The 56,778-nt window shown below is 41.4% G+C and carries 64 protein-coding genes (2 of these 64 running past the window's edge); 47 read left to right on the plus strand and 17 right to left on the minus strand.

Annotation, left to right across the window (positions count from 1 at the left end; translation table 11 throughout):
• From rpsJ to rplQ, 28 genes are all read left to right on the plus strand, one after another.
• Nucleotides 1-282, plus strand: the 3' portion of a protein-coding gene (gene rpsJ, locus AC2INI_RS01005) for a 30S ribosomal protein S10 (RefSeq protein WP_005417222.1). 30 nt of this gene lie to the left of the window's left edge; 282 of the gene's 312 nt are visible here — the last part of the coding sequence; its start codon lies beyond the left edge, outside the window; its stop codon occupies nt 280-282.
• A 12-nt stretch (nt 283-294) separates the two neighbouring features.
• On the plus strand, nt 295-924 hold the full coding sequence (gene rplC / locus AC2INI_RS01010) for a 50S ribosomal protein L3 (RefSeq protein ID WP_122032862.1): 630 nt from the start codon (nt 295-297) through the stop codon (nt 922-924).
• Between the two features lie 17 nt (nt 925-941).
• Nucleotides 942-1,544: a 50S ribosomal protein L4 gene (rplD, locus tag AC2INI_RS01015; RefSeq protein WP_012549151.1), complete on the plus strand. Its 603-nt coding sequence runs from the start codon at nt 942-944 to the stop codon at nt 1,542-1,544.
• The gene (rplW, locus tag AC2INI_RS01020) at nt 1,541-1,843 is read left to right on the plus strand and encodes a 50S ribosomal protein L23 (protein ID WP_045103052.1); all 303 of its coding nucleotides are present in this window, start codon (nt 1,541-1,543) and stop codon (nt 1,841-1,843) included. Before rplD ends, rplW begins: the two co-directional genes overlap by 4 nt.
• A 15-nt stretch (nt 1,844-1,858) precedes the next feature.
• On the plus strand, nt 1,859-2,683 hold the full coding sequence (gene rplB / locus AC2INI_RS01025; RefSeq protein ID WP_122032863.1) for a 50S ribosomal protein L2: 825 nt from the start codon (nt 1,859-1,861) through the stop codon (nt 2,681-2,683).
• Between the two features lie 19 nt (nt 2,684-2,702).
• A complete protein-coding gene (rpsS, locus tag AC2INI_RS01030) occupies nt 2,703-2,981 on the plus strand; it encodes a 30S ribosomal protein S19 (protein WP_012549154.1) in 279 nt (92 codons plus the stop codon).
• A gap of 10 nt (nt 2,982-2,991) precedes the next feature.
• Entirely contained in the window at nt 2,992-3,324 is a 333-nt protein-coding gene (rplV, locus tag AC2INI_RS01035) for a 50S ribosomal protein L22 (protein ID WP_045103050.1), read from the plus strand.
• A gap of 19 nt (nt 3,325-3,343) precedes the next feature.
• Nucleotides 3,344-4,042, plus strand: a complete 699-nt coding sequence (gene rpsC, locus AC2INI_RS01040; protein ID WP_065592270.1) for a 30S ribosomal protein S3 — start codon at nt 3,344-3,346, stop codon at nt 4,040-4,042.
• An 11-nt stretch (nt 4,043-4,053) separates the two neighbouring features.
• The gene (gene rplP, locus AC2INI_RS01045; protein ID WP_045103048.1) at nt 4,054-4,464 is read left to right on the plus strand and encodes a 50S ribosomal protein L16; all 411 of its coding nucleotides are present in this window, start codon (nt 4,054-4,056) and stop codon (nt 4,462-4,464) included.
• Complete coding sequence (rpmC, locus tag AC2INI_RS01050) at nt 4,464-4,655, plus strand: 50S ribosomal protein L29 (RefSeq protein WP_005417238.1); 192 nt, start codon at nt 4,464-4,466, stop codon at nt 4,653-4,655. Before rplP ends, rpmC begins: the two co-directional genes overlap by 1 nt.
• Nucleotides 4,655-4,909, plus strand: a complete 255-nt coding sequence (gene rpsQ, locus AC2INI_RS01055; RefSeq protein ID WP_105056813.1) for a 30S ribosomal protein S17 — start codon at nt 4,655-4,657, stop codon at nt 4,907-4,909. The genes rpmC and rpsQ overlap by 1 nt, the downstream gene beginning before the upstream one ends.
• Nucleotides 4,910-5,079: 170 nt before the next feature.
• Complete coding sequence (rplN, locus tag AC2INI_RS01060; RefSeq protein ID WP_012549159.1) at nt 5,080-5,451, plus strand: 50S ribosomal protein L14; 372 nt, start codon at nt 5,080-5,082, stop codon at nt 5,449-5,451.
• 11 nt (nt 5,452-5,462) lie between these two features.
• Nucleotides 5,463-5,780, plus strand: coding sequence for a 50S ribosomal protein L24 (rplX, locus tag AC2INI_RS01065; RefSeq protein WP_122032864.1), 318 nt, complete (start codon nt 5,463-5,465; stop codon nt 5,778-5,780).
• Between the two features lie 23 nt (nt 5,781-5,803).
• The gene (gene rplE / locus AC2INI_RS01070; protein ID WP_045103044.1) at nt 5,804-6,343 is read left to right on the plus strand and encodes a 50S ribosomal protein L5; all 540 of its coding nucleotides are present in this window, start codon (nt 5,804-5,806) and stop codon (nt 6,341-6,343) included.
• Between the two features lie 17 nt (nt 6,344-6,360).
• A complete protein-coding gene (rpsN, locus tag AC2INI_RS01075; RefSeq protein WP_045103043.1) occupies nt 6,361-6,666 on the plus strand; it encodes a 30S ribosomal protein S14 in 306 nt (101 codons plus the stop codon).
• Between the two features lie 29 nt (nt 6,667-6,695).
• A complete protein-coding gene (gene rpsH / locus AC2INI_RS01080; RefSeq protein WP_045103042.1) occupies nt 6,696-7,088 on the plus strand; it encodes a 30S ribosomal protein S8 in 393 nt (130 codons plus the stop codon).
• Between the two features lie 12 nt (nt 7,089-7,100).
• On the plus strand, nt 7,101-7,634 hold the full coding sequence (rplF, locus tag AC2INI_RS01085; protein WP_122032865.1) for a 50S ribosomal protein L6: 534 nt from the start codon (nt 7,101-7,103) through the stop codon (nt 7,632-7,634).
• 9 nt (nt 7,635-7,643) lie between these two features.
• Complete coding sequence (gene rplR, locus AC2INI_RS01090; protein ID WP_122032866.1) at nt 7,644-7,997, plus strand: 50S ribosomal protein L18; 354 nt, start codon at nt 7,644-7,646, stop codon at nt 7,995-7,997.
• Nucleotides 7,998-8,011: 14 nt separating this feature from the next.
• Complete coding sequence (gene rpsE / locus AC2INI_RS01095) at nt 8,012-8,512, plus strand: 30S ribosomal protein S5 (protein ID WP_045103039.1); 501 nt, start codon at nt 8,012-8,014, stop codon at nt 8,510-8,512.
• A 5-nt stretch (nt 8,513-8,517) separates the two neighbouring features.
• Entirely contained in the window at nt 8,518-8,697 is a 180-nt protein-coding gene (gene rpmD / locus AC2INI_RS01100) for a 50S ribosomal protein L30 (protein WP_122032867.1), read from the plus strand.
• 6 nt (nt 8,698-8,703) lie between these two features.
• The gene (gene rplO, locus AC2INI_RS01105; RefSeq protein ID WP_122032868.1) at nt 8,704-9,138 is read left to right on the plus strand and encodes a 50S ribosomal protein L15; all 435 of its coding nucleotides are present in this window, start codon (nt 8,704-8,706) and stop codon (nt 9,136-9,138) included.
• A gap of 20 nt (nt 9,139-9,158) precedes the next feature.
• Nucleotides 9,159-10,490, plus strand: coding sequence for a preprotein translocase subunit SecY (secY, locus tag AC2INI_RS01110; RefSeq protein ID WP_122032869.1), 1,332 nt, complete (start codon nt 9,159-9,161; stop codon nt 10,488-10,490).
• Between the two features lie 27 nt (nt 10,491-10,517).
• Complete coding sequence (gene rpmJ / locus AC2INI_RS01115; protein ID WP_044583162.1) at nt 10,518-10,631, plus strand: 50S ribosomal protein L36; 114 nt, start codon at nt 10,518-10,520, stop codon at nt 10,629-10,631.
• 150 nt (nt 10,632-10,781) lie between these two features.
• Nucleotides 10,782-11,138 carry a 30S ribosomal protein S13 gene (gene rpsM, locus AC2INI_RS01120; protein WP_122032870.1) on the plus strand — a complete coding sequence of 119 codons (357 nt, stop codon included), beginning with the start codon at nt 10,782-10,784 and terminating at the stop codon, nt 11,136-11,138.
• A 21-nt stretch (nt 11,139-11,159) separates the two neighbouring features.
• Nucleotides 11,160-11,549: a 30S ribosomal protein S11 gene (gene rpsK, locus AC2INI_RS01125; RefSeq protein ID WP_005303517.1), complete on the plus strand. Its 390-nt coding sequence runs from the start codon at nt 11,160-11,162 to the stop codon at nt 11,547-11,549.
• Between the two features lie 31 nt (nt 11,550-11,580).
• Nucleotides 11,581-12,201 (plus strand): 30S ribosomal protein S4, encoded by a 621-nt coding sequence (rpsD, locus tag AC2INI_RS01130; protein WP_045103035.1) that lies wholly within the window; start codon nt 11,581-11,583, stop codon nt 12,199-12,201.
• Between the two features lie 23 nt (nt 12,202-12,224).
• Nucleotides 12,225-13,214, plus strand: a complete 990-nt coding sequence (locus AC2INI_RS01135; protein WP_122032871.1) for a DNA-directed RNA polymerase subunit alpha — start codon at nt 12,225-12,227, stop codon at nt 13,212-13,214.
• A gap of 36 nt (nt 13,215-13,250) precedes the next feature.
• A complete protein-coding gene (gene rplQ, locus AC2INI_RS01140; RefSeq protein WP_012549173.1) occupies nt 13,251-13,631 on the plus strand; it encodes a 50S ribosomal protein L17 in 381 nt (126 codons plus the stop codon).
• A gap of 111 nt (nt 13,632-13,742) precedes the next feature.
• Here rplQ and fbp read toward each other — a convergent pair whose 3' ends face one another.
• Nucleotides 13,743-14,753 (minus strand): class 1 fructose-bisphosphatase, encoded by a 1,011-nt coding sequence (fbp, locus tag AC2INI_RS01145; protein ID WP_486305162.1) that lies wholly within the window; start codon nt 14,751-14,753, stop codon nt 13,743-13,745.
• A 183-nt stretch (nt 14,754-14,936) separates the two neighbouring features.
• Here fbp and mpl point away from each other — a divergent pair, with 183 nt between their 5' ends.
• The 7 genes from mpl to AC2INI_RS01180 all read left to right on the plus strand — a co-directional run bounded on the left by mpl (nt 14,937) and on the right by AC2INI_RS01180 (nt 24,377).
• Nucleotides 14,937-16,289 carry a UDP-N-acetylmuramate:L-alanyl-gamma-D-glutamyl-meso-diaminopimelate ligase gene (gene mpl, locus AC2INI_RS01150; protein ID WP_486305163.1) on the plus strand — a complete coding sequence of 451 codons (1,353 nt, stop codon included), beginning with the start codon at nt 14,937-14,939 and terminating at the stop codon, nt 16,287-16,289.
• A complete protein-coding gene (locus AC2INI_RS01155) occupies nt 16,290-16,910 on the plus strand; it encodes a flavin prenyltransferase UbiX (RefSeq protein WP_486305164.1) in 621 nt (206 codons plus the stop codon).
• A gap of 254 nt (nt 16,911-17,164) precedes the next feature.
• The gene (thiB, locus tag AC2INI_RS01160; protein WP_486305165.1) at nt 17,165-18,187 is read left to right on the plus strand and encodes a thiamine ABC transporter substrate binding subunit; all 1,023 of its coding nucleotides are present in this window, start codon (nt 17,165-17,167) and stop codon (nt 18,185-18,187) included.
• A 43-nt stretch (nt 18,188-18,230) separates the two neighbouring features.
• A complete protein-coding gene (thiP, locus tag AC2INI_RS01165; protein WP_486305166.1) occupies nt 18,231-19,844 on the plus strand; it encodes a thiamine/thiamine pyrophosphate ABC transporter permease ThiP in 1,614 nt (537 codons plus the stop codon).
• Entirely contained in the window at nt 19,844-20,548 is a 705-nt protein-coding gene (gene thiQ / locus AC2INI_RS01170; protein ID WP_486305167.1) for a thiamine ABC transporter ATP-binding protein, read from the plus strand. The genes thiP and thiQ overlap by 1 nt, the downstream gene beginning before the upstream one ends.
• A 182-nt stretch (nt 20,549-20,730) precedes the next feature.
• Complete coding sequence (rapA, locus tag AC2INI_RS01175) at nt 20,731-23,640, plus strand: RNA polymerase-associated protein RapA (RefSeq protein ID WP_486305168.1); 2,910 nt, start codon at nt 20,731-20,733, stop codon at nt 23,638-23,640.
• A gap of 2 nt (nt 23,641-23,642) precedes the next feature.
• Nucleotides 23,643-24,377, plus strand: a complete 735-nt coding sequence (locus tag AC2INI_RS01180) for a pseudouridine synthase (protein WP_486305169.1) — start codon at nt 23,643-23,645, stop codon at nt 24,375-24,377.
• Nucleotides 24,378-24,462: 85 nt separating this feature from the next.
• Here the strand turns inward: AC2INI_RS01180 and AC2INI_RS01185 are convergent, their stop codons facing one another.
• The 4 genes from AC2INI_RS01185 to argR all read right to left on the minus strand — a co-directional run bounded on the left by AC2INI_RS01185 (nt 24,463) and on the right by argR (nt 29,555).
• Nucleotides 24,463-24,900: a universal stress protein gene (locus tag AC2INI_RS01185; RefSeq protein ID WP_122032880.1), complete on the minus strand. Its 438-nt coding sequence runs from the start codon at nt 24,898-24,900 to the stop codon at nt 24,463-24,465.
• 54 nt (nt 24,901-24,954) lie between these two features.
• Complete coding sequence (locus AC2INI_RS01190) at nt 24,955-27,534, minus strand: TRAP transporter permease (protein ID WP_486305170.1); 2,580 nt, start codon at nt 27,532-27,534, stop codon at nt 24,955-24,957.
• 230 nt (nt 27,535-27,764) lie between these two features.
• Entirely contained in the window at nt 27,765-28,739 is a 975-nt protein-coding gene (locus AC2INI_RS01195; RefSeq protein ID WP_486305171.1) for a TAXI family TRAP transporter solute-binding subunit, read from the minus strand.
• A 345-nt stretch (nt 28,740-29,084) separates the two neighbouring features.
• Nucleotides 29,085-29,555, minus strand: coding sequence for a transcriptional regulator ArgR (gene argR, locus AC2INI_RS01200; protein ID WP_122032883.1), 471 nt, complete (start codon nt 29,553-29,555; stop codon nt 29,085-29,087).
• Nucleotides 29,556-29,888: 333 nt separating this feature from the next.
• Between argR and mdh the strand changes: the two genes are divergently transcribed.
• Complete coding sequence (mdh, locus tag AC2INI_RS01205) at nt 29,889-30,824, plus strand: malate dehydrogenase (protein ID WP_045103021.1); 936 nt, start codon at nt 29,889-29,891, stop codon at nt 30,822-30,824.
• Nucleotides 30,825-31,068: 244 nt separating this feature from the next.
• Here mdh and ispB read toward each other — a convergent pair whose 3' ends face one another.
• Nucleotides 31,069-32,040 carry an octaprenyl diphosphate synthase gene (gene ispB, locus AC2INI_RS01210; protein WP_486305172.1) on the minus strand — a complete coding sequence of 324 codons (972 nt, stop codon included), beginning with the start codon at nt 32,038-32,040 and terminating at the stop codon, nt 31,069-31,071.
• A 276-nt stretch (nt 32,041-32,316) separates the two neighbouring features.
• Between ispB and rplU the strand changes: the two genes are divergently transcribed.
• The 6 genes from rplU (at nt 32,317) to folA (ending at nt 36,208) form a co-directional block, all read left to right on the plus strand.
• Nucleotides 32,317-32,628: a 50S ribosomal protein L21 gene (rplU, locus tag AC2INI_RS01215; protein ID WP_122032885.1), complete on the plus strand. Its 312-nt coding sequence runs from the start codon at nt 32,317-32,319 to the stop codon at nt 32,626-32,628.
• A 17-nt stretch (nt 32,629-32,645) separates the two neighbouring features.
• The gene (rpmA, locus tag AC2INI_RS01220) at nt 32,646-32,903 is read left to right on the plus strand and encodes a 50S ribosomal protein L27 (protein WP_012549189.1); all 258 of its coding nucleotides are present in this window, start codon (nt 32,646-32,648) and stop codon (nt 32,901-32,903) included.
• A gap of 209 nt (nt 32,904-33,112) precedes the next feature.
• Nucleotides 33,113-34,288: an Obg family GTPase CgtA gene (gene cgtA / locus AC2INI_RS01225; RefSeq protein ID WP_122032886.1), complete on the plus strand. Its 1,176-nt coding sequence runs from the start codon at nt 33,113-33,115 to the stop codon at nt 34,286-34,288.
• A 124-nt stretch (nt 34,289-34,412) separates the two neighbouring features.
• Nucleotides 34,413-35,180, plus strand: a complete 768-nt coding sequence (locus tag AC2INI_RS01230; protein ID WP_486305173.1) for a threonine/serine exporter family protein — start codon at nt 34,413-34,415, stop codon at nt 35,178-35,180.
• A 31-nt stretch (nt 35,181-35,211) separates the two neighbouring features.
• Nucleotides 35,212-35,703, plus strand: coding sequence for a threonine/serine exporter family protein (locus AC2INI_RS01235; protein ID WP_122032888.1), 492 nt, complete (start codon nt 35,212-35,214; stop codon nt 35,701-35,703).
• Between the two features lie 25 nt (nt 35,704-35,728).
• The gene (folA, locus tag AC2INI_RS01240; RefSeq protein ID WP_486305174.1) at nt 35,729-36,208 is read left to right on the plus strand and encodes a type 3 dihydrofolate reductase; all 480 of its coding nucleotides are present in this window, start codon (nt 35,729-35,731) and stop codon (nt 36,206-36,208) included.
• Nucleotides 36,209-36,422: 214 nt separating this feature from the next.
• Here folA and apaH read toward each other — a convergent pair whose 3' ends face one another.
• The 5 genes from apaH to lptD form a co-directional block, all read right to left on the minus strand.
• Nucleotides 36,423-37,247, minus strand: coding sequence for a bis(5'-nucleosyl)-tetraphosphatase (symmetrical) ApaH (apaH, locus tag AC2INI_RS01245; protein WP_486305175.1), 825 nt, complete (start codon nt 37,245-37,247; stop codon nt 36,423-36,425).
• Between the two features lie 111 nt (nt 37,248-37,358).
• Nucleotides 37,359-38,192 carry a 16S rRNA (adenine(1518)-N(6)/adenine(1519)-N(6))-dimethyltransferase RsmA gene (gene rsmA / locus AC2INI_RS01250; RefSeq protein WP_045103013.1) on the minus strand — a complete coding sequence of 278 codons (834 nt, stop codon included), beginning with the start codon at nt 38,190-38,192 and terminating at the stop codon, nt 37,359-37,361.
• Nucleotides 38,189-39,178 carry a 4-hydroxythreonine-4-phosphate dehydrogenase PdxA gene (gene pdxA / locus AC2INI_RS01255; protein WP_486305176.1) on the minus strand — a complete coding sequence of 330 codons (990 nt, stop codon included), beginning with the start codon at nt 39,176-39,178 and terminating at the stop codon, nt 38,189-38,191. Before pdxA ends, rsmA begins: the two co-directional genes overlap by 4 nt.
• Entirely contained in the window at nt 39,171-40,484 is a 1,314-nt protein-coding gene (gene surA, locus AC2INI_RS01260) for a peptidylprolyl isomerase SurA (RefSeq protein WP_122032891.1), read from the minus strand. Before surA ends, pdxA begins: the two co-directional genes overlap by 8 nt.
• Before the next feature lie 68 nt (nt 40,485-40,552).
• A complete protein-coding gene (lptD, locus tag AC2INI_RS01265) occupies nt 40,553-42,934 on the minus strand; it encodes an LPS assembly protein LptD (RefSeq protein ID WP_486305177.1) in 2,382 nt (793 codons plus the stop codon).
• Between the two features lie 207 nt (nt 42,935-43,141).
• Between lptD and djlA the strand changes: the two genes are divergently transcribed.
• Nucleotides 43,142-43,984 (plus strand): co-chaperone DjlA, encoded by an 843-nt coding sequence (djlA, locus tag AC2INI_RS01270; RefSeq protein ID WP_122032893.1) that lies wholly within the window; start codon nt 43,142-43,144, stop codon nt 43,982-43,984.
• A gap of 9 nt (nt 43,985-43,993) precedes the next feature.
• Here djlA and AC2INI_RS01275 read toward each other — a convergent pair whose 3' ends face one another.
• The 5 genes from AC2INI_RS01275 to leuA all read right to left on the minus strand — a co-directional run bounded on the left by AC2INI_RS01275 (nt 43,994) and on the right by leuA (nt 49,701).
• Nucleotides 43,994-44,773, minus strand: coding sequence for a DUF547 domain-containing protein (locus AC2INI_RS01275; protein WP_486305178.1), 780 nt, complete (start codon nt 44,771-44,773; stop codon nt 43,994-43,996).
• Between the two features lie 160 nt (nt 44,774-44,933).
• Nucleotides 44,934-45,536: a 3-isopropylmalate dehydratase small subunit gene (gene leuD, locus AC2INI_RS01280; protein WP_486305179.1), complete on the minus strand. Its 603-nt coding sequence runs from the start codon at nt 45,534-45,536 to the stop codon at nt 44,934-44,936.
• 11 nt (nt 45,537-45,547) lie between these two features.
• Complete coding sequence (leuC, locus tag AC2INI_RS01285; RefSeq protein WP_122032896.1) at nt 45,548-46,963, minus strand: 3-isopropylmalate dehydratase large subunit; 1,416 nt, start codon at nt 46,961-46,963, stop codon at nt 45,548-45,550.
• A gap of 15 nt (nt 46,964-46,978) precedes the next feature.
• Nucleotides 46,979-48,070, minus strand: a complete 1,092-nt coding sequence (gene leuB, locus AC2INI_RS01290) for a 3-isopropylmalate dehydrogenase (protein ID WP_486305180.1) — start codon at nt 48,068-48,070, stop codon at nt 46,979-46,981.
• Between the two features lie 83 nt (nt 48,071-48,153).
• A complete protein-coding gene (gene leuA / locus AC2INI_RS01295; RefSeq protein ID WP_486305181.1) occupies nt 48,154-49,701 on the minus strand; it encodes a 2-isopropylmalate synthase in 1,548 nt (515 codons plus the stop codon).
• Between the two features lie 480 nt (nt 49,702-50,181).
• Here leuA and AC2INI_RS01300 point away from each other — a divergent pair, with 480 nt between their 5' ends.
• From AC2INI_RS01300 to AC2INI_RS01310, 3 genes are read left to right on the plus strand one after another with little or no spacing between them, the layout of a single operon-like run.
• Nucleotides 50,182-50,829: a TetR/AcrR family transcriptional regulator gene (locus AC2INI_RS01300; protein ID WP_486305182.1), complete on the plus strand. Its 648-nt coding sequence runs from the start codon at nt 50,182-50,184 to the stop codon at nt 50,827-50,829.
• Nucleotides 50,816-52,129, plus strand: coding sequence for an efflux RND transporter periplasmic adaptor subunit (locus AC2INI_RS01305; RefSeq protein WP_486305183.1), 1,314 nt, complete (start codon nt 50,816-50,818; stop codon nt 52,127-52,129). The genes AC2INI_RS01300 and AC2INI_RS01305 overlap by 14 nt, the downstream gene beginning before the upstream one ends.
• Nucleotides 52,126-55,230, plus strand: coding sequence for an efflux RND transporter permease subunit (locus AC2INI_RS01310; RefSeq protein ID WP_486305184.1), 3,105 nt, complete (start codon nt 52,126-52,128; stop codon nt 55,228-55,230). The genes AC2INI_RS01305 and AC2INI_RS01310 overlap by 4 nt, the downstream gene beginning before the upstream one ends.
• Before the next feature lie 16 nt (nt 55,231-55,246).
• Here the strand turns inward: AC2INI_RS01310 and AC2INI_RS01315 are convergent, their stop codons facing one another.
• Entirely contained in the window at nt 55,247-56,011 is a 765-nt protein-coding gene (locus tag AC2INI_RS01315; protein WP_486305185.1) for a DUF481 domain-containing protein, read from the minus strand.
• 181 nt (nt 56,012-56,192) lie between these two features.
• Here AC2INI_RS01315 and AC2INI_RS01320 point away from each other — a divergent pair, with 181 nt between their 5' ends.
• Nucleotides 56,193-56,778: the 5' end (the start) of a replicative DNA helicase gene (locus AC2INI_RS01320; protein WP_122032901.1), read on the plus strand. It continues 812 nt past the right edge of the window; the window shows 586 of its 1,398 coding nt (coding positions 1-586); its start codon is at nt 56,193-56,195; its stop codon lies off the right edge, out of view.

The following is a 56,778-nucleotide window of genomic DNA, read 5'->3' on the forward strand; positions in this document are numbered from 1 at the left end:
AAAGCTTTCGATTACAAACTAATCGATCAGTCTACAGCGGAAATCGTTGAAACAGCTAAGCGCACTGGCGCTCAGGTTCGTGGTCCTATTCCACTACCTACTCGTAAAGAGCGTTTTACTGTTCTTACTTCTCCTCACGTTAACAAAGACGCACGTGACCAGTACGAAATTCGTACTCACAAGCGTTTAATCGACATTGTTGAGCCAACAGATAAAACTGTTGACGCACTAATGCGTTTAGACCTTGCTGCTGGCGTTGATGTTCAAATTAGCCTAGGTTAAGGGGAGATTATTATGATTGGTCTAGTCGGTCGTAAAGTGGGCATGACCCGCATCTTTACCGAAGAAGGCGTTTCTATCCCAGTAACTGTTGTTGAAGTTGAAGTTAACCGTGTTTCACAAGTGAAAACTACTGAAACTGACGGCTACAACGCAATCCAAGTTACTTGTGGTTCTAAGAAAGCTAACCGCGTATCTAAGCCTGAAGCTGGTCACTTTGCGAAAGCAGGTGTTGAAGCAGGTCGCGGTCTTTGGGAATTCCGTTTAGAAAACGGTGAAGAATTCGCAGTTGGCGCTGAGCTAAGTGTTGAAATCTTTAACGAAATCAAAAAAGTAGACGTTACTGGTACATCTAAAGGTAAGGGTTTCCAAGGCGCTGTTAAGCGTTGGAACTTCGCTACTCAAGATATGACTCACGGTAACTCTTTGTCTCACCGTGCTCCGGGTTCAATTGGCCAATGTCAAACTCCAGGTCGCGTATTTAAAGGCAAAAAAATGGCAGGTCACATGGGTGCTGAGCGTTGTACTACTCAAAACCTAGAGATCGTACGTGTTGACGCTGAGCGCAATCTGCTTCTTATTAAAGGTGCAGTACCAGGCTCAACAGGTGGCAACGTGATCGTTAAACCAGCTGTTAAAGCATAACGTCTTAGGAGTATGTAATGGAACTTATGGTTAAAGGTGCTGCGGCACTAACTGTATCCGAAACTACTTTCGGACGTGAGTTTAACGAAGCTCTTGTACACCAAGTAGTTGTTGCTTATGCAGCAGGTGCTCGTCAAGGTACTCGCGCTCAAAAAACACGTTCAGAAGTATCTGGCGGTGGCGCTAAGCCATGGCGTCAAAAAGGTACAGGCCGAGCTCGTGCGGGTACTATTCGTAGCCCAATCTGGCGTTCAGGTGGTGTTACTTTTGCTGCGAAACCACAAGATCACAGCTTAAAAGTAAACAAAAAAATGTACCGCGGTGCTCTAAAGAGCATTCTTTCTGAGTTAGTTCGTCAAGATCGTTTGATCGTTGTTGAAGACTTCTCAATTGAAGCACCAAAGACTAAAGAGCTAGTTGCTAAGCTTAAAGAGCTTGAGCTTAACGATGTTCTTATCGTAACTGGCGAAGTAGACGAGAATCTATTCTTAGCTGCTCGTAACCTATATAAAGTTGACGCTCGTGACGTAGCTGGTATTGATCCAGTAAGTCTTGTTGCATTCAACAAGGTTCTAATGACTGCTGCTGCAGTTAAGCAAGTTGAGGAGATGCTGGCATGATCAGTGAAGAGCGTCTACTAAAAGTCCTACGTGGCCCACATATCTCTGAAAAAGCAACGATGGCTGCTGAAGGCAATAACACTATTGTTTTCAAAGTAGCAATCACTGCAACTAAGAAAGAGATTAAAGCAGCTGTAGAAAAGTTGTTTGAAGTTGAAGTTAAGTCTGTAAATACCCTTATCACTAAGGGCAAGACCAAACGTCAAGGTGCACGCCAAGGCCGTCGTTCAGACGTGAAAAAAGCGTACGTAATCTTGAAAGAAGGTCAAGACCTAGACTTCGTTGGCGGCGCGGAATAACAGGAGTAGTTAAAAATGGCTATTGTTAAATGTAAGCCGACTTCCCCTGGTCGTCGTCACGTTGTAAAAATCGTTAACGCTGACCTACATAAGGGTAAGCCATACGCACCTCTTTTAGAGAAAAACTCTAAATCTGGTGGTCGTAACAATAACGGTCGTATTACAGTACGTCACGTTGGTGGTGGTCATAAGCAACACTACCGTCTAATTGACTTTAAACGTACTAAAGATGGCATTCCAGCTATCGTTGAACGTTTAGAATACGATCCAAACCGTAGTGCAAATATTGCACTAGTTCTGTTCGCAGACGGTGAGCGTCGTTACATTATCGCATCAAAAGGTCTTAAAGCCGGCGATACAGTTCAATCAGGTGTTGATGCGCCAATCAAAGCAGGTAACTGCTTACCATTGCGCAACATCCCAGTAGGTTCTACTGTTCACTGTGTTGAATTAAAACCTGGTAAGGGCGCGCAAGTTGCACGTTCTGCTGGTGCATACGCACAAATCATTGCTCGTGATGGCGCTTACGTGACATTACGTCTACGCTCTGGTGAGATGCGTAAAGTTCTTTCTGAAGGTCGTGCGACTATCGGTGAAGTTGGTAACTCTGAACACATGCTACGTGAGCTAGGCAAAGCCGGTGCTACACGCTGGCGCGGTGTTCGTCCAACTGTACGTGGTGTTGCAATGAACCCAGTTGATCACCCACACGGTGGTGGTGAAGGTCGTACATCAGGCGGTCGTCACCCAGTATCACCTTGGGGTATGCCAACTAAGGGCTTCAAGACTCGTAAGAATAAATCTACTGACAAGTACATTGTACGTCGTCGTAACAAATAATCTATAAAGAGGAATCGCCATGCCACGTTCTCTCAAGAAAGGTCCTTTCATTGACCTGCACTTGCTGAAGAAGGTAGAGAAAGCGGTGGAAAGCGGAGACAAAAAGCCTATTAAGACTTGGTCCCGTCGTTCAATGATCATTCCAACTATGATCAACTTGACCATCGCTGTCCATAATGGTCGCCAGCATGTACCAGTTTTCGTTACAGAAGACATGATTGGTCACAAGCTGGGCGAATTTGCACCTACTCGTACTTATCGCGGCCATGCTGCAGATAAGAAAGCTAAAAAGCGTTAGGAGGTAGAATATGGAAGCTATTGCTAAACATCGTTTTGCCAGCATTTCTCCGCAGAAGGCTCGCTTAGTTGCGGACCAAATTCGTGGGAAATCAGTAGACCAAGCTCTTGAAATTCTTACTTTCAGCAACAAAAAAGCTGCAGTATTAATTAAAAAAGTTGTTGAGTCTGCTATCGCAAACGCTGAACACAACGAAGGTGCAGATATCGACGATCTTAATGTCGCTAAAATCTTCGTAGACGAAGGCCCTATCATGAAGCGTATTATGCCTCGTGCTAAAGGTCGTGCAGATCGCATCTTGAAGCGTTCAAGCCACATCACTATCGTTGTAGCTGATCGTTAAAGACTAGGAGATTAAGCAAATGGGTCAAAAAGTACATCCTAATGGTATTCGTCTTGGCATCGTTAAGCCTTGGAATGCTACGTGGTTTGCTAGTAGCCAAGAGTTCGCTGACAACCTAGACGGCGACTTCAAGGTACGTCAGTATCTTACTAAAGAACTGAAAAAAGCATCTCTATCTCGCATCGTTATCGAGCGTCCTGCTAAGAGCATCCGTGTAACTATTCACACAGCTCGTCCAGGCGTAGTAATCGGTAAGAAAGGTGAAGACGTAGAAAAACTACGCGCAGGCGTAGCTAAAATCGCAGGTGTTCCAGCGCAAATCAACATTGCAGAAGTTCGCAAGCCAGAGCTAGATGCTCAACTTGTAGCTGATAGCATTGCTTCTCAACTAGAACGTCGTGTTATGTTCCGTCGCGCTATGAAGCGTGCGGTACAAAATGCAATGCGTCTAGGCGCTCAAGGCATCAAAGTACAAGTAGGCGGCCGTCTTGGCGGTGCTGAAATCGCACGTTCTGAATGGTATCGTGAAGGTCGTGTACCTCTACATACTTTACGTGCTGACATTGATTACGCAACTTCTTCGGCTCACACTCAATACGGTGTGATCGGCGTTAAAGTTTGGATCTTCAAAGGTGAAGTTCTAGGCGGTATGCCAGCTGCTAACGCAGTAGAGCCTAAGGCTGACAAGCCTAAGAAGCAGCGTAGAAGCCGTAAGTAAGGAGCTGACTGATGCTACAACCAAAACGTACTAAGTTCCGTAAGGTTATGACTGGTCGTAACCGTGGTCTTGCTAAAGGTACTGAAGTGAGCTTCGGCGAATTCGGTCTTAAAGCTGTAGGCCGTGGTCGTCTAACTGCTCGTCAAATTGAAGCGGCACGTCGTGCTATGACGCGTCACATTAAGCGTCAAGGTCAAATCTGGATCCGTGTGTTCCCAGACAAACCTATCACAGAAAAACCGCTTGAAGTTCGTCAAGGTAAGGGTAAAGGTAACGTTGAGTACTGGGTAGCCCAAATCCAACCTGGAAAGGTTATGTACGAAATGAACGGCGTACCTGAAGAGTTGGCACGTGAAGCGTTCCGCCTAGCGGCACGTAAACTGCCTATCAAAACTACTTTTGTAACTAAGCAGGTGATGTGATGAAAGCACAAGATCTACGCGAGAAAAACGTTGAAGAGCTTAATGAAGAGCTTCTGAATTTGCTACGTGAACAGTTTAACTTGCGCATGCAAGCTGCGACTGGCCAACTACAGCAAACTCATACTCTGAAAGCTGTACGTCGTGATATCGCACGTGTTAAAACTTTACTGAATGAGAAGGCTGGCGCATAATGAGCGAGAAAATTCGTACTATGCAAGGTCGTGTAATTAGCGACAAGATGGACAAGTCTATTGTTGTTGCTATTGAACGCATGGTGAAACACCCGATCTACGGTAAATACATCAAGCGCACGACTAAGCTTCACGCACATGATGAAAACAACGAGTGTGGCCAAGGCGACCTAGTTGCGATTCGTGAATGTCGTCCACTGTCTAAGACTAAGTCTTGGACTCTGGTAAACATTATTGAAAAAGCAAAAGCTTAATTTTTGCTGATTCGATAGCGATACATGTAAGCAGCTCCAATAATTTTTTTTGGAGCTGTTTATTTTTTGACTACCTTTATTAAAAGAATGGTGATACACTCCCCATCCTCTTTTGAAGAGGCAGTCCGACCCGTGATGGGTCTATTTAAATATTTAGCGGAGCACTAACAATGATCCAAATGCAAAGTACACTTGACGCTGCAGATAACTCTGGCGCGCGCAAGGTAATGTGTATTAAGGTCCTGGGTGGCTCTCACCGCCGTTATGCACATATCGGAGACGTCATTAAAGTTACTGTTAAGGAAGCAATTCCTCGCGGTAAAGTTAAAAAAGGTGATGTTCTGAAGGCGGTAGTAGTGCGCACCCGTAAAGGCGTTCGTCGCCCAGACGGTTCTATCATTCGCTTTGACCGTAACGCTTGCGTATTGTTGAATGACACTACTGAGCAACCAGTCGGTACACGTATCTTTGGTCCAGTGACTCGTGAACTTCGTAATGCGAAATTCATGAAAATTGTTTCACTAGCACCAGAAGTTCTGTAAGGAGCGGTCAGATGGCAGCTAAAATCCGTCGTAATGACGAAGTAATCGTTCTTGTCGGTAAAGATAAAGGCAAGAAAGGTAAAGTAACTAAGGTTCTTGAAACTGGTAAAGTTATTGTTGAAGGTATCAACCTTGTGAAAAAGCACCAGAAGCCAGTTCCGGCTCTTGGTCAGCAAGGTGGTATTGTTGAGAAAGAAGCAGCAATTGATGCTTCTAACATCGCAATCTTCAACGAAGCAACTGGTAAAGCGGACCGTATCGGTTTCCGTTTTGAAGATGGTAAGAAAGTTCGTTTCTTTAAATCTAACGGCGAAACTGTTTCTAACTAATAGAAGTAATTTGGAGTTCTACTATGGCGAAACTGCATGATTACTACAAGTCGTCTGTAGTCGCTGAGCTTACCAAAGAGTTCAGCTACTCGAGCGTCATGCAAGTCCCTAGGGTTGAAAAAATTACCCTAAACATGGGTGTTGGTGAAGCAATCAACGATAAGAAACTACTAGAAAACGCTGCTGCCGATATGGCAATTATCTCTGGCCAAAAGCCATTGATTACAAAAGCACGTAAATCTGTAGCTGGTTTCAAAATCCGTGAAGGCTACCCAATCGGTTGTAAAGTAACCCTGCGTGGCGAACGTATGTGGGAATTCTTAGAGCGTTTAATCTCTATTGCACTTCCACGAGTACGTGATTTCCGTGGTGTTAGCGCTAAGTCTTTTGACGGACGCGGTAACTACAGCATGGGCGTTCGCGAGCAAATCATCTTCCCTGAGATCGACTATGATAAAGTTGATCGTGTACGCGGTCTTGATATTACTATCACGACGTCAGCGAATACAGATGCGGAAGGCCGAGCTCTGCTGACTGCCTTTAACTTCCCATTCCGTAAGTAAGGTGAAGGGTTACTGTTATGGCTAAAAAATCTATGAAAGCGCGTGAAGCTAAACGTGCAAAACTTGTATCACAGTTCGCTCAAAAGCGTGCTGCGTTAAAAGTTCTAATTAGCGATGTAAATGCTTCTGAAGAAGAGCGTTGGGATGCAGTTCTTAAATTGCAAGCTCTACCTCGTGATTCAAGTGCATCTCGTCAGCGTAATCGTTGCAACCAAACTGGTCGTCCACACGGTTACCTACGTAAATTCGGTTTAAGCCGTATTAAGGTTCGCGAAGCTTGCATGAAAGGCGAGATTCCGGGTCTTCGTAAGGCTAGCTGGTAATTGCCACTTAATCATTTGGAGTAAATCTTATGAGCATGCAAGATCCGATTTCGGATATGCTGACCCGCGTTCGCAACGGTCAATCAGCAAATAAAGTTGCTGTTAAAATGCCTTCTTCAAAGCTTAAAGTTGCAATTGCTGCACTACTTAAAGCTGAAGGCTACATCGCTGAATTCGCTGTTGAAGGCGAAATCAAACCTGAGCTAGAAATCACTCTTAAGTATTTCCAAGCTAAACCAGTTATCGAGCAAATCCAACGAGTTTCTCGTCCAGGTCTTCGTGTATACAAGAAGAACGACGCGTTACCATCTGTTATGGGTGGTCTTGGTATTGCTGTTGTTTCTACATCAAAAGGCCTTATGTCTGACCGCGCTGCGCGTAAAGCTGGTCTTGGTGGCGAAATTATCTGCTACGTAGCTTAATAGGAGTAGGATATGTCTCGTGTTGCTAAAGCACCTGTGGTTCTTCCTGCTGGCGTAGAAGTTAAACTGAACGGCCAGGAAATCACTCTTAAAGGTGGTAAAGGTGAACTAACTCGCGTACTTAACGACGCTGTAGTTGTTTCACAAGAAGATAACTCTATTGTATTTGGTCCACGCGAAGGCGTTGCCAATGCTTGGGCTCAAGCTGGTACAGCTCGTGCACTAGTAAACAATATGGTTATCGGTGTAAATGAAGGCTTTACTAAGAAGCTAATTCTTAAAGGTGTAGGTTACCGTGCTGCTATGAAAGGCAACTCTGTAGGCCTTACTCTTGGCTTCTCACACCCAGTAGAGCACGCTCTACCAGAAGGTATTAAAGCTGAATGTCCAACACAAACTGAGATCATTATTACTGGTTGCGATAAGCAAGTAGTAGGTCAAGTAGCTGCGGATATTCGTTCATACCGTCAACCTGAGCCTTATAAAGGTAAAGGTGTTCGTTACGCCGATGAAATCGTGCGTACTAAAGAAGCTAAGAAGAAGTAGGGTATCACTATGGATAAGAAAGCATCTCGCATCCGTCGTGCTACACGTGCACGTCGTAAGATTGCTGAACTGTGTGCAACTCGCCTTGTAGTACACCGTACTCCGCGTCATACGTACGCTCAGGTAATCGCACCAAACGGCTCAGAGGTTATCGCTGCCGCTTCTACTGTAGAAAAGGCAATCCGTGAGCAAATTGGAAGCACTAGCAACAAAGCTGCTGCTGAAGCAATTGGTAAACTAATTGCAGAGCGCGCTATCGAAAAAGGCATTACTAATGTTGCTTTCGATCGTTCTGGTTTCCAATACCACGGTCGAGTAGCGGCGCTAGCAGATTCTGCTCGCGAAGCTGGTCTGAAATTCTAAGGTAGGGTTGGAAGATGGCTAAAGAACAACAACAAGCTACAGATTTGAACGAAAAGCTAATTGCTGTTAACCGTGTTTCTAAAACGGTTAAAGGTGGTCGAATCTTTAGTTTTACTGCACTAACAGTTGTTGGTGACGGTAATGGTCGCGTAGGTTTCGGTTACGGCAAAGCTCGTGAAGTACCTGCAGCGATTCAAAAATCAATGGAAAAAGCACGTCGTAACATGTTTACGATTGCACTTAACGAAGGTACTCTTCACCACTCTGTTAAAGGTCGCCACACTGGTTCTAAAGTGTACATGCAACCTGCTTCAGAAGGTACAGGTATCATCGCAGGTGGTGCTATGCGTGCAGTGTTAGAAGTTGTGGGTGTCCGCAACGTACTAGCTAAAGCTTATGGCTCTACTAACCCAATCAACGTTGTTCGTGCAACGATTGCGGGTCTAAGTAGCGTTAAGTCACCTGAAATGGTAGCTGCTAAGCGTGGTCTAACTGTTGAATCTATTTCGGAGTAAGTACCATGTCTAAAACTATCAAAGTAACTCAGACTAAAAGCTCTATTGGTCGCCTACCTAAGCACGTATTGTGTCTTAAAGGTCTAGGTCTACGTCGCATCAACCATACAGTAGAAGTTGAAGATACACCGTGTAACCGCGGTATGATCAACAAAGTTCACTATATGGTTAAGATTGAGGAGTAATCAGTAATGCGTTTGAATACTCTATCACCGGCTGCTGGCTCTAACGCTTCTAAGAAGCGCGTAGGTCGCGGTATCGGTTCAGGCCTAGGTAAAACTGGTGGCCGTGGTCACAAAGGCCAAAAATCACGTTCTGGCGGTAAAGTTCGTGTTGGTTTCGAAGGTGGTCAAATGCCTCTGAAACAACGTCTACCTAAATTTGGCTTTACTTCACGTAAGAGCCTAGTAACTGCAGAGGTTCGTTTAAGCGAACTTGCTAAAGTTGAAGGTAACGTTATCGATCTAAACAGCCTTAAAGCTGCTAACGTAATCACTAAGAACATTGTGTTCGCGAAAGTTGTACTTTCTGGTGAAATCGCTACTGCTGTAACTGTTAAAGGTCTACGCGTAACGAAAGGCGCTAAAGCTGCGATTGAAGCTGCAGGCGGTAAGATCGAGGAATAATCCTCGAAGGATGAGGTACAATGGCAAAGAAACCAGGAAAAGAAGTAAATAGTGCTCAGAGCGGCCTAGCTGAACTGAAATCGCGTCTGTTATTTGTTATAGGTGCGCTTTTAGTGTTCCGAGCAGGCTCATTTGTGCCAATTCCTGGGATTGACGCTGCTGTCCTTGCTGATCTTTTCGAACAGCAGCAGGGTACTATCATTGAACTGTTTAACATGTTCTCTGGTGGTGCACTGTCGCGTGCCTCAATTCTTGCTCTAGGTATTATGCCGTATATTTCGGCATCTATCGTTGTTCAACTGTTAACAGTTGTTCATCCACCTCTAGCAGAATTGAAAAAAGAAGGTGAGTCTGGTCGTCGTAAGATTAATCAGTACACACGTTATGGCACCTTGGTTCTGGCTACATTCCAAGCAATTGGTATTGCAACCGGTCTACCAAGCATGATTCCAGGGTTAGTTTCTAACCCTGACATGATGTTCTATCTGACAGCTACAGTAAGTTTAGTAACTGGTACCATGTTCTTAATGTGGTTAGGTGAACAAATTACTGAGCGTGGCATCGGTAACGGTATATCTTTGATTATTTTCACAGGTATCGTTGCAGGTTTACCACCAGCTATTGGTGAAACGATCCAGCAGGCGCGTCAAGGTGAACTGCACGTGCTTCTTCTATTACTAATTGCAGTGTTATCGTTTGCAGTTATCTACTTTGTTGTGTTCATGGAGCGTGGTCAACGTCGTATCGTCGTTAACTATGCGAAGCGTCAGCAAGGCCGTAAGGTATTTGCAGCACAAAGTACTCACTTGCCACTTAAAATTAATATGGCTGGTGTGATACCTGCAATATTTGCATCTAGTATTATACTATTCCCTGGGACATTGGCTCAGTGGTTTGGTGGTAATGGTGAAGGAACATTCGGTTGGTTAACTGATGTTTCCATGGCGTTAAGCCCTGGTCAGCCATTATATGTAATGCTTTATGCAGCAGCAATTATCTTCTTCTGTTTCTTCTATACAGCGCTGGTATTTAACCCGCGTGAAACAGCTGATAACTTGAAGAAGTCTGGTGCATTCGTACCCGGAATCCGCCCAGGTGAACAGACTACGAAATATATTGATAAAGTTATGACCCGTTTAACCTTAGCTGGTGCGATGTATATTACCTTTATCTGTCTGATCCCTGAGTTTATGATGATTGCATGGAATGTTCGCTTCTATTTTGGCGGTACTTCCCTACTAATCGTAGTTGTAGTTATCATGGACTTTATGGCACAGGTTCAGACTCATCTGATGTCTCAGCAGTATGAGTCCGTTTTGAAGAAAGCTAATCTGAAAGGCTATGGCCGTTAATTTCAGATCCATTTACGGAGTTTAGCAATGAAAGTTCGTGCTTCCGTTAAGAAAATCTGCCGCAACTGTAAAGTTATTAAGCGCAACGGTGTTGTGCGTATAATTTGTGTTGAACCAAAGCATAAACAACGCCAAGGTTAATTTAGCAGAAATTTTTACTTGATATATTAAGTTAGGCCGAGTATTATTCTCGGCCTACCTTTTGTGTGCAAAAGAAGTAGTTATAGCCGCAACGTATCCTCATCGGGCTTTGTTGTGGCTCTTCTTAAGAAAAAGTACTAGGAGTGAATAGTGGCCCGTATAGCAGGCATTAACATTCCTGATCATAAACACGCTGTAATTGCACTTACTGCAATTTACGGCATCGGTAAGACTCGCTCGCAAGCTATTTTAGCTGCAGTTGGTATTGCTGAAGATGTTAAGATCAGTGAACTGAATGATGAGCAGATTGATATTCTGCGTGATGGTGTTGCCAAATACACTGTAGAAGGCGACTTACGTCGTGAAGTATCGATGAACATCAAGCGTCTTATGGACCTTGGCTGTTATCGTGGTCTTCGTCACCGTCGCAGTCTACCGTTGCGTGGACAGCGTACTAAAACCAACGCACGTACCCGTAAAGGTCCGCGCAAGCCGATCAAAAGATAATCGGATAAGGTAGAGAGTACAATGGCAAAACAACCTACTCGCGCTCGTAAGCGCGTTCGTAAGCAAGTAGCGGATGGCGTAGCGCACATTCATGCTTCTTTCAACAACACAATCGTAACCATTACTGACCGTCAAGGTAATGCACTAGCTTGGGCTACTGCAGGTGGTTCTGGTTTCCGTGGTTCTCGTAAATCTACTCCGTTTGCTGCACAAGTTGCTGCTGAGCGTTGTGGTGAAATGGCCAAAGAATATGGCGTTAAGAACCTTGAAGTTATGGTTAAGGGCCCTGGTCCTGGTCGTGAGTCAACTATCCGTGCGTTAAACGCTGCTGGATACCGCATCACAAACATCGTTGATGCTACTCCGATCCCTCATAACGGTTGTCGTCCACCTAAGAAACGTCGCGTTTAAGTTTCGTTTCTAGGAATATTGGAGAAAGAACATGGCAAGATATTTGGGTCCTAAGCTGAAGCTTAGCCGTCGCGAAGGCACTGATTTATTCCTTAAATCAGGCGTACGTGCGATCGATACCAAGTGTAAGATCGATAACGCTCCAGGTGTACACGGCGCTCGTCGCGGTCGTCTATCTGAATATGGCGTTCAGCTTCGTGAGAAGCAAAAAGTTCGTCGTATGTATGGCGTACTAGAAAAACAATTCCGTAACTACTACAAAGATGCTGCTCGTATTAAAGGCAACACAGGTGAAAACCTACTTCAACTTCTTGAAGGTCGTCTAGATAACGTAGTTTACCGCATGGGCTTTGGCGCTACACGTGCTGAATCTCGTCAACTAGTTAGCCATAAGTCTATTCTAGTTAATGGTAAAGTAGTTAACGTTCCTTCTTTCAAAGTTGCGGCTAACGACGTTGTTTCAATTCGTGAAAAAGCTAAACAGCAATCACGTATTAAAGCTGCTCTAGAAGTTGCTGAACAACGCGAAAAACCAACTTGGATTGAAGTAGATGCTGGCAAAATGGAAGGTACGTTTAAGCGTCTTCCTGAACGTTCTGATTTGTCTGCCGACATCAACGAACACTTGATCGTCGAGCTTTACTCTAAGTAAAGCTTCAATATAGAGAGGACACAATGCAGGGTTCTGTAACAGAATTTCTAAAGCCGCGTCTAGTTGACATTGAACAAGTTAGCCAGACTCACGCAAAAGTAACTCTTGAGCCGTTAGAGCGTGGTTTTGGCCACACTCTAGGTAACGCTCTACGTCGTATTTTACTATCTTCAATGCCGGGTTGTGCCGTAACTGAAGTAGAAATCGAAGGCGTATTACATGAGTACAGCACCAAAGAAGGTGTTCAGGAAGATATCCTTGAAATCCTTCTAAACCTTAAAGGCCTTGCCGTTAAGGTTGAGGGTAAAGATGAAGTTATCATTACTCTTAACAAGTCTGGTGCAGGCCCTGTTGTTGCAGGTGACATCACCCATGATGGTGATGTTGAGATTGCGAACCCAGAGCATGTAATCTGCCACTTAACTGATGACAATGCTGAAATCAGCATGAGAATCAAGGTAGAGCGTGGTCGCGGCTATGTACCATCAACAGCGCGTATTCATAATGAAGAAGATGAGCGTCCAATCGGTCGTTTGCTTATCGATGCAACTTACAGCCCAGTAGATAAAATATCTTATGCGGTTGAAGCGGCTCGTGTTGAGCAACGTACTGACTTAGACAAGCTTGTTATCGATATGGAAACAAACGGTACGCTTGATCCTGAGGAAGCTATCCGTCGTGCAGCTACAATTTTAGCTGAACAACTGGATGCATTTGTAGATCTTCGTGATGTACGAGTTCCTGAAGAGAAAGAAGAAAAGCCAGAGTTCGATCCGATCCTACTGCGTCCTGTAGACGATCTTGAACTAACGGTTCGCTCTGCTAACTGTTTGAAAGCAGAAGCGATTCACTACATTGGTGATCTGGTGCAGCGCACTGAGGTTGAGCTACTTAAAACGCCAAACCTTGGTAAGAAATCTTTAACTGAAATTAAAGATGTTCTAGCTTCACGTGGTCTTTCTTTAGGCATGCGCCTAGAGAACTGGCCACCAGCGTCTATCGCTGAAGATTAATCAGTTCACTAATTATCTAGTTAGAAGGATTAGGTCATGCGCCATCGTAAGAGTGGTCGTCAACTCAACCGCAACAGCAGCCACCGTAAAGCTATGTTTAGCAATATGGCTTGCTCTTTGGTTCGTCACGAGATTATCAAGACGACTGTACCAAAAGCAAAAGAGCTTCGCCGTGTAGTTGAGCCTTTGATTACATTAGCTAAGACAGACAGTGTTGCTAACCGTCGTCTAGCATTTGCTCGCACTCGTGATAACGAAGTTGTAGCAAAACTATTTACCGAGTTAGGTCCACGCTTTGCACAACGTGCTGGTGGTTACACTCGTATTCTGAAGTGCGGTTTCCGTACAGGCGATAAAGCACCAATGGCATACATTGAGCTTGTAGATCGTCCAGAAGTAGAAGCTGCAGCTGAGTAATCAGTAAGTAGTTTCACAAAAAAACCGAGTCTTAGGACTCGGTTTTTTTATATTCTGAATTTAATACCTATGCCAGTAATTATCTAATTAATTACACAAGTATAAGAAAAATTATTTCTGCCATTCAGTAAGAAAATTATGAACCTTATCAACCATATTGCTAGAGCCAACAAAGAATGGTACTCGTTGATGTAATTCGGTTGGTTTAAGGTCTAGAATTCTCGTTTCCCCATCTGTCGCTTTCCCTCCAGCTTCTTCAATTAGCATTGCCATTGGATTACATTCATAAAGTAATCGTAATTTCCCGTTTGGATAAGCCTGCGTACTTGGGTATAGATAAATACCACCTTTCAGTAAGTTTCTGTGGAAATCAGCAACCAGTGAACCGATATAACGCGAGGTATAAGGACGATTCTCTTCAGGACAGATTTCTTGGCAGTATTTTAGATATTGTTTTACGCCTTCAGGGAAACGAATGTAATTGCCTTCGTTAATGGAATAAATATTACCATTTTGTGGAATTTTCATATCTTCATGAGATAAGCAGAACACACCTAAAGATGGATCATAAGTAAAGCCGTGAACCCCATTACCCGTACTATAAACAAGCATGGTTGATGAGCCATAAATAATATAACCAGCGGCGACTTGTTGGCTTCCTGGTTGAAGAAAGTCTTCTTCGGTCGGTGGTGTTCCAATCGGTGATATACGGCGATAAATAGAGAAAATAGTTCCGACAGAGACGTTAACATCAATATTTGATGAGCCATCCAATGGGTCCATTAATACTACGTATTTTGCGTCTTTGTTTAGCGCCTTGTTAAAAGCAACGGCTTCGTCTTCTTCTTCACTTGCGACACCGCAAACTTGGCCACGGTTTTCTAATGCCGCTTTGAATTTATCATTGGCATACAGATCCAATTTTTGCTGTTGCTCACCTTGAATATTTTCTTCACCAGAAGCACCAGTGATATCAACAAGCCCTGCTTTATTTATTTCGCGGTTAACAATTTTAGCTGCCAACTTAATTGAACCAATAAGTGAGGAAAGCTCTCCGCTTGCGTGAGGAAAGTCATGCTGCTTAGCAACAATAAACTCACCTAGGGTTCTCATTTCAGACATAGTTATTCCTTTATTCTCTGTTATTAGATATCAACGATAAGTAGGGTTAGGTACTGATTTATTTTTACAGTAGTTGTGTTACTGTTTGCTGTAATTCATTCTATAGCATAGAACTTTTTAAGAGTATTGAAGTAACTCTGTATCGGGATTACTCACTTAATTTAATATAAGACGGTTTTTATTATGCATATTCACATTCTTGGTATTTGCGGCACTTTTATGGGGGGCGCTGCGACATTAGCTCGCCAACTTGGACATAAGGTTACTGGGTGCGATGCTAACGTGTATCCACCAATGAGCACGTTATTAGAATCTCAAGGTATTGAGATCATCCAAGGCTTTGACCCAAGCCAGCTAGACCCTGCGCCAGACCTTGTTGTGATTGGTAATGCAATGAGTCGCGGGAACCCGTGCGTTGAATATGTATTGGATAAGAATCTGAAATACACCTCAGGGCCACAATGGCTTCAAGAGTTCTTATTACAAGATCGCTGGGTAATGGCAGTTGCAGGAACGCATGGTAAAACGACCACTGCAAGTATGCTTACATGGGTACTTGAAGAGTGTGGCTATAAACCTGGTTTCTTAGTCGGTGGTGTACTTGGTAACTTTGGTGAATCGGCTCGTTTAGGCGAAAGCATGTTTTTTGTCGTAGAAGCGGATGAATATGACAGTGCTTTTTTTGATAAGCGTTCTAAGTTCGTTCATTACCGCCCGAGAACTCTTGTGTTGAACAACCTTGAATTTGATCATGCAGATATTTTTGATGATCTTGCAGCTATTCAGCGTCAGTTCCATCATTTAATTAGAACGGTTCCAAGTACGGGACGTATTTTCGCACCAAAACAAGATAAGCCACTAGAGCAAGTGCTAGCGCAAGGTTGTTGGAGTGAGCTTGAATTTACCGGTGAAGATGGTCAATGGAAAGCGATTAAACTTGAGAAAGATGGCAGTCAATTCGAGGTCTATTTTGCAGGCGAGAAAGTAGGACAAGTAAATTGGGATCTCGTCGGCGATCATAATGTCAGTAACGCATTGATGGTTGTCGCTTCAGCTCGTCATGTGGGTGTCACTCCTGATTTAGCTTGTGAAGCGTTAGGTAAGTTTATTAATACTAAGCGTCGTCTAGAGTTTAAAGGCGAAGTAAATGGAGTCACTGTGTATGATGATTTTGCTCATCACCCAACAGCGATTGATCTAACGCTAGGTGGCTTACGCAATAAAGTGGGCGATAAGAAAATTATTGCGGTACTAGAGCCTCGTTCAAGCACCATGAAATTAGGCGTTCACAAAGATACGTTGGCGGCTTCTCTGCATGCAGCCGATTCGGTTTATCTTTTCCAACCAGATAATATCACTTGGTCAGTAGATGATGTTGCACAACAATGCACTCAGCCCGCTTATACCCATAATGATATTGACTGCTTTGTTGATATGATTGTGGCCGAAGCACAACCAGGCGATCAGATATTAGTCATGAGTAATGGTGGTTTTGAAGGCATTCACGGTAAATTACTTGATAAGTTGAGCCAATAAATGAAATCCAAAAAGAAAGCGATCACATTAGCTATGACCGGAGCCTCTGGTGCTCCTTATGGACTCCGTCTATTAGAGTGTTTATTGGCCGCGGACTATCATGTTTACTTTCTTATCTCCTCGGCAGCTCGTGTGGTGATGGCAACAGAGCATGATCTGAAGTTAGCAAGTGGCCCTGATGCGATGAAAGCGGCACTGGTTGAGCATCTTGGTTGTAATGCTGATAATTTAACGGTTTGTGGTAAAGAGGATTGGTTCTCACCAGTCGCTTCTGGATCAGCAGCACCAAAGCAAATGGTAGTGTGCCCGTGCTCTGCAGGTAGTGTTGCCTCTATTGCTCATGGTATTTCGGATAACTTAATAGAGCGCGCTGCGGATGTGGTGTTAAAAGAGCGTGGTCAATTAATTCTTGTTGTCCGAGAAACCCCATTTTCAACGCTGCATTTAGAAAATATGTTAAAGCTCTCTCAAATTGGTGCGACGATCATGCCTGCCGCGCCTGGTTTTTATCATCAACCAAAGTCGATTGAAGATTTAATTGATTTTATGGTCGCTCGAATATTAGATCATTTAGGTGTAGAGCAAGGGTTAGTCCCTCGCTGGGGTTACGATCACCGTTGATATAATGAATGAGTCTAGAGAAAACCTCTGGCTCATTGCTTGATTCACACATACAATATGGCCTCTCATCGGGGAGCAACCGATATCAACTAGTTATCTAGAGTGGTATTCGCTGAGATTAGTAAGCATTGGATAATGCTCGCTTAAACCCGTACTACCTGACTCAGATAATGCTGGCGTAGGGATTGAGATGACATCCTCTTAGAGAATATCACCTTAATTCTGTGCCGCTCAAAAGGATGTAAGCGCACACAATGAACACTCTTTCTATTTCCTCTCCATTTAAACTATTGCCGACAGCGTTAGCTATCGTCGCGGCGTCTTCTTTTTCAGTTTCTGCTGCAGAGACAGAGACTCTAACCGTTTACACCTATGACTCTTTTGCGGCCGATTGGGGCCCAGGACCAACGATTGAAGCGGCTTTTGAAGCTCAATGTGGCTGTGATTTAAAATTAGTGGCACTTGATGATGGTGTTTCTATTTTGAATCGACTTCGGTTAGAAGGGAAAAATGCCAAAGCAGATGTGGTGTTAGGTTTAGATAATAACTTAATGGCAGAAGCGAAGGCGACAGGGTTATTGGCTCAGCATCAAGTGAATACGGATTCTGTTACTTTACCAGGTGGTTGGAATGACACGACATTTGTTCCTTATGATTTCGGTTACTTTGCGTTTGTTTACAATAAAGAAAAAGTAGCAAATCCGCCAAAAAGCTTAAAAGAGTTAGTCGAGCAGCGCGATGATCTAAAAGTAATTTATCAAGATCCACGAACCTCGACACCTGGACAGGGATTATTACTGTGGATGAAGTCTGTTTATGGTGATGAAGCACCACAAGCGTGGAAGCAACTCGCTAAGAAAACGGTCACAGTAACCAAAGGCTGGTCTGAAGCTTACAGTATGTTCCTAGAAGGTGAGTCTGATTTGGTTTTGTCTTATACGACTTCTCCAGCGTATCATTTGATTGCTGAAAAAGACGATAGATTTGCTGCGGCTAATTTTTCTGAAGGTCACTACACTCAAGTAGAAGTGGCAGCGAAAGTAAAAAATACGCAACATAGTAAACTGGCTGATGAGTTCCTTACCTTTATTTTAACTGATAAGTTTCAATCAGCGATGCCAACAGGTAACTGGATGTACCCTGTGACCGATGTCGCTTTGCCTGAGGGTTTTGATCGCTTAACTGTGCCGAGTAAAGCGCTGTCATTTGATTCACAAGCGATTTCACAACAGCGTAAATCATGGATCCGTGAGTGGCAACACGCCCTGACATTCTAATTTGAAATAAGGGGCACCGTTGTGCTCCTTTCTTTTGGCAATTATGAAAAATACCTCTTCTTATCATTCAGTTCCTTTATTGGGCTATTTAATCGCGATTGTCATTATTGGCTTTGTTGGCGGAGCGATCAGTGCTCTGCTTTTAGAATCGCCAAGTTTGGATTTAAGTCTCGTTTGGTCAGATCCTTATTATCGCTATATTACTCAGTTCAGTTTATACCAAGCATTCCTTTCTACTGTATTTAGTATCAGTCTTGCGATCCCTACAGCGTATGCCTTATCACGACGTCAGTTTAAAGGACGAGGCTTACTACTGAAGCTTTGTGCTACCACACTTGTGCTACCTGTATTAGTGGGTGTTTTTGGTTTACTTTCTATTTATGGAAATAGCGGCTTAATCGCTGATCTATTTCAATGGTTTGGTTATTCTCTGCCATTTTCAATTTATGGCTTAAATGGCATTTTACTCGCGCATGTTTTTTTCAATTATCCTTTCGCGACACGGTTGTTTCTACAAAGTTTAGATTCTATTCCTACAGAGCAACATCAACTTTCGGCTCATTTAGGGTTAACGGGTTGGAGCAAATACCGATTGGTGGCATGGCCAAGAATTAAGCAGCAATTACCTCATGTCGCTGGCCTCGTATTCATGCTTTGCTTCACTAGTTTTGCTACGGTAATGGCATTAGGTGGCGGTCCAAAATCAACCACGATTGAATTGGCAATATATCAGGCGATCAAGTTTGATTTTGATTTGCAGGCGGGCGCTATTTTAGCCTTATGGCAGATGTTGCTATGTGGCGTGCTTTCTTTATCCATTCAACGTTTTTCTAAATCGATTGCTGTTGACTCGGCATCCATTTCTCAAGCGGTGTTGTATCAAGATTCAACCCAGGAACAGTGGTGGGACAGAGGGTGGATTATATTACTGATACTCTTTTTATTACCGCCGTTACTGATGGTGGTGCTTAGTGGTTTAAATTCTGAATTGATGACGGTGTTTAGTTCATCAGATTTCTGGTTAGCGGTAGTAAACTCATTAATAGTGGCTTTAGGGGCTGCGGTATTAGCAATGATATTTGGCGTTATCTTGTTGCATACGACTCGTGCGTTGAGATTAAAGCAGAAGCGATTATTAGCTGATAAATTAGATCTAATAGGAACGATGATCTTAGTGACTCCGGGCTTGGTGATCAGTACTGGGTTGTTTTTATTACTCAGAAATATGACCGACGTGTTTTCAATTGCGATTTGGATAGTAGTCGTAGTGAATGCGCTTATGGCATTGCCGTATGTGATAAAAACACTCGCGCAACCTCTGCTGCATATTGCACAACAATACCAATTATTATCAGCAAGCTTAGGTCTCTATGGCTTTACTCGTTTTCGATTGATTGAATGGCGAGCATTAAGAAAACCTATGGCTCATGCATTTGCGATTGCCTTTATTATGTCGATTGGTGATTTAAGTGCGATTGCTTTGTTTGGCAGCCAAGAGTTTAGAACCTTGCCTTTGTATCTGTTTCAATTATTAGGCAGCTATCAAATGGAAGCCGCCGCAGTGGTTTCCTTAAGTTTATTGCTATTAAGTGTTGGTGTATTTGGCGTGGTGGAGTGGTTATTCTCTTCTAAACACAATCATAAAGGTGGAGCATAATGCTGAGTTTTTCGGATGTAAAATATCGTTATCATTCAGAATTATTTGAATTTGATTTAGATGTAAAACAAGGTGATGTTGTCGCTGTTCTTGGTCCAAGTGGGGCAGGGAAGAGTACCTTGTTGAGTTTATTGGCAGGATTCATCAATCCAGAATCTGGTGATATCACGATCAACAACACGTCGCTACTATCAAAGGCGCCACATCAGCGTCCATTGTCGATGCTATTTCAAGAGCACAACTTATTTGCTCACCTCTCGATTGCCGATAACATTGGTTTAGGTATTAAAGCGAATTTGCGCTTAAATGAGACAGAGAAAGAGCAAGTTATTCACGCTGCTCAACAAGTCGGAGTCGATGAATTATTACATCGTTTACCTGAACAGTTATCTGGTGGGCAAAAACAACGGGTAGCATTAGCTCGATGTTTAGTACAAAAAAAGCCAGTATTGCTATTGGACGAACCTTTTTCTGCACTGGACCCTATGTTGCGTGAAGAGATGATTTCTTTAATCAATCAACTCATTAAATCTCAGAATCTTACGGTGATGATGGTGACTCATAGTTTGCAGGATGCAAAAGCACTGGCCTCTCATTACGCCTTTGTGTGTGAGCATAAAATATTGAGTTCTGGAAAAGTATCTGAACTAATAACGCAAGATAATCCGCCGCAATTAGAGCGATATTTGCAAGCGGTTAAGTAAACTTTTTCCTCTCAAATTGGGTATAATCTACTACACTCAGTTTTATGATAAATAGGCGTGACCTATGTGCTGTCATACAGTAACATTAGCGCCCTTTTGAACCTCGCCTTAAGGCTGTCTATTCAGGTTCTAAAATTTCTCACTCTATATAAAATAAACTAATTTTGAGGTGTGTTACCACTATGTCATTTGCTTTGGGCCAACGTTGGATCAGTGATACAGAAAGTGATTTGGGTTTAGGAACAGTTGTTGCTGTTGATGATAGAACCGTATCTGTACTTTTTGCCGCATCAGAAGAAAATCGTTTATACGCAAGACACGATGCACCCGTTACCCGAGTGATGTTCAATAAGGGAGATACAATTGAAAGCCATGAAGGCTGGTCACTTGAAGTAGAAGACGTTATTGAAGACGCTGGACTACTTACTTATATCGGAACACGTGTAGATACTGATGAAACGAATGTTGTTCTTCGTGAAACATTACTAAGCCATCAGATCCGCTTTAATAAACCTCAAGATAAATTATTTGCAGGCCAAATTGATCGGATGGATCGTTTTGCTTTGCGTTACCGTGCGTTGCAAAATCAATACGAACAACATAAAAACCCAATGCGTGGTTTATGTGGTATGCGTGCAGGTTTGATCCCACATCAATTATTTATCGCTCAAGAAGTTGGTCGTCGCTACGCACCGCGTGTTTTACTGGCTGATGAAGTTGGTTTAGGTAAGACAATTGAAGCAGGTATGATCATTCATCAGCAAGTGCTGTCTGGCCGTGCTGAACGTGTGCTTATTGTGGTTCCTGAAACCCTGCAACACCAATGGTTAGTTGAAATGATGCGTCGTTTCAATCTGCATTTCTCTATCTTTGATGAAGAGCGTTGTGTTGAAGCTTATGCGGATTCAGAAAACCCATTTGATACCGCTCAACTTGTATTGTGTTCATTAGATTTTATTCGTAAAAGTAAGCGTCGTTTTGAGCAAGTGGTTGAGGCGGATTGGGATTTGCTTGTCGTCGATGAAGCACATCACCTTGAGTGGAACCAAACAAAACCAAGTCGTGAATACCAAGTGATTGAAGCGATTGCAGAAGAGACCGCCGGTGTTCTACTGCTAACAGCAACGCCTGAGCAACTAGGTCACGAAAGTCACTTTGCTCGTTTACGTTTGTTAGATCCAGATCGTTTCTACGACTATGACGCATTTGTTGAAGAAGAGCGTCAATATCAGCCTGTTGCTGATGCCGTAACCGCATTAATGAGTGGCGACAAGCTATCGAATGAGGCGAAAAATCGCATTGCAGATCTACTTTCTGAGCAAGATGCTGAGCCTTTATTTAGAATTATTGAGTCTTCTGCATCAGAAGAAGAACAAGCACAGGCACGTCAAGAATTAGTGGACAACTTAATGGACCGTCACGGTACAGGGCGTGTGTTATTCCGTAATACTCGTGCTGCAATTAAAGGCTTCCCATTACGTAACCTGAACTTAATGCCTATGCCTCTACCATCACAGTATGCAACGTCAATGCGTGTAGCGACTATGATGGGCGGTCGTATGAGCGATGAAGCTCGTGCAATGAAAATGCTTTATCCTGAAGAGATCTTCCAAGAGTTTGAAGGCGATAGTGCTACGTGGTGGCAGTTTGATCCACGGGTTAACTGGTTGCTTGAATTATTGAAAGAAAACCGTAATGAGAAAGTATTAATTATCGCTTCTCGCGCTTCAACCGCACTGCAATTAGAGCAAGCGTTACGTGAGCGTGAAGGCATTCGTGGGACGGTTTTCCATGAAGGTATGTCTATCATTGAGCGTGATAAAGCTGCGGCTTACTTCGCACAAGAAGAAGGTGGCGCACAAGTACTTATCTGTTCTGAAATTGGCTCTGAAGGTCGTAACTTCCAGTTTGCTAACCAATTAGTGATGTTTGATTTACCTTTCAATCCTGACTTACTTGAGCAACGTATTGGTCGTTTGGATCGTATTGGTCAAAAGCGTGATATCGATATTCATGTTCCATATTTGCAAGGGACCTCTCAAGAGCTATTAGCGCGTTGGTTTGATGAGGGTTTAAATGCCTTTGGTGAAACCTGTCCAACAGGTCGTGCTGTGTATGAAAAATTCGCAGATACGATTATTGCGATTTTGGCGACGGGTAAATCAGATGGATTAGAACCTCTGATTGAAGAATCTGCAGCACTAAATAAAGAATTAAAAGCGCAATTAGAGCAAGGTCGAGATCGCTTATTAGAAGTTCACTCTAATGGTGGTGATAAAGCAAAAGCACTTGCTGAAGAAATTGCCGCAACGGATGGTGATACAAACTTAGTTAATTTTGCATTCAACCTATTTGATACTATTGGCTTGAATCAGGATGACAAAGGCGAAAATGCCATTGTTGTTACTCCAGCAGAAAATATGTTGGTGTCGAGCTACCCAGGTCTGCCTTATGAAGGTTGTACGATTACCTTTGATCGCGAAACGGCACTCTCTCGTGAAGATATGAACTTGATCAGCTGGGAACACCCAATGATCCAAGGTGGTATTGATTTAGTTTTAACCGAAGGCGTGGGTGCTACAGCGGTTTCTTTATTGAAAAATAAAGCGTTGCCGGCAGGGACGTTATTGCTTGAATTGGTTTATGTGGTGGATGCACAAGCGCCTAAGCAAAGTGGTATCGGTCGCTTCTTACCTAAAACGCCAATTCGTTTAATGATGGATGGTAAAGGTAATGATCTTTCAGCTCAAGTTGAGTTTGAAAGCTTTAACCGTCAGTTAAGCCCTGTAAACCGTCACATGGCAAGCAAGCTTGTGAACTCTGTTCAAAAAGAGATCCATGCGCTAATTGATACGGCTGAAGTGAGTATTGAAGATCGTATTGAAGCGGTTCGAGTGGATGCAAACGCAGAGATGAAAGCAGCATTAAATGCAGAACTAGAGCGTTTACAAGCATTGAAAGCGGTAAACCCAAATATCCGTGATGAAGAGTTAACTCAGATTGAAACTCAAATGAGTGAGCTTTCAGGATATATAGGTAAAGCGCAAGTTCAGCTTGATTCACTGCGTTTAATCGTTGTGAGCCATAACTAATCATGGCAATGCTTGAATACAATCCACCAATGGAACCGCTTGATATTGTCTATCAAGATGAAGCGATTCTTGCGGTGAATAAACCTGCGGGATTACTCTCTAATCCCGGTAGGGCTCCAGAGCACTATGACAGTGTATGGTCCCGTGTTATCGCTGAGTTTCCAGAAGCTCAGCTTGTGCACCGCCTTGATATGTCGACGTCTGGGCTAATGATTTTTGCTTTATATAAAGAAGCCGAAAGGCACATTAAAAAGCAGTTTCAGTATCGCTTAACTCATAAAGTGTATTACGCACGAGTATGGGGGAAAGTCGAGAAAACAGAAGGGCATATCGATTTACCGTTAATTTGTGATTGGCCAAATCGTCCACGCCAAATGGTGTGTTACGAGCATGGAAAACCATCACAAACGGGGTACCAAGTGATACAGGTTGAAGATAAGACAACATTAGTGCGCTTATTGCCGATCACGGGTCGTTCTCATCAACTGCGTGTGCATATGATGGAAGAGGGGCATGAGATTGTTGGAGATGAGTTTTACGCGTGTGAAGAGGCTCTGGAGTTTTCTGAACGTTTGCAACTGCACTCTGCTGAATTGAGTTTTTATCATCCAGAAACCGATAAGTTCATCAGTTTATTTGCACCTTGTGAGTTTTATCCTGAGGCGAAATCGGGTGTATTAGATGCAATGAATATTGCACCGGTGAGACCTGATTATAAGACCTTACCTAAGCAATAATCTGAGTAGATTGATATAAAAAACAAAAAGGAGCCAAACGGCTCCTTTTTTATTGAGGAAAATAGTAGAACATAATGATGGGAAGTTAGCCTTGTGGCTTAACTACCATTACGTTAATAGGTGAGTTTTCTACCACTTTACTCGCCACAGAGCCCAGCATTACTTTATCTATTTTTGAGCGTTTATGGCTTGGCATAACGATTAAATCCGCACCAAGACGTTCTGCGTAATCTAAGATGGTGACGTAAGGTTTACCTTCAGACACATGAACTTTATATACCACTTCTTCATCAACAAATTTAGCTGCAAATTCGTTTAATTGAATAGAGACATCTTCTTTCATCTTCTTCGCGGCATCTTTAGGAAAATAAGTAGAGACCATCGACATATGAATACCAGGTAAAACATTCAATAAATGCAGTTCTGCATTGGATTGTTTTGCATGCCAAACTGCTAACTCAACCGCTTTATCAGCAAAGCCTTTTTCATTTAAATCTACTGGAACCAATATTTGTTTATACATGATTTTTATTACCTAATTAGGGGAGGATTACTCCCCTAGATTCCATTCATTAATTTATGCCACCAAGTTTTCCTTTTTCGCTCGGCGACGCTGATTAAAGCCTAGTGCAAACAGTAGAAGTAGTGTTGGTACAAATACCCACTCTTTCAGAGGGCGTTCTGCATCAAGCACAACATTCTTTATTTCCCAGTCAAAATCAATTCCAGAAGCTTCGGCTGGACTGCCAAATTCAACCATATCTACAATCATCTTGTTATCTACTTTAGATAGCATTAGACCCATAGAGCCTACACGTTCATCACCAGTGACTGCTCGATCTTCAAAAGGTAAGCGAACCGTTTTGCTAATGACATCGCCCTCTAGATCTTGTCCTGTCACTTCTAATGTCAGTGATTGTCCCACATTTAGTCCTTCAGCAATTTGAGCGATCTCAATACCTTGGTGATAATCTTTAGCTGGATAGATTTGATCCCACCAGAAACCTGGGCGGAACAGTGAGAATGTGATCAAGAGTAGTAGTATGACTTCCCACCATTTTGTTTTAGTAAACCACCAGCCTTGTGTTGCGGCAGAGAAGGTCAACATCGCAATGATTGAAGAGATAATTGTTAGAGCTAAGTGCCACCAAGAATCAATTCCCATTAATAGTAGTTGGGTATTGAAAACAAACATGAAAGGCAAAATCGCGGTACGAATATCATAGGTAAAACCTTGAATACCAGTACGGATTGGATCTGATTTTGCAATTGCGGCTGCAGCAAAAGCCGCAAGACCTACAGGAGGCGTATCATCGGCCAGAATACCAAAGTAGAACACGAATAAGTGAACCGCAATTAATGGAATGATCAGACCGTGTGCAGCACCTAAGGTTACAATAACGGGAGCCATCAAGGTAGATACAACAATATAGTTAGCCGTTGTTGGTAAACCCATGCCTAAAATCAAGCTGATTACCGCAGTAAATAGCAGCATAAGAATGATGCTACCACCAGAGATAAACTCTACAAAATCAGTCATTACTAGTCCGATACCCGTTAAGGTTACCACACCAACAACCGTACCAGCAGCAGCGGTAGCTACACCAATACCAATCATGTTTCGAGCACCTGATACTAGACTTTCTAGTAAATCATTAAACCCTTGTTTTACTTGCTCTGCTACATTGTCTTCTTTAGCAAAAAAACCAATGAGTGGGCGTTGAGTCAGTAGGATGAAAATCATAAATACTGATGCCCAAAAAGCAGATAAACCTGGAGAGAAGCGCTCTACTGTTAAACACCATACTAATACGACGATAGGCAGTAAGAAGTGCAGACCAGATTTGATGGTTGGTCCTGGATCTGGAACCTCAGTCAGCTCTTCATCAATCGCCATCATTGCATGTTCTTGATACTTTGCAGAGATGCTAACTAAGCCCACATAAGAAAGTAATAGAGCAACCGTTACAATTGGGGTTGCGCCATCACCGAAGACATCTTTAGTCCAACCAATGCCGTAATAAACGGCAGCACTCATAACACAAAGACCTAAAATCGTTCCAGTGAAAGAAAGTAAGCTGTGAAGTAACTTTGGTGTATGGCGACGAGGAAGGCCAGTCATTCCTGCTTTACATGCTTCTAGGTGAACAATGTAGAGTAGGGCGATATAAGAAATTAGAGCGGGTAATAATGCCGCTTTAATTACTTCTACATAAGAGATACCAACGTATTCAACCATTAAGAATGCAGCTGCACCCATAATTGGCGGTGTTAATTGTCCATTGGTTGATGCAGCAACTTCGACAGCTCCGGCTTTTTCACCAGAGAAGCCAACACGCTTCATTAGTGGGATCGTAAACGTACCGGTTGTTACTACGTTAGCAATTGATGAACCAGAAACTAAACCTGATAGACCTGAAGCTACGACAGCTGCTTTTGCTGGGCCCCCTTTCATGTGACCAAGTAAAGAGAACGCGACTTTAATAAAGTAAGCACCAGCACCTGCTTTTTCTAGCATGGCACCAAATAAAACAAATAAGAAAACAAAAGAAGTGGATACACCTAGTGCAACACCAAAAACGCCTTCAGTTGTTAGCCATAGATGTGACATTGCTTTATTTAGACTTGCGCCCTTGTGTGCAATGACATCTGGCATATGAGGGCCAGCAAAGGTGTAAAGCAAGAATACAGCAGCAACCACCATCAGTGGTGGACCTAAAGCGCGACGTGTAGCTTCAAGTAATAGCACCATACCTACGACGGATGCAATAATATCAGGAGTCGTTGGAGCGCCAGAACGATCCGCAAGTTGCGCATAGAAAATATAAATATAAGCGGCTGAAAAACTGCCTGCAAATGCAAGAGCCCAATCAACGGCGGGTATACGGTCTCTTGGTGAGTTTTTAAGAGCGGGATAAGCCGTGAAGGCTAAGAAAATAGCAAACGCTAAATGTATTGAACGTGCTTCAGTATCATTGAGTATGCCGAAATCAAAAATGAACGGTAAAGGGGAAGCATACCAAAGTTGAAACAGAGACCAACATAGTGGAACAAACCATAGAATACGGCCAGATAATCCTTGCGGTGAACGCGCACCAGTATCAGATTGGGCCACCATTTCTTGCACATCTTGTGACGTATTTGACGACTGCGTCATGTACTTTTCCTTAGTGATGGTCGAACCTAACACTCAATCATTAAGTATTAGATTACTGAATATAAGCCAATATATAGGCTAGAAAGAACCGATCTTTAAATCCGTTTTATTATTGGTTGTTATCCGTGGCATAGAAAGATCAGGGGTGTTAGAAGAAACGAAGAGACCAACGGGTCTCTTCGTTTTATAACAACACTACCAGTAAAGGATAGTGCTACTTAGAAGATATACTATTTTAGTAGACCAACTTCTTTGTAGTATTTCACTGCACCTGGGTGTAATGGGATAGAAAGACCTTCTTTTACCATGTCTTCTTTTTTCAGTGTTGCAAATGCTGGGTGTAGACGTTTGAACGTATTAAAGTTCTCAAACACCGCTTTTGCTACACTGTAAGCAACTTCATCAGAAACATCAGAAGTTGTAACCATTGTTGCCGCAACACCAAAGCTATTTACATCGTCTTCAGTACCGCGGTACATACCTGCAGGTACTGTTGTATTAGCATAGTAAGGGTTATCAGCAACGATCTTATCAATTTTAGGACCCGTAGCAGAGACTAACTTAGCATCACAAGACGTCGTAGCTTCTTTGATTGAACCATTTGGGTGACCAACCATGTAGATGAACGCATCAATTTTGTTGTCACAAAGAGCTTGTGAACGCTCTGAACCTTTTAGTTCAGAAGCTAGCTTAAAGCTATCGTTAGTCCAACCCATAGCATCCATAACAACACTCATTGTTGCACGGTCACCAGAACCTGGATTACCAATGTTTACACGTTTTCCTTCTAAATCAGCAACGTTGTTAATGCCTGAATCTGTACGAGCGATGATGTTAAAAGGTTCTGTATGAAGAGAGAACATTGCACGTAGTTTCTTATAAGGGCCTTGAGCTTCAAATTTACTTGTGCCGTTATAGCCATGGTACTGCCAATCTGATTGAACGATACCAAAGTCAAGCTCGCCTGCACGGATAGTGTTTACGTTGTAGATTGAACCGCCTGTTGATTCAACAGAACAGCGAACATTATGTTCTTTACGATCTTTGTTCACTAACTTACAAATGGCACCGCCAGTTGGGTAGTAAACACCAGTCACTGAACCAGTACCAATAGTAATGAACTCCTGAGCGCTCGCAGTTCCCATACCAGCACCAAGCATTGCAGTAGCAACAGCGGTTACTTTAATTAAGTTTTTTAATGCCATGTTATTCCTTTCCTTATTATGTTGTTTCTCTCTTATCTAAATGTTCTAGAGGCTAGAAGGTGAAAAATGAGAAACAGTATTTATTTACTTCATCGTGAAGTTTTAAATTTCCTGTTACGGAAATGGCATGCGAATGATAGCAAATTAATACAAGTTTTTTAAAACGCTGTTAACTAAAATATATCAAAAGTGTGAAATAACTAACTATTGATGAGTTTAATAATTAGCATTTTCGTCTAAATTTACATTTTGTTAACGCAGAGATTAGAGGGACGTTGAAGAGAACGAGAGAGTAAAGGTCACTTAACTATTAAATGTGACCTCTATTTATTCGGAAGAGTGACGTTACACGCTGTATTCAAAAAGATCGCAAACAGAGTCAAATAAGTCAGCGACATTAATTGATCGTGTTGGAGTAATGAAGATAGTATCATCGCCAGCAACTACGCCTAAAATTCCTTCAGATTTTCCTAAAGAGTCCAGTAATCGAGCAATAAGTTGAGCTGCACCCGGGCCTGTGTGAATAACAACTAATGCATTGTTGTAATCAATATCCATCACTAGTTCACGTAACGAGCTTGAAACCGTAGGCACTCCAAGTTCAATGGGTAGGCAATACACCATTTCCATTTTGGCATTACGAGTTCGAACTGCGCCAAACTTAGTTAGCATTCGCGATACTTTTGATTGATTGATGTTATCGAAACCAGAGATACGAAGGGCATCAACAATTTCACCTTGCGAACCAAATCGTTCCGCTTTAAGAATGGATTTAAATTCTTTAACTAATCGTTCTTGCTTTTCATTATTTCGCATGATGTTTTGATTCTTTTTGCAATAATTCCTACTATTCTCGCATAATTATTTACCTATAACCAAATCAAAATGGAATTTATGTGAATACTTACTCATGTTTTATTCATTATATTTTGTTCAAGATCTCTAATTCGTAAGACAATTTCATTTACAAGCAAGGATAAATGCAAGTAGAGTCGCGCTCAATTTGTAGCACGATTAGGATGTCATTGCGTAAGGTCGCAAAGCGAAGCGAAGAGCATTGAATTTCATTTGAGCTTGCTATAACGTCACTTTCAGTTTGAAAGTAAATTAATAATAAAAATATACCTCTACTACTCAAGGAGAAAGAACATGAAAGTTGCTGTTATTGGCGCCGCAGGAGGCATCGGACAAGCGTTAGCATTACTTCTTAAGAATCGACTACCAGCAGGATCTGATCTTGCTCTTTATGATATTGCACCGGTAACCCCAGGTGTTGCTGCGGATCTTAGTCACATCCCAACGCCAGTTTCTATCAAAGGATATTGCGGTGAAGATCCAACACCAGCTCTTGATAATGCAGACGTTGTTTTAATTTCTGCAGGTGTTGCTCGTAAACCAGGAATGGATCGCTCAGATCTTTTCAATATTAATGCAGGCATTGTTAAGTCATTAGCTGAAAAAATTGCAGTGACATGCCCAAATGCGTGTATTGGTATTATTACTAACCCAGTAAATACAACCGTTGCGATTGCTGCTGAAGTATTAAAGAAAGCGGGTGTATACGATAAAAATAAATTGTTTGGTGTGACTACACTAGATGTGATCCGTTCGGAAACGTTTGTTGCTGAATTAAAAGACAAAGATCCAGGTGAGATCCGCGTACCAGTTATCGGTGGTCACTCAGGCGTAACTATTCTTCCTCTTCTTTCTCAAGTTGAAGGTGTTGAGTTTACTGCTGAAGAAGTTGCGGCATTAACTCCTCGCATTCAAAATGCAGGAACAGAAGTTGTTGAAGCAAAAGCCGGTGGTGGTTCTGCGACACTTTCAATGGGTCAAGCGGCGTGTCGCTTTGGTCTATCACTAGTAAAAGCATTAAGTGGTGAGAAAGGCGTTGTTGAATGTGCTTATGTTGAAGGTAATGGTGAGCATGCTCGCTTCTTCGCTCAGCCAATTCTTCTTGGTAAGAATGGCGTTGAAGAAATTCAATCTTATGGTGAACTGAGTGCATTTGAACAAGAAGCATTAGATAGCATGCTAGATACTTTGAAAGCGGATATCAAAATTGGTGAAGAGTTCGTTAAGTAATACCAATTCCATTAATTATCTGATCATTATTACTGGTTAAATCGCTTAATAGCTGCGTTAAAAATTATTATTGTAGAATAACTACTTATAAGAATTTTCGTCTTACTCTTAAGTGATTTTCCTGCGTAATAAATAGATCATCTAATTAGTTACATTGGTATGACGAATAATTGGTCTATTTATAAAAGAAAAGGGCAGATAGTGAATATCTGCCCTTTTTATTTTCTTATTTTAAGCGTAAACGTTACTTACTGCGTTTAACTGCTAAGTGAGCCAGTGCTTTTAACGCTTCTTTATAATCTGATTCAGGCAGTATATTTAATTCAGCAATCGCTTTATCTGCTTCTTCATCTGCTTTTAACTTAGTGTACTCTAATGAACCCACTTCTTTCATACAGGCTAAGATAGGCTCTAGTTTATCGAGTCCATTCCCTTGCTCAATCGCTTCACGGATCATCGCTGCTTGCTCAGCATTACCGTGATTCATTGCATGCAGTAAAGGAAGTGTTGGTTTACCTTCTGCGAGATCATCACCGACATTTTTACCCATGTCTTCACCATCAGAGGTGTAATCCATGACATCATCAATAAGCTGGAATGCAGTGCCGAGGTATTTGCCGTAATTTTGTAGAGCGGTTTCAATTTCTTGTGATGCATCATTTAGGATCGCACCGATCTGAGTCGCAGCTTCGAATAGGCGAGCGGTCTTAGAGTAGATCACTTGCATATAGCTTTCTTCAGTCGTATTAGGATCGTTGCAATTCATTAGTTGCAGAACTTCACCTTCGGCGATCACATTGACTGACTCACTCATTAAGCTAAGGATCTTTATGGATCCTAAGCTCGTCATCATTTGGAATGAGCGTGTATAAATAAAATCACCAACCAGTACACTTGCTGCATTACCAAATTCAGCATTCGCTGTGGCTTTTCCACGACGCATATCTGATTCATCTACAACATCATCATGAAGTAATGTTGCTGTATGAATAAATTCAATAAAGGCCGCAGCCATTGTGTGGTCTTTACCTTCGTATCCAAGTGCTTTTGCAGATAAAATAGCAAGAACTGGGCGTAGACGTTTTCCGCCGCCGCTTACAATGTAAAAACCAAGTTGGTTGATAAGCGCAACATCTGAGTTCAGTTGAGCTAGGATGGTTTCATTTACGATTGCCATGTCATCAGCCGTAAGGGCTTGGATAGCTTTAAAATCCATTATTATTCCAGCAAGGTTAGGGCCCAATGTAGGCTTAAGTGTAATAAGTGATTACATAAATAATACACTAAAATGGGGTTGGCAATACAGTCGAAAATTACCTCCTTATGGCTTATTAAGCATGCCGGTGATCTTTTCATCATTTTTCTTCATTTTTGGGTTGTCAGATTGAAATCATTCGCGTAGAATCCGGACCCTATTGATGACAAGTTTAACGCACACCAAAATTGTTGAGTAAACAAAATATATGGTAGTGCGAAAGTAGCGGAGTAAAATATGTACGCTGTTTTCCAATCTGGTGGTAAACAACACCGTGTAAGTGAAGGTCAAACTCTTCGCTTGGAAAAATTAGACGTTGAGACTGGCGCAACAGTTGATTTCGACAACGTTCTTATGATTGCTAATGGTGAAGAAATCACTATTGGTGCACCTCTAGTAGCTGGCGGTAAAGTAACTGCGGAAGTAGTTCAGCACGGTCGTGGCGATAAAATTAAAATCGTTAAGTTCCGTCGTCGTAAGCATTCTCGTAAGCAGCAGGGCCATCGTCAATGGTTCACTGAAGTCAGAATCACTGGCATCAGCGCTTAATTTAAGGAGAATAACAAATGGCACATAAAAAAGCTGGCGGTTCTACTCGTAACGGCCGCGATTCAGAAAGTAAACGTCTTGGTGTTAAGCGTTTCGGTGGCGAATCTGTTCTTGCAGGTAACATCATCGTACGTCAACGTGGTACTAAATTCCACGCTGGTACTAACGTAGGCATCGGTAAAGACCACACTCTTTTCGCTCTATCTGAAGGTAAAGTGAAGTTTGAAGTTAAAGGTCCTAAAAACCGTAAATTCGTTTCTATCGACGCTGAATAATCGTTTTAGAAATTAATTCTAAAAGCCCTGCCTTATGGCGGGGCTTTTTATTTATAGATAGTCACCAGTTAACTGTTTTGTTACTTTAAAATCCATAAGCGAATTTAAATGCTAAAATAGTTAATTAGTGACTATATCGATATATTACGTAGCGTAAAGATCATAGAAGATCCACTCTCGAGTACCAGCGCTACATCTCGGAGAAGAAAATGAAATTCGTTGATGAAGCGACAATAAAAGTAGATGCCGGTGACGGTGGTAACGGAACGGTTAGTTTTTGGCGTGAAAAATTCGTTGCAAAAGGTGGCCCTGATGGCGGTGATGGCGGTGATGGCGGTGATGTTTACCTAGAAGCTGATGAAAACCTCAACACCCTAATCGATTATCGTTTTAACCGCTTCTATGCTGCTGAGCGTGGCACAAATGGTGGTGGCACTAATAGTACTGGTCGTCGTGGTGCTGATATTACGCTAAAAGTACCAGTAGGTACTCGTGCAATTGATATCGATACAGGTGAGAAAGTTGCTGAGTTAATGGCTCACGGCATGAAAATCATGGTAGCTAAAGGTGGTTGGCATGGTTTAGGTAATACACGTTTTAAATCATCTGTTAACCGTGCTCCTCGTCAAAAGACATTAGGAACAAAAGGTGAGGTTCGTGAACTTCGTCTAGAGCTTCTTCTTCTTGCTGATGTAGGTATGCTTGGCCTACCAAATGCGGGTAAATCTACTTTTATTCGTGCAGTATCTGCAGCAAAACCAAAAGTCGCGGATTACCCGTTTACAACACTTATCCCTAGTTTAGGTGTGGTACGTGCTCGTGGTAATAAGAGTTTCGTAGTTGCTGATATTCCAGGTCTAATTGAAGGTGCTGCTGATGGCGCAGGCTTAGGTATTCGCTTCTTGAAGCACCTAGAGCGTTGTCGTGTATTGCTTCATGTAATTGATATCCTTCCAATTGATGGCAGTGATCCTGTTCAAAATGCATTAACTATCATTGATGAGTTAGAGCAGTACAGTGAAAAAGTAGCTGGCAAACCTCGTTGGTTGTTATTCAATAAAACCGATCTTCTATTAGAAGAAGAAGCAAATGAGAAGATCACCGAGATCCTAGAAGCTCTTGGATGGGAAGATCGTTACTTCAAGATCGCAGCAGTAAGCCGCACTGGTACTCAAGAAGTATGTGATGAGCTATCTGACTTTATGGATAGTCTGCCAAAAGAAATTCAAACTGATGAAGAGAAAGCGGCAGATAAAGTCGACTTCATGTGGGATGATTACCATAAAGATGCAGTATCTGGTAAAAACGTGGTTACTGAAGACGGTGATGACGATGACTGGGACGATGAAGAAGATGACGGTCATGTTATCTATGTTCGTGACTAAGTCTTAATCAAGATAATTTATTATAAAAAACCGCACTTGTTGCGGTTTTTTTTATTTAGGTCATTAAAGATAAAAATGAAAGGATTAGAATAGACGTCTAATTGGTTAATTATTACGAAGAAAAATGGACGAAAAGCAAAGGGAAATATCACGCTTAGTGGCGAAAGCGGGTCAAATGCTACTTCAGCATGGTGCAGAAAGCAGTTTAGTATCAGATGTTAGTCGACGTTTAGGTATTGCTGTAGGTGCGGATGATGTTGAAATTTCATTATCAGCCAGCTCACTTGTTATCACGACAATGATCGATGAACACTGCATGACAACAGCGAGAAGAGCGCCAGATCGCGGTATCAATATGAGAGCGGTCACCGAGATACAACGGATCTGTATTATGTCGGAAAAAGGCTTACTTGATTGCCATGAAGCCGCTGTAAAGTTAGATGCGATCAGCCCAGAAAGGTATAATCGTTGGCTGGTTGTTGTCATGATAGGGCTTTCTTGTGCGAGTTTTAGCCGACTAGCAGGGGGAGATTGGCCAGTATTTATGATGACATTTCTTGCTTCTTCTCTTGGTATGATTGTAAGACAAGAAATTGGGCATCAACATTTTAACCCCTTGCTTAACTTTGGCATCACCGCTTTTGTTACTACTCTTATCTCTTCTCAAGCCGTTATTTACAATATTGGTAATACTCCCTTTCTCGCAATGGCTTCTTCTGTTTTGATGTTAGTTCCTGGTTTTCCCTTAATTAATGCTGTCGCTGATATGGTGAAAGGCTATGTAAATATGGGGATAGCTCGTTGGACATTCGCAACTTTACTTACCTTATCAACCAGCATAGGTATTGTTGGTGCCATGAACTTGGTTGGTGTTTGGGGATGGATTAATTAATGAATGCTTGTATAAATGGATGTTTTTACCGATGGATAGCGTAACAATGAGTTCTATTTTTGATTTATTTCTCGCGTTATTAAACGATATGTTTTTCGCAATGATCCCTGCCGTAGGTTTTGCTCTGGTTTTCAATGTTCCCGTGAAGGCATTGAAATATTGTGCCGTTGGTGGAGCAATTGGTCATGGAACTCGATTTTTATTAATGCATTATGGCGCCCCCTTAGAGTGGGCGACGTTATGTGCAGCAACAACGGTGGGTATGATCGGAGTGCATTGGTCACACCGTTTTCTTGCTCACCCTAAAGTATTTACAGTTGCTGCTTTAATTCCGATGATCCCTGGTGTGTTTGCATTTAAAGCAATGATCGCAGTGGTTGAAATTAACCATCTTGGTTACTCGCCTGAATTATGGGCGTTGATGATCGATAATCTAATTAAAACGCTATTTACGATTGCGGCATTAGCAATTGGTCTTGCTATGCCGGGGCTGCTGTTTTACCGTAGGAAGTCGATTGTTTAAGTGTTTAGTAACATAAGGAATAACTGTGAAAATTAGCATGATTGCCGCAATGGCAAAGAACCGAATTATTGGTATTGATAATCAAATGCCATGGCACTTACCTGCTGATTTTGCATGGTTTAAACAATGTACTATGGGTAAACCAATTGTAATGGGGCGTAAAACCTATGAGTCGATTGGTCGTCCTTTACCGGGTCGTTTGAACATTGTATTAAGCCGTGATGCGAATTTGAAGATTGAAGGTGTTACTTGTGTAACTTCAATTGATGAAGCGAAACAAGCCGCTGGTGATATTGACGAGCTAATGATCATTGGTGGTGGTTCAGTTTACCAAGCCTGTCTTGCTGATACTGACAAACTGTATCTTACGTTTATCGATGCTGATATTGATGGTGACACGCAGTTCCCTGATTGGGGTGAGGGTTGGAAGCAGACTCATTCTGAAATGTATTTGAAAGATGAAAAGAATAAGTACGATATGGAGTTTGTGGTTCTTGAACGATAGAGGCTATACGCTGCGCTAACTAGAAACTAGAAACTAGACCGCTTCGCTTCTATAAGAGCAGGGTTCAGATCGCTTCGTTTGCAGGTTTCAGGTGTACTCGCTTTTGATTTTCCTGAAACCTAATTCTTTGCTCTTATAGTCTCTAGTCAGAGAAGCGTATCGTTTCTAGTTTCTGTACTTACTCGTCCCTCGAGCGTAGCGTTCTCGTATCTCGTTACTGCTCTATTGCTTTTTGAGTAAAATACTTCCCATTATCAACACGATACATCGTCATATACTCCCCCCAGACACAACCTGTATCCAGCGCTATTACGTCATTTCCTTCATGTCCCATCAAAGCAGCCCAATGGCCAAATATGACTTTATGAGTTAGGGGAAGGCGAGAGCTTAACTCAAACCAAGGGACTAATTTATCTTTATCTTCTGCTGATAAGTTCTGTGGCGGTTGTTTACAATCCATATCTAAACTTGCGTCATGAAAACAAAAACGCATGCGCGTAAAGGCGTTGATTATATAGCGATAACGCTCAATGCCAGTAAGATCATCTCGCCATAAGTCAGGCTGATTTTCGTACATGTTTTCTAATAACCAAATCCATTTATCTGATTGTAAAACCGCTTCAACTTCACGAGCGCATTCAATCGCGGTGTTGATATCCCATTGAGGAGAAATACCAGCATGACTCATTACAATATTATGCTTAGGATGAACCGCTAATAAAGGTTGTTGGCGTAACCAAGTTAATAACTCTTTACTGTCTGGAGCTGAGAAAATAGGGGCAGTTTTATCCTTCTCTTTGACACGAGAAATACCTTGAGAAACAGCAAGTAAATGAAGATCATGGTTGCCAAGGATAGTGACAGCCGCTTTTCCTAATGACTTAACAAAACGCAGAGTTTCTAATGATTTTGGGCCACGAGCAACCAGATCCCCTGTTAACCATAGTTGGTCTTTTTCTTTATCAAAGTTTACTTGGTCTAACAATAATAATAGCTCGTCTAGGCATCCTTGAATATCACCTACAAAATAGGTCGCCATGTCTCTTTCCTCTGATCACTTACTTACTGTGATTGGTATTAAAGCGTAGATAGAAAAAAGGTGACAATGAAGTCACCCTTATATTTAACTGTTGTTGATTATACGTCTAACTTAAGCTGATTCTTTTGATTCAGCTTGGAAGTTGTCATTTAACCAGTTTGCCATTCTAACGAATTGCTCTAGCGTTAAGTTTTCAGGGCGAAGAGAAGGATTAATATCTAATGCTTCTAATTGCTCTTTAGTTAATAGCGCTTTGAAACAGTTACGCACTGTTTTACGACGTTGGTTAAAACCTTCGCGACACACTCGATCAAGCCACTTTAAGTTTTTTGCTGGGTGCGGTAGTACCTCATAAGGAACTAGACGAACAACGGCAGAATCTACCTTCGGTGGCGGAACAAATGCTGTTGGTGGCACTTCAAGTACTGGCATTACTTTACAAAAGTATTGAGCCATTACTGTTAAGCGACCATAAGCTTTAGTACCAGGACCTGCAGCTAAACGGTTTACCACTTCTTTTTGTAGCATAAAGTGCATGTCTTGAATATCTTTATGGAATTCAAAAAGGTGGAACATCAACGGTGTTGAGATGTTGTATGGCAAGTTACCAAAAATACGTAATTTATTACCTTCTTGGATAAGTTGCGTGAAGTCGAAACGCATTGCATCGCCTTCATGAATAGTTAGTTTGCTACCCAGTTCAGGGTGAGTGCGCAAACGAGCAGCTAAGTCACGGTCAAGCTCGATAACCGTAAACTTATCAACTTCACGACCAACAGGCTCTGTGATAGCACCAAGACCTGGACCAATTTCTACTAGGTTTTGACCTGATAGAGGGTTAATTGCAGATACGATTCCATCGATCACATAAGGGTCATTTAAGAAGTTTTGACCAAAGCGTTTTTTCGCTTTATGGCCTAGATGGACATCATTTCTTGTACTCATTTATTTTCTACCAGTTCAATTGCATGGGTTAGTGCGGTAATAAAGCTTCCTGCATCTGCTTTTCCAGTACCTGCTAATTCCAATGCAGTACCATGGTCTACGGAGGTTCGGATAAACGGTAAACCTAAAGTGATGTTTACTGATTTTCCAAAGCCTTTGAATTTTAGCACAGGAAGGCCTTGATCGTGATACATTGCAAGTACCGCGTCTGCTTCTTGTAAATATTTATCTTGAAATAACGTGTCTGCAGGTAATGGCCCAATAAGGTTCATTCCTTCTTCTTCACGTAATTCATTTAATGCTGGCGCTATGATATCAATTTCTTCGCGACCAAGACAGCCATCTTCACCTGCGTGTGGATTTAATCCGCAGACAAAAATGGATGGATTTGAAATACCAAACTTGGTCATTAAATCCTGATGTAAGATACGAGTGACTTGTTTTAGGCGATCTGCAGTGATGGCTTTTGCCACATAGGCTAATGGTATGTGAGTAGTTACTAATGCAACACGTAAGCCTTCTGTTGCTAGCATCATCACGACTTGTTGTGTGTTTGATTGCTCTGCAAAAAATTCAGTATGACCGCTAAAGGCGACACCAGCACGGTTAATGACACCTTTATGTACCGGTCCTGTTACCACTGCATCAAATTCGCCATCCATATTGCCTTGAGCTGCGCGGCGTAAGGTATCAAGAACATAATGACCATTCGCTTCATTCAACTCACCTGCGATAACATCTGTGCCTAGTTCGATATTATCAACGACTAAGGTACCCGCTTGATGTGTTTTCGCAGGAACATTACTGTCATAGTCTTTAATTGAGATACTAAGCCCCAATAATTCAGCTCTTTGTTCTAATGCTTTTTTATTACCACAAATAACTAACTGATGAGGCCAAGCTTGTTGTGCTATTGATAAAACAAGATCTTGGCCAATACCCGCAGGCTCTCCTGGAGTAATTGCGATGCGTTTAATCTTATTCATTATCTTCTTCACCATCAGTATCTTTTAGTATTTCTACATAAGCACTTGCGCGGATCTCTTGTAACCAAGCACCTGCTTCTTCGTTAAATTTACGATTCATTAGAATACGATAAGCTTTATTTTTCATCGCTGCATCGGTTCTATCTACTTGGCGGCGTTCTAACACTTCAACAATATGCCAACCGTGAACCGTTTTAAATGGCGCACTGATTTGTCCTGTAGGCAGAGTTTCGACTTGGTGTTTAAATTCAGGAACGTATAAATCAGGGGTTTGGAAACCCAGCTCACCATCTCTTGCTGCAGAGCCTGGATCTTGGCTATAGCGTTTAGCCATTTCGCCAAAGGTATCATTACCTGCTTTAATGTCTGCGATAATATTATTTAGCTGACGTTGTGCACCTTCATCACTCATGATAACCGAGGTTTTTATTAGGATGTGGCGTGCATTTACTTCGGTAACGGCAATTGTTTCAAGGCCTTTTACATCGTCAATTTTAAGAATATGGAAGCCAACGCCAGAGCGGAATGGACCAATAATACTGCTTTTTCCTTGACCGGTAATCTGGTCTGCAAAGATGGTTGGCATCTCTTCTTTACGCATCCAACCCCAATCACCACCTTGCAATGCTTTTGGGCCTTTAGAATAGGTATATGCCATCGTTGCAAAATCAGCACCTTGCTGTAGACGTTCAGTTAACTCATCTGCCTGTTGTTCTAGTGCTTCTTTATCAGCCTGAGTGGCACCGTCTTCGGTACGTAATTGAATGTGACTAATTTTGTATTGAACGGTTGCTTGAGTCTCTTCTGAAAGTAACAAAGCAAGGCTTTCAACTTCTTGAGGGAGAATGTTAATACGACGACGAACTTGTGCGTTTCGTGCTTCACTTGCCGCGATCTCTTTACGAATTTGTTCACGGAAACTGGCGTAAGATAAACCTTGAGCTGCTGTTTTTTGTTGTAGTTGAGCAAGGGTCATGTTGTTTTCTTTTGCAATACCCTTTAGTGCTTCTTCAAGACGAGTATCATCAATTCGAATACCCATCTTCTCAGCTTGTTGGCTTTGAATAGTATCAACAATCAATTTTTCTAATACTTGCTCACGAAGAACAGACTCTTCAGGCAGTGGTTGATTTTTTTCTTGAGCATTGATTTTTACTGTTTTCAGTGAAGTATCAATATCACTTTGTAGAACAACGCCTTCATCAACAATAGCAACAACGCGATCTAATTCAACAGGAGCTGCGTGCACATTTATAGTTAGCATCAGCAGTAGCGTGCTAATAAAAGGGAGTTTCCAATTTTTCATAGTGTCATCCAAGAGTAAGGAGAATGAAGTGCCATAGAAAGTAGGCACTTCATGTATGTCCGTATAAATTAATTATTCAAATAAAATGGGCGACCATAGCCCAATGCATTGGTTGCAGAACCTGAGGTGATACCTGTGTTTGTACCTAAACCTCGAATCGCGATTGAAAGCATTAAGTTACTTTCGTATTCAGGCTCAAAGCTACTACTTGAATCCCATGAAATTAATTGATCACTGTAAGTTAAGCCAAACGACCAGCAATCGCTAAGATAAGTTACTCCAGCTAGTGCTTCTAACATGAAGTCTTCTCTCGTATCATAGAAGTATTGAGCATTTAAACGCCAGCTATTACCTATGTTGTACTGTGTTAATATACCTGCTTGATAAATGCCATAGCGCGTCACTGATGAATTATCACTATTAGAATATGAAACATTTTCATCGATATAATTCTTACTAATATAACGATAGTTTGTTTGAATGTATCCTTTCGAGTGTCTATATTCTAATGTGCTATTTGCAACTTGCAGTTCACTTAGATTTGAATCGTATTGTATTCCACCGTGATAAAATAAGTAATCATCATAGTTAAAGTCACTTTCTATTGCCCAAGCGGATGAGTTTTTAGTGTCATCTTCATTCGCAGTACCGGAACCATTCATATATAGGATCTGACCAAAAGAGATGTTCATGCGCTCTTTATAGGCATCATCATAGAAACGAGACGTAGCACCAATGCTAAATTGATTTGCTGCTGCGATATAATCGACACCACTGTACTGGCGGTCTCTGAATAAGCCATGATAATCTAATTGCATTTTACTGCTGTCGTAACCAGCAACAGCATAGTTATTAGTATCACCACCATAGATCGAACTTTGATCCACCTCAGGGACATATAAATATTGAACTTTAGGTTCTAGGGTTTGTAGGTATTCACCTAAAAACTTATGGGTACTATCAAGATAAATAGCACCATTAATACGGACTTCAGGGATTGTTCTACTTGTTTCATGCTCTAAAGCTAAATTGTAAATATTGCCATCTTTATCTTCACCTTGAACTGGTTTATCAAACTCTTGAGTGTAATAAGTATAAAGTAAGCTGACCTCAGGAGTTAAAGACCACCAAGTAGAGCTTAATGGTAAGCTTAATCTAGGCTCCATGTGCACGCGAGTTGCGGACGGCTTAGTTGTATCATCAGTAGAGAACTGACTAATATGGCTGTTAAAATTAAAATCAAACGCACTATAAAATTGAGGTGCATAATAATTAAATTCTATTTGAGGCATTAATCTATAGGGTTTCTGGCTTTCGACGAGTACTTGAAAGTCACGTACTCGCATAGTTAAGTCCCAATCTTGACTTCGGTATGATACTTCTCCTGATTGGCTTAATTGACCTTCATCTCGACTACCAATGCTTGAATTTAAGTCTTGGAAATAGGTAACGTCACTGACTTGAGAATATTCAACATCAAATTTCCAGTGTTTTTGGTATATCCCTGTATGATTCCAACTTACCCCCCAACGAGCACCTTTATCTTGGAATTTGGCATCATCGCCTAAATATTCAAGATCTAAAGTACCTACACCAAGGTCTGTTAGGTAACGGAATTCCCCCTCAAATTGGGTACCACGTTTTTCCATGTAGTTTATGGTTGTTGTGGCATCGTAGTTAGGTGCGATGTTCCAGTAAATGGGAACGGAAAGCTCAAAACCATTTTTACTGTCTAAACTTGCGCTTGGGATCAGTACCCCAGTTTTACGTTTATCGCCAACAGGGACTGTAATGTAAGGTAAGTAAAAAATTGGTACATCAAGGACTTCAAATCGAGCATTGTAGAAGGTTGCCCATTCATCTGACTGATCTAACTCGATCTCACTGGCTTTAAAGCGCCAGCTTTTATCTCCTGCTGGACAAGTTGTGAACGAGGCATCTTCCAATTGGTAGATTTCTTGGCCCGTTTTTAACACACGACTAGCTTGACCTCGAATTGGCTGACACGACATTTTATAGGCCGTATTAACCATGGTGGTATCTTCAGTGGTTAGGTCAGTAGTTACTTTATCTGAGGTTGAGCGCATATCCATACTTGAGTAATTAACATTACCTTCTGCAATAGCGATGTTCTCTTGTTGGTGTAAAGTAATACTGTCTGCTTTGATCTCTTGGCGGCCTTTAATAATATGAACGTTACCTTTATAGGTTGCTTTTGAATTATTACTGGCTTCAACGCTATCTGCTTGAATAAGCACCGGTTGTTGATCTTCTTCCTCTTTTGAGGCTTTATCTGGTACTTCACAGGAGTTTACTGTGTCAGTTTGTAAAGGGAAGATTATGCTACTTTCTGGAGATATAGATTTACTTCCATCATCAGCGATGACGGGAGAACCGTAAAGAAGGCATCCAGCAAATGAAGCAAGTAGGCTGCGAGAGGTAAAAGGCATCGAGTTAGACGTTCCTGTTCGTTATATTAATCCGCTGATATACTCAAAGAGACTAGACAGAGTCACTTGTTTATAATAAAGCAAAAGCCATGCCCAAACCACCTATAAGATGTCGCTATCATCTATTAATGGTTGTAAAGTAACAGGCTGCGCTTGCTCATTGTGTGACAGAGTAAAAATAAAATAATTCATTAATTGGAATTTAAAATGCAAATATTCGGCAAAATATTGGGTGGTTTTTTTGGTTTTCTATTTGGCGGCTTTTTTGGTGCGGCATTAGGGATCTTTATTGGCCATCAATTTGATAAAGCAAAACGTATGGCAAGCAGTGGTTTTACCTTTCAAACGGGTGGGGCTTCTCAAACTAAAAAACAAGCAGAATTCTTTCATGCTGCTTTCTCAGTCATGGGGCATGTTGCTAAAGCCAAAGGGCAAGTAACAGCACAAGAGATCCAGCTAGCATCAATGATGATGGATCGTATGAATCTGAATGCAGAGCAGAAAAAAGAAGCTCAAGAAGCGTTTAGAGAAGGGAAAGAAAACGATTTTCCATTACGTGAAACCCTACAAAAAATTCGTTCAATTACCGGTGGCCGTTATGATCTGCTGCAGTTCTTTTTAGAGCTACAGATCGCATCTGCCATTGCTGACGGTGATATTCATCCAAGTGAAAGAGACATCTTACATATTGTTGCGGAAGAGCTTGGCTTTAGTGCCGAACAATTAGAAAAACGTTTAAAAATGCAAGAAGCGGCTTTTCGTTTTCAGCGCAGTGGTGGCTTTTCTGGTCAAGGTGGTTCTCAACAAGGTCAATGGCAGCAAGCAAGTTCTGCTGACCAGCTAACGGATGCTTATAATTTATTAGGTATTAGTGAAGATGCGGATGCAAAAACAATTAAGCGTGCTCACCGTAAGTTAATGAATGAGCATCACCCTGATAAATTGGTGGCAAAAGGTTTGCCACCAGAAATGATGGAAATGGCAAAAGAGAAAGCGCAAGAAATCCAAGGTGCTTACGATTTAATTAAGAAAGCTAAAGGGATTAAATAACCTGATCTCTTATTGTTTATTTAACTTCCAATTATAGTCGTAATGAATGTCGCCTTTGAATTGTTTTAATTCAGGGCGATATTTTTTTAGATGCTCAAAAAGTTGCTGTTGATTACCAAAATCGACAGCAAACCAATCATAAATAGACGAAAGCTGGATCTTGTTATCAGTAATGATCACGCCTTTTTCACTATTAATGAATTCAGTTGCGGCTTTATCTAATAGCTTATCGCTGTTTCTGGCGGTAAATACTTTTGGTTGTAAGTTAGGGCAGCCAAGACTCGCACAGTTTACGGCGTAGTGAGTTCTTGGATCATTCCAAATAGGTCTTAAAATTCGATGCTCAATGTCGTTGAGTGTTAACACTTTTCCTGCAACTACAGCAACCTCTTCATCCCAAGGCCCAAAGGTAAATAGCCCACCTAATTTAGTAATGGATTTAATAGGGTAATTATCTAAAATAATTTTTACTGTGATGGCATTGTAAAGATTAACCCAATAAGCGTATTGCTCTGCTTTTTTATACTCTCTCGGGTCAATACGACTCATTTGGCGTAAATAGCTGTTAAGGGTTCGCTCATCTGCATCAGTGATATTGGCATAATCAAAAAGAGTGTATTCCCCTTGAGTTATAAGGTATTTATCTAACGTTTGTTGCCAATATTGATGTGAAATAGTGGTGGCATTTTTTTCATTACTGACATCCCAGTAATCCCATAATTCAGATTTGGGTGCTGCGAACGTATTGAATGAGAAAAGCAAAAGTAGTGAGGAGATAAGGGTTTTCATAAAAGGTACCTGACTTTTGTTTACTAATAATTATTTAGTATAGATTGCCTATGTTTTATAGACAAAAAAGAGGTTGATACGTTCATATCAACCTCTAATATTTCCTGAATCCTGAATCCTGAATCCTGAATCCTGAATCCTGAATCCTGAATCCTGAATCCTATTTCAAGAAACTTGGGATTTTCGCTTCATACTCTGAAATTTTATCGGCATGTTGCAGTGTCAGTCCGATATTGTCTAAACCATTTAATAAACAGTGGCGACGGAATTCATCAATTTCAAAGTTGTATTGTTTCCCGTTAGCGGTTACTAACATCGCTTCTAAATCAACGGTGATTTCTGCGCCTTCGTTTGCTTCAACGAATTGGAAAATCTCATCCACTTCAGTGTCCGTTAAACGTACGGGGATCATCTGGTTATTGATTGAGTTACCATAAAAAATATCGGCAAAGCTTGGTGCGATCATAACTTGAATACCATAATCCGCTAATGCCCAAGGGGCGTGTTCACGAGATGAACCACAACCAAAGTTTTCACGAGCAAGGAGAATACTAGCGCCTTGGTAGCGAGGTGCGTTCATTACGAACTCAGGATTTGCTTGTTCTCCGGCATCATCAAGAAAACGCCAATCATGAAATAGGTGCTTACCAAAACCAGTGCGGTTTACTTTCTGTAGAAACTGTTTTGGAATGATTGCATCGGTATCGATATTTGCCGTATCTAAAGGAACGACTAGACCTGTATGTTGTTTAAAACCTGACATAGTAAATTCCTTTATGCTTGTTCTGTAATAGTTCGAATATCAACAAAGTGGCCTGCAATTGCCGCTGCTGCTGCCATTGCTGGGCTAACTAGGTGAGTTCGCCCATCACGGCCTTGACGACCTTCAAAATTACGGTTAGATGTTGATGCACAACGCTCTTGTGGACCCAAACGGTCGTTGTTCATCGCAAGACACATTGAGCAACCTGGTAGACGCCATTCAAAGCCCGCTTCTTTAAAGATCACATCTAGACCTTCTTTTTCAGCTTGTGCTTTTACTTGCTCTGAACCAGGAACAATTAACGCTTGAACATGAGCAGCGACTTTATTGCCCTTTGCTACGGCAGCAGCAGCACGCATGTCTTCGATACGTGAGTTAGTACAAGAGCCTACAAATACTTTATCTATATTGTAATCAGACAGGGATTTACCCGCTTCAAGGCCCATGTAAGCTAATGCTTTTTCAGCGGACGCTTTTTCTACTGGGTCAGAAAAACTCTCAGGAGCAGGAATTGGTTGATCAACGGCGATTACTTGACCTGGATTTGTGCCCCAAGTGACTTGAGGTTTAATTTCAGAGGCTTCAAGTGTTACTACCGCATCAAACTTTGCATCATCGTCCGTTTTTAGTGACGACCAGTATTCGATAGCTGCGGTTAAATCTTCCCCTTGAGGTGAGAATTTACGGTCAGTAATGTAATCAAACGTGGTTTGGTCTGGTGCGATAAGGCCTGCTTTAGCACCTAATTCGATTGCCATGTTACATACCGTCATACGACCTTCCATCGTAAGGTCGGTAATCGCTTCACCACAGAATTCAACCACGTAGCCAGTACCACCAGCAGCCGTTGTTTTACCTATGATCGCAAGCACGATATCTTTTGCAGTAATGCCTTTGGCTACTTTGCCTTTGACTTCGATTTTCATGGTTTTAGCACGCGCTTGTTTTAGCGTTTGTGTCGCTAATACGTGCTCAACTTCAGACGTACCAATACCAAATGCTAACGAACCAAATGCACCATGGGTTGCTGTGTGTGAATCACCACAAACAATCGTCATGCCTGGCAGAGTAATGCCCAGTTCAGGTCCCATTACGTGCACAATACCTTGGTATTTATGGTTTAGGTCATAAAGAGTTACGCCAAATTCTTCACAGTTTTTAGACAGTGTTTCCATTTGGATACGAGCCATTTCACCAGAGGCATTAATGTCTTTAGTTTGTGTTGATACGTTATGATCCATTGTTGCGAAAGTTTTACCTACTTGGCGAACTTTACGACCTTTTTCACGTAATCCATCAAACGCTTGTGGAGAAGTCACTTCGTGCACCAAATGGCGATCTATGTATAGAATAGGGGTTTCGCCTTTTGCTGCTACAGCAACATGGGCATCATAAACTTTTTCGTATAATGTTTTTGCGTTAGACATTGCTTCTTCCTTGAATTACGAATTCAAAATGTATTCAGCGATTTTATCGCCCATTGCTGAGGTAGTTAGTGCTGGTTTATTACCGGCAAGATCTGCCGTTAGTTCACCTGCTGACAGCGCTTTAGATACGGCAGCTTCAATACTTTGTGCTGCTTCTTCTTCACCTAGGCTGTAACGTAACATCAGTGCAGCAGATAAGATCTGAGCCACTGGGTTTGCGATGTTTTTACCTGCGATATCTGGTGCTGAACCACCTGCTGGTTCATACAGACCAAAGTTGCTTTCGTTCAAGCTTGCAGAAGGAAGCATACCCATAGAGCCTGTGATCATTGCGCACTCATCAGAGATGATGTCACCAAAGATGTTTGAACATAGCATTACGTCAAACTGAGAAGGATCTTTGATTAACTGCATGGTTGCGTTATCAATGTACATATGACTTAGTTTTACATCTGGGTAATCTTGTGCCACTTCCTCTACCACTTCACGCCATAGAATAGAGCTTTGTAGAACGTTCGCTTTATCAATTGAGTAGACGTTTTTATTACGTAGACGAGCCGATTCAAAGGCAATCTTTGCAATACGTTCGATTTCGTAGCGGTGGTAAATTTCAGTATCGTAGGCTTTTTCTTGAGGACCTTCGCCTTCACGACCTTTTGGTTGACCAAAATAGATGCCGCCAGTCAATTCACGAACCACGACGATATCAAAACCGTTACCAGAAATATCAGCACGCAGTGGAGAGAAGTTTTCTAATCCTTTATGGATTTGCGCAGGACGAAGATTACAGAACAGTTGGAAATGTTTACGAAGAGGAAGTAGGGCGCCACGCTCTGGTTGGTCATTCGGTGGTAAGTTTTCCCACTTAGGGCCGCCAACTGAACCAAATAAGACGGCATCTGATTCTTCACAACCTTTTACAGTGCTCTCTGGTAGCGGACAACCATGGTTATCAATCGCAATACCACCTACATCATGTTGCTCGCGTGAAAATGAAATTGCGTGTTTTTTCTCAATTGCATCCAGAACTTTATGTGCTTGTTCCATTACTTCAGGACCAATACCATCGCCCGGTAAAATCGCAATTTTGTATGTTTTATTCGTCATGTTAATCCTTTAATCTTTTTTATTTAATTTGGTTAATCAGAGAAGATAGAGACTTCTCTGATTTAAAATTCTTTTCGACTCTCTTAAACCGCAGCAATCTTCTTTTGCTTAATCTCAGCAATTTGATCAGCACGATGAATGCTGTTAATTACATGAAGCAAAGCTTGACCTGATGCTTCGATAATATCGGTAGCTAGACCGGTACCGTGATACTTACGACCTTTATAGTTCGCAATAATATCCGCTTGACCTAATCCATCTTCGCCTTCGCCTTTTGCCGTTAGATCAAACTTATCTAGAACAATCTCATAGCCTGTTAGTTTGTAGATACATTGGTAAAGGGCATCAACAGGACCATTACCGACAGCGGCTTCACATTTTTCTTCATCACCACAAAGTAGCTTGATACTAGTGGTTGCCATTACGCTGCCTGATTGCACACTTAGGTAATTCAATTTATAGAAGTCATCTTCATCACGTAAGTTAGCAAAATGCATTAGGGCTTCCAAATCGTAATCAAACACTTGGCCTTTACGATCCGCTAGCTTCACAAAATCTGCATATAGCGTGTCTAGATTGTACTCTTCATCTTTATAACCCATTGCATCCATGTGGCTCTTAACCGCAGCACGACCTGAACGACTGGTTAGGTTTAACGCTTTGTTTTTTAAGCCAATAGACTCTGGAGTCATGATTTCGTAAGTGTTTTTATTCTTAAGCATGCCATCTTGGTGAATGCCTGAAGAATGGCTAAAGGCATTTGCGCCTACAATAGCCTTATTGCTCTGAATTGGCATATTACAAAGCTGACTTACCAATTTACTGGTACGGTGAATCTCGTCGTTTTTAAGGCCCGTATGAACACCTAAGTATTCTGAACGAGTCTGTAAAATCATCGCAATTTCTTCTAAAGAACAGTTACCTGCACGCTCACCAATACCATTAATAGTGCCTTCAACTTGACGAGCACCGGCTTGAACCGCAGCAATAGAGTTAGCAACAGACATTCCTAAGTCATCATGACAGTGGACTGAGATGATTGCTTTATCGATGTTTGGAACACGGTTAAATAATTGCTGAACAATACCGCCAAACTCACCTGGAATGGTGTAGCCAACTGTGTCTGGAATATTGATTGTATTTGCACCAGCATTGATGGCTGCTTCTACCATACGGCATAAATTATCAATTGGTGTACGACCTGCATCTTCACAAGAAAACTCGACGTCATCAGTATAATTACGTGCGTGTTTAACCGCTTTTACGCCCATCTCAACCACATCATCGTAGCTACGGCGTAATTTGTCTTGAACGTGAACGGTAGAAGTAGAAATAAAGGTATGAATTCGGAACGCTTCTGCGATTTTTAACGCTTCAGCTGCCGCATCAATATCTTTAGGAACGGCACGAGCTAGACCACAAATTCGGCTATTTTTAATGTGTTTTGCGATGGTTTGAACCGACTCAAAATCACCCGGCGAAGAGACAGGGAAGCCCGCTTCAATAACATCAACACCCAGACGCTCAAGCGCGTACGCAATCTGTAATTTTTCTTTTACGGTTAAACTCGCTGATAGTGCTTGTTCGCCATCTCGTAAGGTGGTGTCGAAGATAATGACTTGATCGCTCATGGGCTTGCTTCCTTGTGTATGTCGTGCGCTTTAACGACGGTTTTCCATAAAAAAACCCGCCATGTTCAGCGGGTTTTAAAATTTGGTTTATGGCTTCTTTTGTTCCACAACCTACCCGCGTGAGATGTTCACGATCAGGAGGAGGCGAAGAGATAAAGAAGATGTTGTTTTCATTTGAAATACAATCCATAAAAATAATTAACAAATTAATATCGCACTCAGTAAGTATCGTCAACCCCTAAATCCCATTTTCACTACTTATTAATGTTTTTTTGCTTAAATGTTACAAAATAGGAAGAAAAACGATTGCTGTGATGGATTACTGCACAAAAGAGATGTTTTTTTTGAATAGTAGAGATTAATTAATCAAATGATTAAATATGGATGAATTAAAGGGATCGCACAATTTTATTACTTACTTATAATTAATCGTGTGATTAATAATCATAAACTGAATGTAGTGTAAATAAGGTGTTATTAATGGCAAAGCAATTAGGCAGACCAAAAGGGGAATCAGAAGTGAGGGAGCAGCTCATTTTTCATGCTCGTGAGCTTTTTGTATCTCAGCCTTATAATAAGGTATCAACAAGATTGATTGCTGATAATGCAAAGGTAAATATTGCGATGATCCGTTACTATTTTGGTAATAAAGAAGGGTTATTTGAAGCGATGTTTAAGGAAACGATATCTCCAGTGGTAAGTCAGTTTCAATTAGCTTTAGTTAATAATAGTGAACAAGATTTGGTTGATTTCATGCGTGCTTATTATCAAGCAATGATAAAAGTGCCAGCATTTCCTAAACTGATACTAAGAATTATGGAGGCGGATAATGAACAGCAAGCCAATCTTCAGCAAATCATTTTTGGTATTTTACAACCGATGCAAGATAAGCTATTTGCACCAGATATGAGCCATGCATTATTTAAAAAAGGGGTCGATCCAAGTAAAGCTAGACTATCAATGATGAGTTTGATGGTTTTTCCTTTTTTGGCACCAAAGAAAATGTTGGACTTTCATAATATTGAGTTAAATGAAGCATTTTTAACTGATTTACTCGAGCATAATATCCGATTGTTAACTGAAGGTTTGTTACAAAATAAGAGAGATCATACTAATGAAAATAAATAAAAAATTCCTCTTTTTTCCTGTGGTTGCTGCGGGTGTCATTATTTTAATTACGGTCACAAAATTGCGTCCATCAGCTGAAGTAAAACCATTAGAAGACCGTTCGAAAATAGTGAAAACTATCTCTTTAGAGCAACAGAATCTCGCACCTCAAGTGATAGGGTTCGGCAAAATAAGACCTAAATTTGAATGGAAGGCGATTGCAGAAGTATCGGGTAAAGTGGTCTATCGTCACCCTGAGCTAAATAAAGGGAATGTGTTATTAGCAGGAACTGAAGTATTAAGAATAGACCCACTAGATTATGAGTTGAAATTAGCTCAAGCAGAGGCAGATTTAGGTTCGAGTAAAACTCAATTAGCAAAAGTAGATCTCGAAGAAAAAAATATTCGTAATACCTTAAAAATAGAAAAGAACCGTTTAGCGCTCAGTAAAAAAGAATTGGGTCGTAAAATTAATCTTCAGAAAAAAGGGTTAACTTCTCAATCGGATTTAGATCAACAGAACCAATCCTATTTAGCACAACAAAAAGTCGTGCAAGATATTCAAAACCAAATCTTATTATTGCCAGATGAAAGAAAAGTAGCTGCGGCAATGGTGAAAGTAAACCAAGCTAAATTGGAAGAAGCGCAGCGCTCTTTAGAAAAAACGTCGATTATATTACCAACGGATGTGCGTATTTCTGAGGTGGATATTGAAGCGGATCAAGTGGTTAATCTACAGCAAACCATGTTCATTGCCCATGGCATTAAAACAATGGAAATGGAAGCACAGATATCGATTCATGATATGCAAACCTTAGCGCAAAGCTTTCATGTATTTCAGTCTAATGAACAAGGAATGCCAAATATTGATTCATTACCCCTTCAAGCAATAGTGCAGTTGAGCAGTGGTCGTTTTAATGCCCAGTGGCAAGCTCAAGTTGAGCGTATTAGTGAAACTGTCGATCCAAACCAAGCCACTGTTGGTGTAATTTTAGAGATCCAACAAGACTATAAAATGCTCAAGCCAAGTTCATTACCACCGCTGGTTAATGGCATGTTTGTAAAAGCATTGATTGAAGGAGAGGCTTCACCGCAGTGGGTGATCCCAGAAAGTGCCCTTCATGGCGATAAGATTTATTTGTTAAATCAAGATAATCAATTAACCATACTTTCTGTAAAAATAGTTTTTAGAAGAGATAATCAAGTGGTCATTTCTGGTGGCATTAATAAAGGGGATTTATTGATCTTAAATGATCTTCTTCCTGCTATTAATGGCATGCAACTGCGTTCAGTCGTTCCTAAGAAGGAGTCTGTGGAATGATTAAGTTTTTTGCAAGACACCCAACGGCTGCCAATTTATTAATGCTCTCTATATTGCTGCTTGGTTTAGTGTCGTTGTCTCAATTAAAGCGTGAAACTTTTCCTGAATTTAGTCCACCTTATATTCTGGCTGGTGTCGTTTATCCTGGTGCATCGCCACAAGAAGTGGAAGAGAGTATTTGTGTTCGGATGGAGGATGCCGTTGATGGCTTAGGAAATATAGAAGAAACAAAATGTGAAGCCATTGAAGGCTCTGCTCGTTTAGTGATTAAGCTGAATGAAAAAGCAGACATAGGGCGAATGCTGGTTGATGTTCAAACTCAAATTGATTCGATTAATGATTTCCCTAAAGAGATAGAATCTCCGGTAGTTCAAGAGCTAGATTGGAATGAACCAGTGGTGGATGTGGCAATTACGGCTGATACCACATGGCCAGAGTTGAAGGCATATGCTGAAAAATTGAAACAAAGTTTAAAGCTTGATTATGATGTTTCTTTAGTTGAAGTGAGTGGGTTTTCTGATCATCAATACCGTATTGAGTTAAATGAAAGTGCTATTCGTCAGCTTGGTTTAAATGTTAGTGATATTGCAAATAAATTGGCTGAACAAAATGTAAAACTACCAAGTGGTAGCATTGAAACACCAGAAAAAAACTTTTTAATTCGCTTTGATGAAAGAAAAACAACGCCTCAAGAATTAGCAAAAACGGTGATGGGGGCGTCGGATAATGGCGCATTGATCCGTTTAGGTGATATTGCCACGATAACCGATCGCTTTGAGCTTGATGAACAAAAAGTATTATTTGATGGTAAGCCATCAGCCTTACTTAAGATCAGTAAAAATAAAGAAGAAGACGCCTTACGCATTAAAGATCGGGTGACTGAGTTTGTTAAATATCAGCAGTCTATCGCACCTGATGGTGTTGCATTAGAGATGACGAATGATCTTTCCTCTTTATTATGGGATCGATTAACCATGATGGTAAAAAATGGTTGGCAAGGGATCATCCTTGTTTTTCTCACCATGTGGCTCTTTTTTACGTTCCGCTACTCTTTTTGGGTTGCCGCGGGTCTTCCGGTTGCTTTTTTAGGTGGTTTATTTTTAATGGCGAGTTTAGGGCTCTCTATTAATATTATGTCACTCGTTGCCCTGTTGATGGCAATAGGGATCATGATGGATGATGCCATAGTAATTGCAGAGTCGATTGCCTCGCATTTAGATCGGGGACAAGAGATTGATGATGCGGTGTATAACGGCGTCAAAAAAGTATTTCCCGGCGTATTGTCTTCTTTCTTAACGACAGTGTGTATTTTTGGTAGCTTGATGTTTCTACAAGGAGAGATGGGGGCAGTACTGAAAGTTATCCCACAAGTTCTGATCTTAGTTCTTTCGTTGAGTCTTATTGAAGCATTTTTAATTTTACCAAATCATTTAAGCCACTCCTTACATAAAGCGAAAAAAGATAAGCCAATTACGGGTTTTAAAAAGAAAGTGTTAGACCGTTTTGAACACTTTAGAAATGTCACTTTAGTGAAAGCAGTAACAAAAGTGGTGGAATGGCGTTATGCCTTTTTAGGTGCCGTGATTGCTAGTTTATTGATTTCTTTTTCACTTATTTCAGGAGGTGGACTTAAGTTTGTCGGTTTTCCTGAATTAGATGGTGATATTGCAGAAGCGCGAATTATCTTACCACCTGGAACATCACTTTCTCAGACTGAAATTGTAGTAGATAAAATTGTATCAGCGGCTGAGAAACTAAATAAAGAATGGAGTGAAAAGAACGAAGGAGGTCGCCAACTTGTTGAGCATATTACTCAGCAATTTAATACTAATGCAGATGCCAGTGAATCAGGCCCTCATCTAGCGACCATTCGTTTAGATTTATTAGGGGCAGAAAAACGAAATACACTCATTGATGATTTTATTGATGCGTGGCGTGCAGAAGTTGGAGAGTTAGCTGAGCCAATAACCATGGTTTATAAACAACCGACGATGGGACCGGGTGGTCGAGCGATTGAAATTCGCATGATGGATGATGATTTACATACGTTAAAGTCAGCGTCATTAGAAGTACAAGCTTATCTCAATGAGTTTGCAGGGGTCTATGGTGTTCTTGATGATATGCGAATGGGTAAGGAAGAAGTGCTTGTGAAGTTGCGATCGGGAGCTGAAACCTACGGAGTCACAGGTCAATTGATTGCTAACCAATTACGCGCCGCTTACTTTGGACAAACGGCTGATGAGATACAGCTTGGTGTTGAAAATATTGAAATTGAAGTTCGTTTGAATAAAGAACAAGCGGGTAATTTACATACGTTAGAGAACTTTCCAATCATTTTACCTACTGGAGGCCAAATACCTTTAGCCTCTGTTGCAACATTAGATTTTCAGCGTAATTATGTTCGAATTCAACGTATTAATGGATTAAGAACCTTAAGTGTCTTTGGTGATGTTCATGCGTCACAAGTGAGCTCGACCGAAGTACTAAATCAATTTAGAAAAGAGCTTGCTCCTGAACTTCAAAAAAAATACCCAAGCTTACGTTTTGATTTTGAAGGGGAAGCGAAAGATACCGCGGAAACAGGGCAATCAATGGGCACAGGATTCATGTTGGGCTTATTTGGTGTGTTTGTGATTTTGAGTTTCCAATTCAGAAGTTATCTTGAACCTTTTGTTGTGATGCTTGCTATTCCATTAGCATTGATTGGTGTGCTATGGGGGCATGTATTATTAAATCATCCACTAAGTATGCCGAGTATTATGGGATTTGTTTCTTTAGCTGGGATAGTAGTTAATGATTCTATTTTATTAGTGCAATACATTCGACATCATGTTGACGATGGAGATTCGGTGTATGAATCTGTTGTAAAAGCGAGCCAAGAAAGATTTAGAGCGGTATTTTTAACGTCAATAACAACGGCAGCAGGGTTACTGCCACTGTTATTAGAAACCAGTTTACAGGCGCAAGTTATTCAGCCTCTCGTCGTTTCTATTGTATTTGGTATTTTTACTTCAACCTTGTTAGTGCTGTTTATGATCCCAGCGGCATATGCAATTTTAGCGGATTTTGGCTTGGTCAAAAAACATGAAGAATTGCATTAACCTAACGAGAGTTAGCTTAAAAGGTAAAGAGTAAATTAATACTAAATACAGAGTCAGTTTTGCTTAGCCCTGGAGGCACACGATCTAGATATTGTTGAGATTGTGCAATCTTCAGGGCTATCTCTTCGGTGATATTGTTAGTAAGACTGACTTCTGAATCAATACGGGTATTACTTCGACCCGTGGTTACGGTGACTTCACTTGCGAAAGACAAGTTATCCAACATTTGCCATGATACATTTACGTTACCTCGCAAAATCGCTTCAGCAACGGTCTCAGGGAAAATTAAATCATCATCATCAATTTCATCTAGATTTGGGTTTTGATAACGATAACCGGGACCAAATTCTAATTCTAATAATAGTCTTTCGGTGTTACTGACTTGGTAACCCAAACCACCTGAGAAAGTATAATCTTTAAAATAGGCACTATACTCTGTCTCTAAGCCTTTAAAGTTGGCGTAAAGATAGTAATCAGGGCTGATTTTATAGTCACTTTGCAAATTAAGACTTAATTGGTCTTTATCTGTTTCACCATCTTCTTTCGATAGATAATACTTCACTTCACCAGTGTGACGGTGCTGCCCAGAAGTATAACCAGCTTCTAGGCGACCATTGAGAGATTCTGAGTCATCATTTCCTTTACTCGACTGATAGCCAAATTCAACTTGGCTTTCCCATGGAGAGGGAGGTGACGTATCCGCGTCTTCAGTTTCTATATCACTTGCATGAACAGATGCACTAATTGCGATAAGCCCTGTAAGTAAAACTTTTTTTAACACGTATCAATCTCAAAAGAATAAAGAGGATAGATAGTATAGAGGTTTTCTCTGAATGATGAGTTAAATTTGAGTCAAAATCTTTATTTTGCGAAAGGTTATCAGGAGATACACGGATAGTTATTTCATCCCAATTTCTTTTGGTTATAATGTAAGGCTAAATTTAGGATGGTGAAAAGCAGTAATGGCCGATAATCGAAATCAAAACCGTAAACACGATGCACAAGTTGATGCGTTAAAAGTACCACCGCATTCATTAGAGGCAGAGCAATCTGTTCTTGGTGGTCTGTTACTTGATAATGAGCGTTGGGATACGGTTGCAGAAAAAGTAGTAGCCGGTGATTTTTACAGTAGGCCACATCGACTTATTTTTGAGTCAATCAAATCCATCCTAGAAAACAGTAATCCTCTAGATTTAATTACTTTATCTGAACATCTTGAGCGCCATGAGAAATTAGATTCTGTTGGTGGCTTTGCTTATCTGGCTGATTTGGCAAAAAATACCCCAAGTGCGGCGAACATTAATGCCTATGCGGATATTGTTCGTGAGCGTGCCATGGTACGTAATCTTATCGGTGTAGCAAACGAAATTGCCGATGCGGGTTATGATCCTCAAGGGCGTACTTCTGAAGATTTACTCGATATGGCAGAGAGTAAAGTATTTGCTATTGCAGAAGAGCGTACAACAGAAAATGAAGGCCCACAAAGTGTCGATTCGATTTTAGAGAAAACGCTAGAGCGTATCGAGATTTTATACCAAACACCGCAAG

Source organism: Aliivibrio friggae, assembly GCF_057368515.1.

Coding starts and splice junctions, on each gene's coding strand:
- rplC (WP_122032862.1), top strand. CDS start 295: ATGATTGGTCTAGTCGGTCGTAAAGTGGGCATGACCCGCATCTTTACC.
- rplD (WP_012549151.1), top strand. CDS start 942: ATGGAACTTATGGTTAAAGGTGCTGCGGCACTAACTGTATCCGAAACT.
- rplW (WP_045103052.1), top strand. CDS start 1,541: ATGATCAGTGAAGAGCGTCTACTAAAAGTCCTACGTGGCCCACATATC.
- rplB (WP_122032863.1), top strand. CDS start 1,859: ATGGCTATTGTTAAATGTAAGCCGACTTCCCCTGGTCGTCGTCACGTT.
- rpsS (WP_012549154.1), top strand. CDS start 2,703: ATGCCACGTTCTCTCAAGAAAGGTCCTTTCATTGACCTGCACTTGCTG.
- rplV (WP_045103050.1), top strand. CDS start 2,992: ATGGAAGCTATTGCTAAACATCGTTTTGCCAGCATTTCTCCGCAGAAG.
- rpsC (WP_065592270.1), top strand. CDS start 3,344: ATGGGTCAAAAAGTACATCCTAATGGTATTCGTCTTGGCATCGTTAAG.
- rplP (WP_045103048.1), top strand. CDS start 4,054: ATGCTACAACCAAAACGTACTAAGTTCCGTAAGGTTATGACTGGTCGT.
- rpmC (WP_005417238.1), top strand. CDS start 4,464: ATGAAAGCACAAGATCTACGCGAGAAAAACGTTGAAGAGCTTAATGAA.
- rpsQ (WP_105056813.1), top strand. CDS start 4,655: ATGAGCGAGAAAATTCGTACTATGCAAGGTCGTGTAATTAGCGACAAG.
- rplN (WP_012549159.1), top strand. CDS start 5,080: ATGATCCAAATGCAAAGTACACTTGACGCTGCAGATAACTCTGGCGCG.
- rplX (WP_122032864.1), top strand. CDS start 5,463: ATGGCAGCTAAAATCCGTCGTAATGACGAAGTAATCGTTCTTGTCGGT.
- rplE (WP_045103044.1), top strand. CDS start 5,804: ATGGCGAAACTGCATGATTACTACAAGTCGTCTGTAGTCGCTGAGCTT.
- rpsN (WP_045103043.1), top strand. CDS start 6,361: ATGGCTAAAAAATCTATGAAAGCGCGTGAAGCTAAACGTGCAAAACTT.
- rpsH (WP_045103042.1), top strand. CDS start 6,696: ATGAGCATGCAAGATCCGATTTCGGATATGCTGACCCGCGTTCGCAAC.
- rplF (WP_122032865.1), top strand. CDS start 7,101: ATGTCTCGTGTTGCTAAAGCACCTGTGGTTCTTCCTGCTGGCGTAGAA.
- rplR (WP_122032866.1), top strand. CDS start 7,644: ATGGATAAGAAAGCATCTCGCATCCGTCGTGCTACACGTGCACGTCGT.
- rpsE (WP_045103039.1), top strand. CDS start 8,012: ATGGCTAAAGAACAACAACAAGCTACAGATTTGAACGAAAAGCTAATT.
- rpmD (WP_122032867.1), top strand. CDS start 8,518: ATGTCTAAAACTATCAAAGTAACTCAGACTAAAAGCTCTATTGGTCGC.
- rplO (WP_122032868.1), top strand. CDS start 8,704: ATGCGTTTGAATACTCTATCACCGGCTGCTGGCTCTAACGCTTCTAAG.
- secY (WP_122032869.1), top strand. CDS start 9,159: ATGGCAAAGAAACCAGGAAAAGAAGTAAATAGTGCTCAGAGCGGCCTA.
- rpmJ (WP_044583162.1), top strand. CDS start 10,518: ATGAAAGTTCGTGCTTCCGTTAAGAAAATCTGCCGCAACTGTAAAGTT.
- rpsK (WP_005303517.1), top strand. CDS start 11,160: ATGGCAAAACAACCTACTCGCGCTCGTAAGCGCGTTCGTAAGCAAGTA.
- rpsD (WP_045103035.1), top strand. CDS start 11,581: ATGGCAAGATATTTGGGTCCTAAGCTGAAGCTTAGCCGTCGCGAAGGC.
- AC2INI_RS01135 (WP_122032871.1), top strand. CDS start 12,225: ATGCAGGGTTCTGTAACAGAATTTCTAAAGCCGCGTCTAGTTGACATT.
- rplQ (WP_012549173.1), top strand. CDS start 13,251: ATGCGCCATCGTAAGAGTGGTCGTCAACTCAACCGCAACAGCAGCCAC.
- fbp (WP_486305162.1), bottom strand. CDS start 14,753: ATGTCTGAAATGAGAACCCTAGGTGAGTTTATTGTTGCTAAGCAGCAT.
- mpl (WP_486305163.1), top strand. CDS start 14,937: ATGCATATTCACATTCTTGGTATTTGCGGCACTTTTATGGGGGGCGCT.
- AC2INI_RS01155 (WP_486305164.1), top strand. CDS start 16,290: ATGAAATCCAAAAAGAAAGCGATCACATTAGCTATGACCGGAGCCTCT.
- thiB (WP_486305165.1), top strand. CDS start 17,165: ATGAACACTCTTTCTATTTCCTCTCCATTTAAACTATTGCCGACAGCG.
- thiP (WP_486305166.1), top strand. CDS start 18,231: ATGAAAAATACCTCTTCTTATCATTCAGTTCCTTTATTGGGCTATTTA.
- thiQ (WP_486305167.1), top strand. CDS start 19,844: ATGCTGAGTTTTTCGGATGTAAAATATCGTTATCATTCAGAATTATTT.
- rapA (WP_486305168.1), top strand. CDS start 20,731: ATGTCATTTGCTTTGGGCCAACGTTGGATCAGTGATACAGAAAGTGAT.
- AC2INI_RS01180 (WP_486305169.1), top strand. CDS start 23,643: ATGGCAATGCTTGAATACAATCCACCAATGGAACCGCTTGATATTGTC.
- AC2INI_RS01185 (WP_122032880.1), bottom strand. CDS start 24,900: ATGTATAAACAAATATTGGTTCCAGTAGATTTAAATGAAAAAGGCTTT.
- AC2INI_RS01190 (WP_486305170.1), bottom strand. CDS start 27,534: ATGACGCAGTCGTCAAATACGTCACAAGATGTGCAAGAAATGGTGGCC.
- AC2INI_RS01195 (WP_486305171.1), bottom strand. CDS start 28,739: ATGGCATTAAAAAACTTAATTAAAGTAACCGCTGTTGCTACTGCAATG.
- argR (WP_122032883.1), bottom strand. CDS start 29,555: ATGCGAAATAATGAAAAGCAAGAACGATTAGTTAAAGAATTTAAATCC.
- mdh (WP_045103021.1), top strand. CDS start 29,889: ATGAAAGTTGCTGTTATTGGCGCCGCAGGAGGCATCGGACAAGCGTTA.
- ispB (WP_486305172.1), bottom strand. CDS start 32,040: ATGGATTTTAAAGCTATCCAAGCCCTTACGGCTGATGACATGGCAATC.
- rplU (WP_122032885.1), top strand. CDS start 32,317: ATGTACGCTGTTTTCCAATCTGGTGGTAAACAACACCGTGTAAGTGAA.
- rpmA (WP_012549189.1), top strand. CDS start 32,646: ATGGCACATAAAAAAGCTGGCGGTTCTACTCGTAACGGCCGCGATTCA.
- cgtA (WP_122032886.1), top strand. CDS start 33,113: ATGAAATTCGTTGATGAAGCGACAATAAAAGTAGATGCCGGTGACGGT.
- AC2INI_RS01230 (WP_486305173.1), top strand. CDS start 34,413: ATGGACGAAAAGCAAAGGGAAATATCACGCTTAGTGGCGAAAGCGGGT.
- AC2INI_RS01235 (WP_122032888.1), top strand. CDS start 35,212: ATGGATAGCGTAACAATGAGTTCTATTTTTGATTTATTTCTCGCGTTA.
- apaH (WP_486305175.1), bottom strand. CDS start 37,247: ATGGCGACCTATTTTGTAGGTGATATTCAAGGATGCCTAGACGAGCTA.
- rsmA (WP_045103013.1), bottom strand. CDS start 38,192: ATGAGTACAAGAAATGATGTCCATCTAGGCCATAAAGCGAAAAAACGC.
- pdxA (WP_486305176.1), bottom strand. CDS start 39,178: ATGAATAAGATTAAACGCATCGCAATTACTCCAGGAGAGCCTGCGGGT.
- surA (WP_122032891.1), bottom strand. CDS start 40,484: ATGAAAAATTGGAAACTCCCTTTTATTAGCACGCTACTGCTGATGCTA.
- lptD (WP_486305177.1), bottom strand. CDS start 42,934: ATGCCTTTTACCTCTCGCAGCCTACTTGCTTCATTTGCTGGATGCCTT.
- djlA (WP_122032893.1), top strand. CDS start 43,142: ATGCAAATATTCGGCAAAATATTGGGTGGTTTTTTTGGTTTTCTATTT.
- AC2INI_RS01275 (WP_486305178.1), bottom strand. CDS start 44,773: ATGAAAACCCTTATCTCCTCACTACTTTTGCTTTTCTCATTCAATACG.
- leuD (WP_486305179.1), bottom strand. CDS start 45,536: ATGTCAGGTTTTAAACAACATACAGGTCTAGTCGTTCCTTTAGATACG.
- leuC (WP_122032896.1), bottom strand. CDS start 46,963: ATGTCTAACGCAAAAACATTATACGAAAAAGTTTATGATGCCCATGTT.
- leuB (WP_486305180.1), bottom strand. CDS start 48,070: ATGACGAATAAAACATACAAAATTGCGATTTTACCGGGCGATGGTATT.
- leuA (WP_486305181.1), bottom strand. CDS start 49,701: ATGAGCGATCAAGTCATTATCTTCGACACCACCTTACGAGATGGCGAA.
- AC2INI_RS01300 (WP_486305182.1), top strand. CDS start 50,182: ATGGCAAAGCAATTAGGCAGACCAAAAGGGGAATCAGAAGTGAGGGAG.
- AC2INI_RS01305 (WP_486305183.1), top strand. CDS start 50,816: ATGAAAATAAATAAAAAATTCCTCTTTTTTCCTGTGGTTGCTGCGGGT.
- AC2INI_RS01310 (WP_486305184.1), top strand. CDS start 52,126: ATGATTAAGTTTTTTGCAAGACACCCAACGGCTGCCAATTTATTAATG.